Below are 54887 nucleotides of genomic sequence, written 5' to 3' on the forward strand. Positions count from 1 at the left end.
TCTCCGTCCTCACCGAGCAGCGCCGCTTCGGCGGCTCGCTGGCCGACCTGGAGGCGGTGCGCGCCCGGGTGGACATCCCGGTGCTGCGCAAGGACTTCATCGTCACCTCCTACCAGCTGTGGGAGGCCCGGGCCTACGGCGCCGACCTGGCGCTGCTGATCGTCGCCGCGCTGGAGCAGTCGGCCCTGGAGTCGCTGATCGAGCGAGCCGAGTCCATCGGCCTGACCCCGCTGGTCGAGGTGCACGACGAGGACGAGGTGGACCGCGCGGTGGACGCCGGCGCCAAGGTCATCGGCGTCAACGCGCGCAACCTCAAGACCCTGGAGGTCGACCGCGGCACCTTCGAGCGGGTCGCCCCGGAGATCCCCGACACCATCGTCAAGGTCGCCGAGTCCGGCGTCCGCGGCCCCCACGACCTCATCGCCTACGCCAACGAGGGCGCCGACGCCGTCCTCGTCGGCGAGTCCCTGGTCACCGGCGGAAACCCGAAGGCCGCCGTCGCCGACCTGGTCGCCGCGGGCGCCCACCCGGCACTGCGCCACGGCAGAGGCTGACACCCCGGTAGGCTGACCCCCGATGACCGACCTGCCGACCCTGCCGACCAGGGACCCGTACGCGCGCCTGGCACGCGGCTGCCGCCCCCGCGGCTGCCGCGCCCCCGCGCGCCGGGTCCACGGCCGCCGGGTGCGGTACGTGATCGGTGACGAACCGGGCCAGGTCAACGGCCGCCGATGGCAGCGCGCCTCCCTTTGAGGGGCGCGGGGCTCTACTGATGTGCGGCTCCGCCGCGTGGGCCGACGAGCCACACGCAGCTCGCAGCCGACAGACAACCCTCGCCCCGAAAGGGGCGCGGGGAACTGCGCGACCAGCCACATCCGGCGCGCAGCCGACTGACGAACCCCGCCCCCACGGCGATTGGTACCCCCAGACACACTCACCGTGAGGTTTCCGCATGCCCAGCGAGTTCTTCATCCCCGACCCGGAGGGTCACACCCCCAGCGCCGAAGGCTACTTCGGCGCGTTCGGCGGCAAGTTCATCCCGGAGGCCCTCGTCGCCGCCGTGGACGAGGTCGCCGTCGAGTACGACAAGGCCAAGCACGACCCCGAGTTCGCCCGCGAACTCGACGACCTGCTGGTCAACTACACCGGCCGCCCCAGCGCCCTCACCGAGGTGCCCCGGTTCGCCGAGCACGCCGGCGGCGCCCGCGTCTTCCTCAAGCGCGAGGACCTCAACCACACCGGCTCCCACAAGATCAACAACGTGCTGGGCCAGGCCCTGCTGACCAGGCGCATGGGCAAGACCCGCGTGATCGCCGAGACCGGCGCCGGCCAGCACGGCGTCGCCACGGCCACCGCCTGCGCGCTCTTCGGCCTGGACTGCACGATCTACATGGGCGAGGTCGACACGCAGCGCCAGGCCCTCAACGTGGCCCGCATGCGCATGCTCGGCGCCGAGGTCATCGCCGTGAAGTCCGGCAGCCGCACCCTGAAGGACGCCATCAACGAGGCGTTCCGCGACTGGGTCGCCAACGTCGACCGCACGCACTACCTCTTCGGCACCGTCGCGGGCCCCCACCCGTTCCCGGCGATGGTCCGCGACTTCCACCGGGTCATCGGCGTCGAGGCCCGCCGCCAGCTGCTGGAGCGCGCCGGACGCCTGCCCGACGCCGCGATCGCCTGCGTCGGCGGCGGCTCGAACGCCATCGGCCTCTTCCACGCCTTCATCCCGGACGAGACCGTCCGCCTCATCGGCTGCGAGCCCGCGGGCCACGGCATCGACACCGGCGAGCACGCGGCCACGCTCACCGCGGGCGAGCCCGGCATCCTGCACGGCTCCCGCTCCTACGTCCTCCAGGACGACGAGGGCCAGATCACCGAGCCGTACTCGATCTCGGCCGGCCTGGACTACCCCGGCATCGGCCCGGAGCACTCCTACCTGAAGGACTCCGGCCGCGGCGAGTACCGCGCGATCACCGACGACGCGGCCATGCAGGCCCTGCGCCTGCTGTCGCGCACCGAGGGCATCATCCCGGCCATCGAGAGCGCCCACGCCCTGGCCGGCGCCCTGGAGGTCGGCAAGGAGCTGGGCAAGGACGGGCTGATCGTGGTCAACCTCTCCGGCCGCGGCGACAAGGACATGGACACCGCCGCCCGGTACTTCGGGCTGTACGACACCGATGCCCAGGTGGCCGAGGACGCCGCCGGCACCGCCGAGATCGAGGGGGACGCCAAGTGAGCGGGAACGTGCGGCTGCTGAACGACACCCTCGCCGCGGCGAAGGCCGAGGGGCGCTCCGCCCTCATCGCCTACCTCCCGGCCGGGTTCCCGACCGTGGACGGCGGCATCGAGGCGGTCAAGGCGGTACTGGAGAGCGGCGCCGACGTGGTCGAGGTCGGGCTGCCGCACAGCGATCCCGTCCTCGACGGCCCGGTCATCCAGACCGCCGACGACATCGCCCTGCGCGGCGGCGTGCGGATCGCGGACGTGATGCGCACGGTCCGCGAGGCGCACGCGGCCACCGGCAAGCCGATCCTCGTCATGACCTACTGGAACCCCATCGACCGCTACGGCGTGGAGCGCTTCACCGCCGAGCTGGCCGAGGCGGGCGGCGCCGGCTGCATCCTGCCCGACCTGCCGGTCCAGGAGTCGGCCCTGTGGAAGGAGCACGCCGACAAGCACGGCCTCGCCACGGTCTTCGTCGTCGCGCCCAGCAGCAGGGACGAGCGACTCGCCGAGATCACCGCCGCGGGCAGCGGCTTCGTCTACGCCGCCTCCCTCATGGGCGTCACCGGCACCCGGGAGACGGTCAGCTCGCAGGCCGAGGACCTGGTGCGGCGCACCCGCGCCACCACCGACCTGCCGGTCTGCGTCGGGCTCGGGGTCTCCAACGCCACGCAGGCGGCCGAGGTGGCCGGCTTCGCCGACGGCGTGATCGTCGGCTCGGCCTTCGTCAAGCGGATGCTGGACGCGCCCGACGACGCGGCCGGCCTGGCGGGCGTCCGCGAACTCGCCGCCGATCTCGCGAAGGGCGTGCGCGGACAGGGGTGACGGCACCGCGTCGTCCGGGTCCCTCGAACGGGTGGACCTGGGGCCGGGGAGGCGCTCAGCGCCTCCCCGGTTCGTTCTGCGGGGTGTGAGCGAGAAGAACCGTGAGGGAAAGCGCACAGCCCGGGAGCGGCTGGCGGTCGAGCGTGAGAAGCAGAAGCGCGCGGACAGGCGACGGCGCGGCCTGGTCGTGGGCGCGACCGTGGTCGGTGTCCTGGGGCTCGCCGCGGTCATCGGCGTGATCGCCGCCAATGCCGGCAAGGACGACAGCGAGGCGTCGGGCCCGGTCGTCGCGCCCTCGGGAGCCCAGGGCGAGGACAGCCTCGCGATCCCGGTCGGCAAGGAGAGCGCCAAGTCGACGCTCACCATCTGGGAGGACTTCCGCTGCCCGGCCTGCAAGGCCTTCGAGCAGGCCTACCGCCCGGTGATCCACGAGCTGACCGACGCCGGACAGCTCAAGGTCGAGTACCACCTGGCCACCATCATCGACGGCAACATGGGCGGCACCGGCTCGGCCAACGCGGCCAACGCCGCGGCCTGCGCCCAGGACGCCGGCAAGTTCGTGCCGTACCACGACGTGCTCTTCGCCAACCAGCCGCCGGAGCCCGACGACGCCTTCGCCCAGGACGCCAAGCTCTTCGAGCTGGCGAACAAGGTCGAGGGTCTCGACACCCAGGCCTTCCGCGAGTGCGTGGAGGAGGGCACCCACGACGCCTGGGTGGAGAAGTCCAACGAGGCCTTCCGCAACGGCGGCTTCAGCGGCACGCCGACCGTGCTGCTCGACGGCAAGAACATCTACCAGGACCGCACCATGACCCCCGCCAAGTTCAAGCAACTGGTGCAGGAGGCCAACCAGTAGACGCGCGGCGGCGGGCATCCGCCGCCCGCCCGTTATGGACCCGTAGCCGGGCCGCCCGGCGCGGGTCCGGTCCGGCACGGTAGCGTCGACCCTGCCATGGAACTTGCCTACATTCCCAGCCCGTCGCGCGGGGTGCTGTACCTCGGCCCCGTTCCGCTGCGCGGCTACGCGTTCTGCATCATCATCGGCGTCTTCGTTGCCGTCTGGCTCGGCAACAGGCGCTGGATCGCCCGCGGCGGGCGGGCCGGCACGGTGGCCGACATCGCGGTCTGGGCCGTTCCCTTCGGCCTGGTCGGCGGCCGGCTCTACCACGTGATCACGGACTACCAGCTGTACTTCAGCGAGGGCCGTGACTGGGTCGACGCCTTCAAGATCTGGGAGGGCGGGCTCGGCATCTGGGGCGCGATCGCCTTCGGTGCGCTGGGCGCCTGGATCGGCTGCCGGCGCCGCGGCATCCCGATGCCGGCCTACGCCGACGCGGTCGCCCCCGGCATCGCGATCGCCCAGGCCATCGGCCGCTGGGGCAACTGGTTCAACCAGGAGCTGTACGGGCGGCCCACCGACCTGCCCTGGGCGGTGGAGATCACGTCGTCGGCCGACGGCAGGATCCCCGGCACCTACCACCCGACGTTCCTCTACGAGTCGCTGTGGTGCATCGGCGTCGCCCTGCTCGTCGTCTGGGCCGACCGCCGCTTCCGGCTCGGCCACGGGCGGGCGTTCGCCCTGTACGTCGCGGCGTACTGCGCCGGCCGCTTCTGGATCGAGTACATGCGCGTCGACGACGCCCACCACATCCTCGGCCTGCGCCTGAACAACTGGACGGCGCTGCTGGTCTTCCTGCTGGCGGTGGTGTACATCGTCGTGTCGGCGAAGAGGCGCCCGGGCCGGGAGGACGTGGTCGAACCCGCCTCACCGGAGTCCGGCGACGGCACCGGGACGGCGACGGGGGCCGACGAGGACCGGGCCGGCGCCGGCGAGGACGGAGACGCCGTGACCTCCGGCGAAAGCGGCCCGAAGCTGAAGAAGGACGGCCCGGCGTCCGACGCGGACGGTGCGAAGTCCGACGCAGACGGTGCGAAGTCCGACGCGGACGGTGCGAAGTCCGACGCGGACGTGAAGGACGGTGCCGACCCGGCCAAGAAGGGCTGACCTCCCGCAGGCACCGCGCGGGCGTCCGGGGCTGCGGCTCCGGGCGCCCGCGTCGTACGTCACGCCCGGCGTCCCGCCAGGGACAGCGTGCGCTGGGCCGCCGCCGCCACCGCCGCGTCGATGAAGCGGCCGTCCGGCAGCGTCTGGGCGCCCGGCTGGGCGGCGGCCGCCTTGACGACGGTCTCCGCCTCCTCCAGCTCCCGCTCCGTCGGCAGATACGCCCGCTCGATGATCGCCAGCTGACGCGGATGAACGGCGGCCCGCCCGAAGAAGCCCAGGGCGCGCCCGTGGGCGCAGGAGGCCGCCAGGCCCTCCAGGTCCCGGGTGTCCGCGTGCACCGACTGCACCGGCGGTGCCAGCCCGGCCGCCCGGGCCGCCACCACCACCCGTGACCGGCACCAGTCGAGCCCGGTGTCGTCCCGGGCGCCCAGGTCGGCACGGAGGTCCGCCTCGCCCAGCGCGATCCCGCGCAGACACGGGTGGGCGGCGGCGACCGCGTGGGCGCGCTCCACGCCCAGCGCGGATTCCAGCAGCGCGTACAGCGGTGGGCCCCCGATGGTCTCGGCGACATGGACGATCTGCTCGGGCGCGGTCACCTTGGGCAGCCGCAGCCCGTACAGACCGGGCAGCCGGGCCACCGCCGCGAGGTCCGCCGTCGCGAGCGGCGTGTCCAGGGCGTTCACCCGGACGTGCACCGGCACGGGCTGGGGCTCGCTCAGCAGCTCGGAGGTGGCGGCGCGGGCGTACTCCTTGCGGTCCGGGGCGACCATGTCCTCCAGGTCGATCACGACCACGTCGGCGCCCGCGGCCAGGGCCTCGGCGACCACCCGCGGCCGGTCCCCGGGCGCGTACAGCCAGGTCAACGCGGGTGCGGTCATACGGCGCCCTCCTCGGGCGGCAGCGTGCGGGGCACCGGGGGACCGGGGGCGGTCGATGGCATGCGGCTGCTCCTCTCCCATTGCGTCCCTCTGCGGAACTGTCCCCGGTGCGTGGTCCGCCGCAGCCTCGCCGGCCTCAGCGTCACCCGGTCGCCCTCTGCGCAAGGGCGGTCGTGTTCTGCGCAAGGGCGGTCGTGGATGCGTGCCGGACGGCAAAAGCCCAGGTAAGCGCAGCCTTTCCTTGCTGGCGGGCCACCGGAGAGAGGCGTACATTCGGTGATGTCGAAAGTTGGACTCAGTCCAGAGAAGCGTATTTCCAGGGGGAATCCGTGGCCATCATCGAGACCGAGGCGGCGCTGCACGAGGCGCACCGCGACAACCACACGCACCGGGACGTCAACGGCGGCTGGCTGCGCCCCGCGGTCTTCGGCGCGATGGACGGCCTGGTCTCCAACCTCGCCCTGATGACCGGTGTCGCGGGCGGCGCGGTCGGCCAGCAGACCATCGTGCTCAGCGGCCTCGCCGGGCTGGCGGCCGGAGCCTTCTCCATGGCCGCCGGCGAGTACACCTCCGTCGCCTCGCAGCGGGAGCTGGTCGAGGCGGAACTGGACGTCGAGCGCCGCGAGCTGCGCAAGCACCCCAAGGACGAGGAGGCCGAGCTGGCCGCCCTCTACCAGGCGCGCGGCGTCGAGCCCGGCCTCGCCCGGGAGGTCGCCCGGCAGCTCTCCCGCGACCCCGAGCAGGCCCTGGAGATCCACGCCCGCGAGGAACTCGGCATCGACCCCTCCGACCTGCCCTCGCCGCTGGTCGCCGCCGTGTCGTCGTTCGGCTCCTTCGCGCTGGGCGCCCTGCTGCCCGTACTGCCGTATCTGCTCGGCGCGACCGCGCTGTGGCCGGCGGTGCTGCTGGCGCTCGCCGGGCTGTTCCTCTGCGGTGCCGTGGTGGCCAAGGTGACCGCGCGCAGCTGGTGGTACAGCGGGCTGCGGCAGCTCGCCCTCGGTGGCGCGGCGGCCGGTGTGACGTACGCCCTGGGCAGCCTGTTCGGTACGGCCCTAGGATGACCCGGCCCGGTTCTATACGAGGGACCGTATAAGTTTGCCGTTACTCGCTGGTTTCGAGTGCGTGACCACCGGGCATGAGCCGTAAGCGCTGTGGGCAATGAGGCCCGCTTGTGCATCCGTGGAGTGGGCGACGAGGCTCGCTCCGCGCCCCCGGGCCGACCGGGCATCGATCTGTCCGTCACGGCCCTCACAGCTTCCGCCGCCGGGCGCGGTACCCCCGCCCGATCCCCGTGCGGTGTCCGCATGTTGGAACGGAGTATCCGGTTCCCGAGAACCGCTCCATCATGTAGCCTGCACGAAATTTTGCTGAAACGCAGAGGGCCAACGTCGTCCCTCGGCACCTGAACATGCCACCTGACGACGACGGGAGAGCCGATGCGTACGCCGCGCCAGCCGTCCCAGCACTCCGCGAATGGCCAGAACTGGTCGTTCATGGATGCTCGCCCTGCTGCGCAGGGTATGTACGACCCCCGCAACGAGCACGACGCCTGCGGCGTCGGCTTCGTCGCCACCCTGACCGGCGAGGCGTCCCACACCCTGGTGGACCAGGCCCTGACCGTCCTGCGCAACCTGGAGCACCGCGGTGCCACCGGCTCCGAGCCGGACTCGGGCGACGGCGCCGGCATCCTCTCCCAGGTGCCCGACGCGTTCTTCCGCGAGGTGGCCGGATTCGAGCTGCCCGAGGCGGGGGCGTACGCCGCCGGCATCGCCTTCCTGCCGGTGGACGGCACCTCCGACGCCGTCGCGGCCATCGACGCGATCGCCGCCGAGGAGGGCCTGACCGTCCTCGGCTGGCGCGAGGTCCCCGTCGCCCCCGAGCTGCTCGGCGCCACCGCCCGCTCGACCATGCCGGCCTTCCGTCAGATCTTCGTCGCCGACGGCGCCTCGAAGGGCATCGACCTCGACCGCAAGGCCTTCGCGCTGCGCAAGCGCGCCGAGCGCGAGGTGGGCGTCTACTTCCCGTCGCTGTCCGCGCGGACCATCGTCTACAAGGGCATGCTCACCACGGGCCAGCTGGAGCCCTTCTTCCCGGACCTGTCCGACCGCCGCTTCGCCTCCGCGATCGCGCTCGTGCACTCCCGGTTCTCCACCAACACCTTCCCGAGCTGGCCGCTGGCCCACCCGTACCGCTTCGTCGCGCACAACGGCGAGATCAACACGGTCAAGGGCAACCGGAACTGGATGGCGGCCCGCGAGTCCCAGCTCGTCTCCGACCTGTTCGGCGACCAGGAGAAGATCGACCGGATCTTCCCGATCTGCACGCCCGACGCCTCCGACTCCGCCTCCTTCGACGAGGTCCTGGAGCTGCTCCACCTCGGCGGCCGCTCGCTGCCGCACTCGGTGCTGATGATGATCCCGGAGGCGTGGGAGAACCACGACTCCATGGACCCGGCCCGGCGCGCCTTCTACCAGTACCACTCCACGATGATGGAGCCCTGGGACGGCCCGGCCTGCGTCACCTTCACCGACGGCACCCAGGTCGGCGCGGTCCTCGACCGCAACGGCCTGCGCCCCGGCCGCTACTGGGTCACCGACGAAGGCCTCGTCGTCCTCGGCTCCGAGGTCGGCGTCCTGGACATCGACCCGGCCAGGGTCGTCCGCAAGGGCCGCCTCCAGCCCGGCCGCATGTTCCTCGTGGACACCGCCGAGCACCGCATCATCGAGGACGACGAGATCAAGGCCCAGCTCGCGGCGGAGAACCCGTACGCCGAGTGGCTGGAGGCCGGCGAGATCGAGCTGAGCGACCTGCCCGAGCGCGAGCACATCGTGCACACCCACGCCTCGGTCACCCGCCGCCAGCAGACCTTCGGCTACACCGAGGAGGAGCTGCGCGTCATCCTCGCGCCGATGGCCAAGTCCGGCGCCGAGCCGATCGGCTCGATGGGCACCGACTCGCCGATCGCCGCGCTCTCGGACCGCCCGCGGCTGCTCTTCGACTACTTCACGCAGCTGTTCGCGCAGGTCACCAACCCGCCGCTGGACGCCATCCGCGAGGAGCTGGTGACGTCGCTGCGGTCCTCCCTCGGCCCGCAGGGCAACCTGCTGGAGCCCACGGCCGCCTCCTGCCGCTCCGTCGTCCTGCCCTTCCCGGTCATCGACAACGACGAGCTGGCCAAGCTCATCCACATCAACGCCGACGGCGACATGCCCGGTTTCAAGGCCGCGACCCTCTCCGGCCTGTACCGGGTGCACGGCGGCGGGGACGCCCTCGCGGCCCGGATCGAGGAGATCTGCGCCGAGGCCGACGCGGCCATCGAGAACGGCGCCCGGCTGATCGTCCTGTCCGACCGGCACTCCGACGCCGAGCACGCGCCGATCCCGTCGCTGCTGCTCACCGCGGCCGTCCACCACCACCTCATCCGCACCAAGCAGCGCACCCAGGTGGGCCTGCTGGTCGAGGCCGGCGACGTCCGCGAGGTCCACCACGTCGCCCTGCTCATCGGCTACGGCGCCGCGGCCGTCAACCCCTACCTGGCGATGGAGACCGTCGAGGACCTGGTCCGCGCCGGCACCTTCCTCCCGGGCATCGAGCCCGAGCAGGCCATCCGCAACCTCATCTACGCCCTCGGCAAGGGCGTGCTGAAGGTCATGTCCAAGATGGGCATCTCCACCGTCGCCTCCTACCGCGGGGCCCAGGTCTTCGAGGCCGTCGGCCTGGACGAGGCCTTCGTCGCGAAGTACTTCAACGGCACCACCACCAAGATCGGCGGCGTCGGCATCGACGTCGTCGCCAAGGAGGTCGCCGCCCGGCACGCCAAGGCCTACCCGGCCTCCGGCATCGCCCCGGCGCACCGTGCCCTGGACATCGGCGGCGAGTACCAGTGGCGCCGCGAGGGCGAGCCGCACCTGTTCGACCCGGAGACGGTCTTCCGCCTCCAGCACTCCACCCGCGCCGGCAAGTACGACATCTTCAAGAAGTACACCGAGCGTGTGAACGAGCAGTCCGAGCGGCTGATGACGCTGCGCGGCCTGTTCGGCTTCAAGTCCGGCCGCACGCCGGTCCCGGTCGACGAGGTCGAGCCGGTCAGCGAGATCGTCAAGCGGTTCTCCACCGGCGCCATGTCGTACGGCTCCATCTCGCAGGAGGCGCACGAGACCCTCGCCATCGCCATGAACCAGCTGGGCGGCAAGTCCAACACCGGTGAGGGCGGCGAGGACCCCGAGCGCCTGTACGACCCGGCCCGCCGGTCCTCGATCAAGCAGGTCGCCTCCGGCCGCTTCGGCGTCACCAGCGAGTACCTGGTCAACTCCGACGACATCCAGATCAAGATGGCCCAGGGCGCCAAGCCCGGCGAGGGCGGCCAGCTGCCCGGCCACAAGGTCTACCCGTGGGTCGCGAAGACGCGTCACTCCACGCCGGGCGTGGGGCTCATCTCCCCGCCGCCGCACCACGACATCTACTCCATCGAGGACCTCGCCCAGCTGATCCACGACCTGAAGAACGCCAACCCCCAGGCGCGCATCCACGTCAAGCTGGTCTCCGAGGTCGGCGTCGGCACGGTCGCGGCGGGCGTGTCCAAGGCGCACGCGGACGTGGTGCTGATCTCCGGCCACGACGGCGGCACGGGTGCCTCCCCGCTCACCTCCCTGAAGCACGCGGGCGGCCCCTGGGAGCTGGGCCTGGCCGAGACCCAGCAGACCCTGCTGCTCAACGGCCTGCGCGACCGGATCGTCGTGCAGACCGACGGCCAGCTCAAGACCGGCCGCGACGTGGTCGTCGCCGCGCTGCTCGGCGCCGAGGAGTTCGGCTTCGCCACCGCGCCGCTGGTGGTCTCCGGCTGCGTCATGATGCGCGTCTGCCACCTGGACACCTGCCCGGTCGGTATCGCCACGCAGAACCCGGTGCTGCGCGACCGGTTCTCCGGCAAGGCCGAGTACGTGGTGAACTTCTTCCGGTTCATCGCCCAGGAGGTCCGCGAGCTCCTCGCCGAGCTGGGCTTCCGCTCCATCGACGAGGCCGTCGGCCACGCCGAGGTCCTCGACGTCACCCGCGCCGTCGACCACTGGAAGGCGCAGGGCCTGGACCTGGAGCCGCTGTTCCACGTGCCCGAGCTGCCCGAGGGCGCCGTCCGCCACCGGATCGTGGAGCAGGACCACGGCCTGGAGAAGGCGCTCGACAACGAGCTGATCAAGCTCGCCGCCGACGCGCTCAACGCCAACGGTGCCGCCGACGCCCAGCCGGTGCGCGCCCGGGTCGCCATCCGCAACATCAACCGCACGGTCGGCACCATGCTCGGCCACGAGGTGACCAAGAAGTTCGGTGGCGCGGGCCTGCCCGACGACACCATCGACATCACCTTCACCGGCTCCGCCGGCCAGTCCTTCGGTGCCTTCGTCCCGCGCGGCATCACGCTGCGCCTGGAGGGCGACGCCAACGACTACGTCGGCAAGGGCCTCTCCGGCGGCCGGATCGTCGTCAGGCCGGACCGCGGCGCCGACCACCTCGCCGAGTACAGCGTCATCGCGGGCAACACCATCGGCTACGGCGCCACCGGCGGCGAGATGTTCCTGCGCGGCAAGGTCGGCGAGCGGTTCTGCGTCCGCAACTCCGGCGCGACGGTCGTCTCCGAAGGCGTGGGCGACCACGGCTGCGAGTACATGACCGGCGGCCACGCGGTCGTCCTCGGCGAGACCGGGCGCAACTTCGCGGCCGGCATGTCCGGCGGCATCGCCTACGTCGTCGATCTCGACCGGGACAACGTCAACGCCGGCAACCTGGACGCGGTCGAGGCGCTGGACGACACCGACAAGCAGTGGCTGAAGGACGTCGTGCGCCGGCACCACGAGGAGACGGGCTCCACCGTCGCCGAGAAGCTGCTCGCCGAGTGGGACACGGCCGTGGAGCGCTTCAGCAAGATCATCCCCAGCACGTACAAGGCAGTGCTCGCCGCCAAGGACGCCGCCGAGCGAGCCGGTCTCTCCGAGTCCGAGACCCACGAGAAGATGATGGAGGCGGCGATCAATGGCTGACCCGAAGGGCTTTCTGAACCACGGCCGCGAGGTCGCCACGTCCCGTCCGGTCGAGGAGCGCCTCAAGGACTGGAACGAGGTCTACGTCCCCGGCTCCCTGCTGCCGATCATCAGCAAGCAGGCCAGTCGGTGCATGGACTGCGGCATCCCGTTCTGCCACAACGGCTGCCCGCTCGGGAACCTGATCCCCGAGTGGAACGACTACGCCTACCGCGAGGACTGGGGCGCCGCCTCCGAGCGGCTGCACGCCACCAACAACTTCCCGGAGTTCACCGGCCGCCTGTGCCCGGCTCCGTGCGAGTCGGCGTGCGTGCTCGGCATCAACCAGCCGCCGGTCACCATCAAGAACGTCGAGGTCTCCATCATCGACAAGGCGTGGGAGACCGGGGACGTCGCCCCGCAGATCCCCGAGCGCCTGTCCGGCAAGACCGTCGCCGTCATCGGCTCGGGCCCCGCGGGCCTGGCCGCCGCCCAGCAGCTCACCCGGGCCGGCCACACCGTCGCCGTCTACGAGCGGGCCGACCGCGTCGGCGGCCTCCTGCGGTACGGCATCCCCGAGTTCAAGATGGAGAAGCGGCACATCAACCGCCGTATCGAGCAGATGCGCGCGGAGGGCACCCGCTTCCGCACCGGCATCGAGATCGGCCGCGACCTGAAGGCGACGGACCTGAAGAAGCGGTACGACGCCGTCGTCCTGGCCGTCGGCGCCACCACCGCCCGCGACCTGCCCGTGCCGGGCCGCGAGCTGAACGGCATCCACCAGGCCATGGAGTACCTGCCGCTGGCCAACAAGGTCCAGGAGGGCGACTACGTGGCCCCGCCGATCACGGCCGAGGGCAAGCACGTCGTCGTCATCGGCGGCGGTGACACCGGCGCCGACTGCGTGGGCACCGCCCACCGCCAGGGCGCGGCCTCCGTCACCCAGCTGGAGATCATGCCCCGGCCGAACGACGAGCGGGACCCGCTGCACCAGCCCTGGCCGACGTTCCCGATGCTCTACAAGGTCACCTCCGCCCACGAGGAGGGCGGCGAGCGGGTCTACTCCGTCTCCACGACCCACTTCGAGGGCGACGAGGACGGCAACGTCCAGTGGCTGCACCTCACCGAGGTCGAGTTCGTCGACGGCAGGCTCACCCCCAAGCCGGGCACCGAGCGGAAGATCCCGGCCCAGCTGGTCACCCTCGCGATGGGCTTCACCGGCACCGACCGGGACAACGGCCTGGTGGACCAGTTCGGCCTGGAGCTGGACGAGCGCGGTAACATCGCTCGCGACGCCGACTTCCAGACCAACGTCCCGGGTGTGTTCGTCGCCGGTGACGCCGGCCGCGGACAGTCGCTCATCGTCTGGGCGATCGCGGAGGGCCGCTCGGCCGCCCGCGGCGTCGACCGGTTCCTGACCGGCGCCAGCGACCTGCCGGCGCCGATCCGCCCGACCGACCGGGCCCTGGCGGTCTGACCGCCACCCACACGTCCCGTACAACGGCGTACGGAACACAGACGGCGCCTGCCCCGTCCCCGACCGGACACAGGGCAGGCGCCGTCGCCTTGCGCCCGGGCCACGGGGGCCAGGCCTCGGGCCCAGGCCACGAGGTCCGGGCCCCGGGGACCGGGTCCGAAGGCCCTACGGCACCCGGAAGGTCTCCCCGTACATCTCCCACACCAGCGGCGTCCCCAGCTTCAGGTTCCCGGCCTGGAGGAACCGGCGCTGGGCGGTGTCGACGCGGGAGGTGTCGGCGTCCGGTTTGCGCTCCAGCATCGCCTCGCGGCGCACGTCCAGGAACGCGTCCAGGTACGCCTTCTCCGAGCCGCCCTGGGCCGGTGTCTTCGCCTTCTTCATCGCCCGTTCGCGCAGCCCGTAGAAACCGGCCGCGTCCGTGTCCGGCCCGTGGAAGACCATCGCGTCGTAGTACACGAACTGGCCCAGCGTGTTCAGTCCGTCGAGCTTGGCCAGCCGCACGGACGGCTCGAAGTAGACCCGGTCCCGCTCCTCCTCCTGCGCCCTGCGGAACTCGGGCAGCTTCGACTCGGCCTGCCAGGCCGCCGTGAAGCCGGGGTCCAGGCCCTCGTGCGAGTCGGTGCCGTCCACCTCGCGCAGCGCGGGCAGATAGCGCTCCAGACCGTTGCCGGGGTGCGCCTCGCTGTAGCGCTCGACCAGCATGAGCAGGTCGTGAGTGCCGGTGCAGAAGCCGATGATGCCGGCGGTGTAGCCGTCGCCGTCGCCGTGGTCCTCGATGCTGCCGTAGAGGCTGCGCCAGTCCAGGGTGGAGTTCTCGGCACTGGCCACCAGCCGCTGCGCCAGCTCCTTCTTCTCCGGCGCGGCCAGCCCCGGCGGCAGCTCGGCGATCAGCGCGTCGTCCTCCGCCCGCTCCTGCTCGGCCCGGCTCTTGGCCTCCTCCCGGGAGGTGTCGGCCGCGGCGATCGGCGGTGCCGGCGGCGGATCGTCCGAGCCCAGCGGCGACAGGAAGTACACCGCGGCCGTGGCGACCACCGGGACGGCGGCGAAGTACAGCACACCTTTGCGTTTCACGGTCAGACCCCTCCACCCAGCTCGGACACCTTGGCGACCGTCACGACGGCCAGCAGCACCAGCAGCGCCCCACAGGCCCCCGCCTGCACCCCCGCCTGCCGCCGGTCCCGGGGAGCGTACGCGAACGCCGCCGCGACCGCGCCGCCCGCCAGCAGCCCGCCCAGATGGCCCTGCCAGGAGGCGAACCCGGCGGACACCACCAGCCACACCAGCAGCAGGACCATGAAACGGTTGACCGCGGCCATGTCCGCGCCCAGCCGGCGGTGCAGGACGTAGTACGCGGCGCCCACCCCGAAGACCGCCCCGGACGCGCCGACCGACGCCTGCCAGGGGTCGGCGAGCAGCAGTTGCGCGACGGAACCGCCCAGCGCCGACAGCAGGTACAGCACGACGAAGCGGACCCGGCCGAGCATCAGCTCCACCACCCGCCCCAGCTGCCACAGCGCCACCATGTTCAACGTGATGTGCAGGACCGCGAAGGTGCCCTCGAACGGCGACAGGTGGAGGAAGGCACCGGTGAGCAACCGCTCCCACTCGCCGGCGGCGACACCCTCCTCCCGGAAGGACCCGAGGAAGTACGCGCCCTGCGGGGCGTAGTGGACGCCGTCCGGACCGACCAGCCGCGCACCGACCATCGAGAACCGGTCCACGATCTCCGGCCGGACCACCTCCGCCAGGTACGCGAGCACGTTCAGCGCGAACAGCACGTACGTCACCACGGGCGTCGCCGAGACCCGGCCGCCGGCGATGGTCCGGGCCTGCCGGACCGACCGCGCCCCCTCCTTCACACAGTCGGGGCACTGGTGGCCCACGGCCGCCTCACGCATGCAGTCGGGGCAGACGTACCGCTCGCAGCGGGTGCAGCGGACGTGGCACTCGACGGCGGGATGGCGGTAGCAGGTCGTGAGAGTGGATTCGGGATCCACGGCCGGCTCCTCGGGTGACGGGACGGACGGTGAGCGAGCCGGTGGGGACGGCGGCGAACAAAAATAGCGAACAGCTGTGCACGGGCCGAGAGGCGGGTCCCGCCGTGCCGTACGCTCGGCACCGGCTCAGCGGTACGACGGGGGAGGACACGCATGGCCGCGATCAGTCTCGAGAAGGTGCAGCGGACGGCGCCCGCGCTGGTCAGCCTGTACAAGACCGCCGGGGTGTCGCTGGCCAAGCACGGGCTGGACGGGCTGCGCGCCGCCGTCTACCTGGTGATCGACTACTCCGGTTCCATGCGGCCGTACTACAAGGACGGCAGCGTGCAGGCGCTCGCCGACCGGGTGCTGGGGCTCTCCGCCCACCTCGACGACGACGGGACCGTGCCGGTCGTCTTCTTCTCCACCGACGTCGACGCCGTCACCGACATCCGGCTCAGCGGCCACGAGGGGCGCGTCGAGCGGATCGTGGCCGGCCTCGGACACATGGGAAAGACCAGCTACCACCTGGCCATGGACGCCGTCATCGACCACTACCTGGACAGCGGCTCCACCGAGCCGGCGCTGGTCGTCTTCCAGACCGACGGCGGCCCGGTCAGCAAGCTCGCCGCCGAGAAGTACCTGTGCAAGGCCGCCCGGCTCCCGCTGTTCTGGCAGTTCATCGGCTTCGGCGACCCGCACAGCAAGCAGTTCGACTTCCTGCGCAGGCTGGACGAACTGCCGGTGCCGGCGAGGCGGGTGGTGGACAACGCGGGCTTCTTCCACGCGGGGGAGGACCCGCGGAAGGTCTCCGACACGGACCTCTACGACCGGCTGGTGGGCGAGTTCCCCCAGTGGCTCACGGCGGCCAGGGCACGGGGAGTCCTCCGGTAGGGGGCCGACCGCGACGATCCCGCGCCCCCCCCGGCCGCACCGCCGAAGCGTCCCTACGTGTCGCACTCCAGTACCGTCCGGCACAACCCGCACCGCGCCCGCACCCGCCCCCGCACCGGCACCCGGATCCGCTGGTGACAGGTCGGACAGGGGAACGACACCCGCAGCGGACCGTGCCCGTCCGGCGTGAAGGAGTACGGCACCCCCTCCCCGGAACCACCGGCGTGCCGGTCCTGGGCGTGCCGCCGGTCCCGGGCGTAGCGGCGCCGCCCCGCCCAGCCGGCGGCGGTCAGCGGCGGCTGCTGCCCGTCCCGGCGGGCCCGCGCCATGCCCTTGGTGTACGCCGTGTACGCCTGCGGACTGGTGAACCACACCGACGGGTCCTCGCCGAACACCAGCGCCCGCTTGGCCAGGACGTACCCGAACTCCTCCGGCGTCAGATACCCCAGCTTCTGCGAGGACGCCGAGTCCTCCCGGTAGGCGTCCAGCAGCAGCCAGCCCGCGCCCAGGTAGGTCGTCGCCGTGTCCGTGAGGATCTCGTTGTCCCGGGTGCCGGGGAAGGACAGCCCCAGACGGTGCAGGTACACGTGCATCACCTCGTGCGCGAGGGCCGCGCCGATGTCCCGGCGATGCGTGCGGAAGCGGTCGTTCAGCTCGACGAAGTACTCCGGGCCCGCGGCCAGCTCGACGTTGGCCGCGTGGGTCATCTCCCGGAACGAGACGATCAGGCGCGCGTCCGGCAGCCGGTAGTGCCGCACCAGCTCGCGCGCCACCCGCTGCGCCCCCAGGTGGAGGTCGTCGGTGTCGCAGAACGCCACGTCGGCGGGGGCCACGCTCGCCGAGAACGTCCGGATGGTGTCGTAGGACAGCCGTCTGTACAGCGCCGTGACGGCCTCCCGCACCGTCTCCAGGTGTGGAAAGCCGTGCTCGACCGGCCCGCCGTTCGCCACGCCCTGACCCCCAGACGCCCTGAACCCCTCTCCACTGTACGGCGAGCGCCGGGCAGCGGCCCGGAAACCATGGGGTGCCGGACCCGGCACCCTGGCAGAATCCGGCCCGTGACCAGCGAACAGCACTCCCTCGCCACCGGCACGCTCGAGGTGGGCGGGCAGGACGACGACCTGGAACAGCGGCTCGACGACGAGCTGACCGCCTTCAACACCGCCGCCGCCGACGGCGCCCGCACCGAGCCCCTGACCGTCCGCGTCACCGACGACGCCGGTGAGCTGATCGGCGGACTCACCGCCTGGACCTGGGGGTCGCTGGCCTCCGTGGACATGCTGTGGGTCCGCGAGGACCAGCGGCACGCCGGCTGGGGGAGCCGGCTGATGCGCGCGGCGGAGGAGGAGGCGGCCCGGCGCGGCTGCACCGACATGATCGTCTCCACGTACAGCTTCCAGGCCCCCGGCTTCTACCCCCGGCTCGGCTTCCGCGAGCGCGGACGCATCGAGGGCGTGCCGGGCGGACACGAGGACGTCTACTTCCACAAGCGCGTCGGGACCGCGGCGCAGGCGTGACCCGCGGCGGGCGCCCGCCTCCTGGCCGCCATGCCGGCCGGGAGCGGGTCGCGGATCTGCTGGGCGCCGAGTCGTGAGACGGCGCGCTGTCGCCGGCCGCCCTGCCCGTAGGGTGAGCCCCCATGACCACCAGCAACACCGGAACCGGAGCCGACGCCGTCGACCCCGCCGTCCGCGAGGAGCTCGCCCGGCTGCGCGACAGCATCGACAACATCGACGCGGCCGTCGTCCACATGCTCGCCGAGCGCTTCAAATGCACCCAGCAGGTCGGCCACCTCAAGGCCCGCCACCAGCTGCCGCCCGCCGACCCGGCCCGCGAGGCCCGGCAGATCGCCCGGCTGCGAGCCCTGGCCGAGAGCGCCAAGCTGGACCCGGCGTTCGCCGAGAAGTTCCTGAACTTCATCATCGGTGAAGTGATCCGCCACCACGAGCGGATCGCCGAGGACACCGGCAACGGCGCCGCCCCGGTCCCCGACTGACCGCCACGGCGCCACCCCGGTCCGACCGACCGCCGTGCGGACGGGTCGGCGCCGGACGGGCGCACGGCGCGCCCCGCGTCGCGCGCGCCCGTCCGTGAAGCGCGCGCCCCGCGGCCCGGCCCGGACACCGGTCGACTGCCGGGCCGCCTCTGTGCCGTCCCCCCGCCATCAGGCAGCATGGCCTGCATGTCCGTACTGACGCGCGACGAAGCGCAGACCCGTGCCCGGCTCCTCGACGTCCACCACTACACGATCGCCCTGGACCTGACCGGTGGGGACGACACCTTCGACTCCCGGACCACCGTCCGGTTCACCGTCCGCGGCGACCAGAACGCCACGGACACCTTCGTCGAGGTCAAGCCCGCCGAGCTGCGCGCCGTCACCCTCGACGGACACCCCCTCGACACCCAGACCCTGGACGGCAACCGGCTGCCGCTGAAGAACCTCACCCCCGGCGAGCACGAACTCCACGTCGGCGCGGCCATGCGCTACTCCCGCACCGGCGAGGGCATGCACCGCTTCACCGACCCCGCCGACGGCGAGACCTACGTCTACACCCAGCTGTTCCTCGACGACGTCCAGCGCGTCTTCGCCGCCTTCGACCAGCCCGACCTGAAGGCCGTCTTCGACCTCACCGTCCGCGCCCCCGAGGGCTGGACCGTCCTCGCCAACGGCGTCGCCGAACACACCGGCGACGGCCTCTGGCGGGCCGCCACCACCCCGCCGATCTCCACCTACCTCGTCGCCGTCGCCGCCGGCCCCTGGCACTCGGTGCGCACCGAGCACCGCGGCCTGCCCTTCGGCATCCACTGCCGCCGCTCGCTCGCCCCGCACCTGGACGCCGACGCCGACGAACTCCTCGACGTCACCCGGGCCCTGTTCGACCGCTACCACGAGAAGTTCGCCGAGCCCTACCCCTTCGACTCCTACGACCAGGCGTTCGTACCCGAGTTCAACGCCGGCGCCATGGAGAACCCGGGCCTGGTCACCTTCCGCGACGAGTTCGTCTTCCGCTCCGCCGTCACCGACACCGAGCGGCAGACGCGGGCCATGGTGATCGCCCACGAGATGGCCCACATGTGGTTCGGCGACCTCGTCACCCTCACGTGGTGGGACGACATCTGGCTGAACGAGTCCTTCGCCGAGTACATGGGCTACCAGACCTGCGCCGAGGCCACCCGCTTCACCGACACCTGGACCGACTTCGCGGTCGCCCGCAAGGCCTGGGGCTACGACGCCGACCAGCGGCCCTCCACCCACCCCGTCGCCCCCGAGAACGTCCAGGACACCGCCTCCGCCCTGCTCAACTTCGACGGCATCTCCTACGCCAAGGGCGCCTCCGCGCTGCGGCAACTGGTCGCCTGGCTCGGTGAGAAGGACTTCCTCGCCGGCATCAACGTCCACTTCGAACGGCACAAGTTCGCCAACGCCGGCCTCGCCGACTTCATCGACTCCCTCGCCGCCGCCACCGACCGCGACGTCCACGCCTGGGCCGACGCCTGGCTGCGCACGACGGGAGTCGACACGCTCACCGCACGCGTCACACCGGGTCAGAGCGGCACCCGCGCCCTCTCCGTCGAGCGCACCGGCAGCCGCCCGCACCGCATCGCCGTCGGCCTCTACGACCACGACCTCACCGACGAGGGCCGGCTCACCCTGCGCGAACGCCTCGACCTCGACGTCCCGCAGTCCGGACCCCGCCCCATCGGCAAGCCCCCGGCGCTGCTCCTCCTCAACGACGGCGACCTGTCCTACGCCAAGGTCCGCTTCGACCCCGAGTCCTTCCAGGCGGTCCTCGACCACCTCTCCGGGCTGCCCGACCCGCTCACCCGCGCCGTCGTCTGGAACGCCCTGCGCGACGCCGTCCGCGACGGCGAACTGCCCCCCGGCGCCTACCTGGAGGCCGCCCGCACCCACCTGCCGCGCGAGCGGGACCTCGCCGTCGTCCAGGGCGTCCTGGCCTTCGCCCACTCCCACATCGCCGACCGCTACGTCACCCCCGAGCGGCGGCCCGCCGCCCTCGCCACCCTCACCGCCCTGTGCCGCGACCTCATCCGCCGCACCGAGGACGGCGACCACCCCGGGCTCCGCCTGATCGCCGTCCGGCACCGCATCGACACCGCCGCCCACCCCGACACCATCGCCGCCTGGCTCGCCGACGGCACCGTCCCCGGCGGCCCCGAACTCGACCCGGAACTGCGCTGGCGCATCCTCACCCGGCTCGCCGTCCTCGGCGCCACCGACGAGGCCGCCATCGCCGCCGAGCTCGACCGCGACCCCAGCGCGGTCGGCCGGGAGGGCGCCGCCCGCTGCCGCGCCGCGCTGCCCGACCCCGAGGCCAAGGCCCGCGCCTGGGACGCCATGTTCGCCGCCGACGACCGGGCCGAGCTGTCCAACTACCTGTTCACGGCCACCGCCCAGGGCTTCTGGCAGCCCGAGCAGGCCGACCTCGTACGGGACTACGTGCCCCGCTACTACCGGGACGCGGTCGCCGTCGCCGCCCGGCGCGGCCCCGCCATCGCCGTGGCCGCCGGGCGCTGGGCGTTCCCCGCCCACGCCGTCGACGCCGGCACCCTGCGCCTGGGCGAGCAGTGCCTCGCCGACGCAGACCCCGTCCCCGCCCTGCGGCGCCAGCTCGCCGACCAGCTCGACGACCTGGCCCGCGCACTGCGGGTGCGCGAGGCCGACGGCGACTGACGCCGCGCCGCGGGGAGGGACGCGCGGCCGGACCCGGCACCACCGGACCACCGGCCGCCCGCCCCCACCCGACCGGCCCTCCCGGCCTGCTGCCACCGGCCGTCCGCGCCTGCGCCCCCGCCCACTGTCCCCGGCCGCCCCGCGCCCTGCCCCCGACCCGCCGGCCACCCCCGCCCGCTGTGGCCGGCAGGCCGTCTTCACCTGCTGTTCCCCGACGGGCCGTGCGCGGCCGTCCCCGAGCGGCTGTCCTCCTCCGCTGCCGCCGGCCGGCCGCCCCCGCCCGCCGTCCCGCCCGGCCAACCTCACCTGCCGTCCCCGACCGGCCGGTCGGCCCCCGCCCGCCATCCCCAACCGGCCGTCCCCGGTGGGCAGTACACCCTTTCGGGTTCCGATCGACGGCCTTTCGGGGCGCGCGTCCGCGGCGGCGTACAAGCTGGAGCGGCCATCTCCCCGCGCCGCTGAGGACAGCCCATGAGCACGCCGCCGCCCCCCGCCCCGGACCCCGGACGCCCCGACGGCCCCGACGGCCCCCACGGCAGTGAGGGCCACGCAGGCACCGAAGGCCGGGAAGGCGCCGAAGGCCCGGCAGCCCCCGAAGGCGTCGATGCCCTCGGGCCGTTGCTCGACACCGTCCTCGACGCCCTGCGCGCCGGGACCCGGGCCCGGGGCGGTCCCTTCCCCGCAGGCGGACCCGACGCCGTCGCCGCCAGGCTCCGCGAGGCCGTCGGGGACGTCCTGCCCGAGCGGGGCGACCCCGGCGCCCTGCGCACCCTGGTCACCGCCCTCACCGAGGGCGCCGCCGACCCGGCCCACCCCCTGTGCGCCGCCCACCTGCACGGACCGCCCCTCGCCGTCGCCACCGCCGCCGACCTCGCCGCCTCCGCGCTCAACCCCTCCCTCGACTCCTGGGACCAGGCCCCGGCCGCCGCCGAACTGGAAGCCCTGGTCACCCGCACCCTCGCCCGGGCGGCCGGTGCCGCCGACGCCCTCGTCACCACCGGCGCCACCGAGTCCAACCAGCTCGCCCTGCTGCTCGCCCGCGAGATCCACGGCCCGGACGTCCGCCTCGTCCACGGCACCAACGCCCACCACTCCCTGCCCCGCGCCGCCTGGCTGCTCGGCCTGCCCCGGCCCGTCGCCGTCCCCGCCCCCACCGGCACCCTCGACCCCGCCGCCCTCGACACCGCCCTCGACGGCCTGCCCGGCCCCGTCGTCGTGGCCGCCACCGCCGGCACCACCGACGCCGGACTCATCGACCCGCTGCCCGAGATCGCCGACCGCTGCGCCACCCACGGCGCCCGCCTGCACATCGACGCCGCCTACGGCGGAGGCCTCCTCCTCAGCGACCGGCACCGGGCCAAGGTCACCGGCCTCGACCGCGCCCACACCATCGCCCTCGACCTGCACAAACTGGGCTGGCAGCCCCTGGCCGCCGGCCTCCTCGCCGTCCACGACCCGGACGACCTCGCCCCCCTCCACCAGCGCGCCGACTACCTCAACCCCGACGACGACACCGATGCCGGCCTGCCCGACCTGCTCGGCCGGTCCCTGCGCACCAGCCGGCGCCCCGACGTCCTGAAGATCGCCGTCACCCTCAAGACGCTCGGCCGCGAGGGCCTCGGCACCCTCGTCGACCGGGTCTGCGCCCACGCCCGCCGACTCGCCGCCCTCGTCACCGGCCACCCGCGCTTCGAGCTGTACGCCCCGCCCACCATCAGCACGGTCCTCTTCCGGCCCGTCGGCGCACCCGACGACACCGTCGCCGCCCTGCGCCGCCGCCTCCTCACCGACGGCCGGGCCGTCCTCGGCCGCGCCCGCCTCGACGGCCGCCTCTGGCTCAAGGCCACCCTCCTCAACCCGCACGCCCGGCCCGCCGACCTGGCCGCGCTGCTCACCCTCGTAGAGACCACCCTCCTGGACCCGACCCCCGCGGAAGGACACACCCCCCGATGACCAGCGCCCCCGCAACCGACGCCGCCCGCGACCTCGTCGGCATCGGCATCGGCCCCTTCAACCTCTCCCTGGCCGCCCTCGCCCACCCCCTCGGCGACCTCGACGCCGTCTTCTACGACCAGCGCCCCGCCTTCCACTGGCACCCCGGCCTGCTCGTCGACGGCGCCCGGATCCAGGTCCCCTTCCTCGCCGACCTCGTCACCCTCGCCGACCCCGCCAGCCCCTGGAGCTTCCTCAACTACCTCAAGACCCGCGAGCGCCTCTTCCCCTTCTACTTCGCCGAGCGCTTCCACATCCAGCGCGCCGAGTACGACGCCTACTGCCGCTGGGTCGCCGAGAACCTGCCCGCCCTCCGCTTCGGCCACCAGGTCGACGCCGTCCGCTTCAACCCCGAACGCGACGTCTTCGAGGTCGACTACACCCAGCTCGACGCCGACGGCGAGGCCGAAGCCCTCGGCCGCACCCACACCCGCACCCTCGTCCTCGGCATCGGCACCGAGCCGTACGTCCCCGAACCCCTGCGTCCCCTGGCCGACACCCCCGGCGTGCCCGTGCTGCACGCCGCCGACTACCTCGACCACCGCGACGCGCTCCTCGCCGCCGACCACGTCACCGTCGTCGGCACCGGCCAGTCGGGCGCCGAGATCTTCCTCGACCTGCTGCGCCACCGGCCCGCCGGACGGGAGCGACTCCACTGGATCGGCCGCAGCGGCGCCTTCGCGCCCATGGAGTACTCCAAGCTCGGCCTCGAACACTTCACCCCCGACTACACCCGCTACTTCCACGCCCTCGCCGAACCCGTCCGCGACCGCCTCGTCGGCTCCCAGTGGCAACTGCACAAGGGCATCGACGCCGACACCCTCACCGCCATCCACGACGAGCTGTACCGCCGCACCCTGCACGGAGGCTGGCCCGACACCGTCCTCACCCCCGGCGTCCGCGTCCGCACCGCCGGTCGCGTCGCCACCACCAAGGTGGAACTGCACCTCGAACACACCGAGCAGAACACCCGCTCCCGGCTCACCACGGACGCCGTCGTCCTCGCCACCGGCTACCGCGAGCGCCCCCTCGACCGCATCCTCGCCGGACTCGACCCCTACCTGCGCCGCGACAGCAGCGAACGCCCCCGCGTCGACGAGCACTTCCGCCTCGTCCTCGACCCCTGCGTCACCGGCTCCGGCTGCCGCGTCTACGTCCAGAACGCCGAGACCCACACCCACGGCGTCGGCACCCCCGACCTCGGCCTCGCCGCCTGGCGCAGCGCCACCATCCTCAACGACCTGACGGGACGCGAACCGTACCCGCTGCCCCGGCGCACGGCCTTCACCACGTTCGGCCTCGAACCGCAGCGGCCCCAGCTCCCGGCCCCACGCGAGGTGAAGGTGCTCACCCCGCTCGCGGACGGAATCTGAGGCCGCACTCACCCCCGAGGGCTCAGAACACCGGCGTGCCGTCCCGCGTCAGCCGCCAGTCCACCGACGCGAAGTCCGCCGGGTCCAGCACACCCCGCGCGGTCACCCACTCCGCGATCCGCGTACGGATCTCCGTCGACTCCGACCACAGCTCCCGCGCCGACGCCACGTGCGGGAACGCACCACCGCCGTTGGCCCGGTAGTTGTTCACCGCCAGCACGAACTGCCGCGCGTCGTCCAGCGGAGCACCGCCGTAGGACAGGTTCCGGATCCGCGAACCGGCCGGCTGCGCGATGTCGATGTCGTACGTCAGCCCCGACACGTAGTCGTAGTTGTAGTCCGGCCGGCCGCCCGCGTTCGTCAGCTTCGCCACGTCGACGGGCGCACCGGCCGCCGTCCGCACGTAGTACTCCGCCGAGTACTCCAGGTAGGCCCGCAGCTGCGCCCCCGTCAGCAGCTTCGCCACCAGCGTGTTGTCGTACACGTACAGACTCGACAGATCCCGGATCGTCACGTCCCCGGCCGGGATCTCGGACGTCCGCGAGAACGGCGACGCCTGCGCCAGCACCGGCAGCGCCGCGTACTCCGTGCCCTTCAGCGCCTCCCTGACCACGTCCTCCTGGACCTTCGTGATCAGGTCGATGACCGGCGCGTCCTTGTACCGCGCCTCCGCCGTCGTCAGCGTCTGCGTCGCCGTGCCGACGACCTGGTTGACGTACGCCACCACCTTCGCGTGCTCGTCCCCGAGCAGCTCGGTGATCCGCGGGTCGTCCGGGACGGTGTTGGAGTTGCGCAGCGAGGCCCTGACCGACTCGACGTGCCACCGGCCCCGGTCGAAGACCAGCTCGAAGTCGAACAGGGCCAGCCGCTCGGCATAGCACAGCGGCTCCGACAGCACGACCGTCCTCCCGGTCTCCTCGTTGACGACCTTCAGCTCCGGGATCTCCACGTGCGCGTGACCGACCAGGATCGCGTCGATGCCCGGCACCAGACGGGCCACGTTCGCCGCCGCGTTCTCCACGTACGGCAGCTGGTCACCGTAGGAGGACGTGCCCGAGGACCCCGAGTGCGCCGACACCACCACCACGTCCGCGCCCATCGACCGCAGCTTCGGCACCCACTTCGCCGCCTGCTCCTCCAGCCCCGGGAACGCCAGCTTCCCCTGCACGTACGCCTTGTCCCAGATCGCGATGCCCGGGTTGGTCAACCCCAGCACGGCCACCTTCACCGGCGGCGCGCCCTTCACCCGGAACGTCTTCATGAAATACGGCGGGAAGGCCGGCTTCAGCGTCCTCGCGTCGACCGCGTTCGCACCGAGCAGCGGGAAATCGCACTGCTCCTCGAACTTCCGCAGCGTCTCGATGCCGTAGTTGAACTCGTGGTTGCCGAGCGCCACCGCGTCGTACCCGATCGCGTTCATCGCCTGCGCCATCGGGTGCACCGGCCCGCCCTCGGCGGTGATCGGATCGACCTTCGCGTAGTAGTACGTCAGCGGGGTGCCCTGGATCGTGTCGCCCGCGTCCAGCAGCAGCGTGTTGCCCCGGCCCTTCTCCTCGCGGACCTGGTCCACCAGCGTCGAGATCCGCGCCAGCCCCTGGACGTTGCCCTGCGCGTCGCCGTACTCGGCGTCCTTGAAGTAGTCCCAGTTGAAGACGTGCCCGTGCAGGTCGGTGGTGCCCATCACGGTCAGCGCGTAGCGCTTGGCCTTGCGCCGCCCCTGCCGCCCGTCCGCGGCCTCGGCCGCCGGAGCCGTCGCCCCGCCGGCCAGGGCCACCCCCGCCCCCGTCACAGCGGACCTCTGCAAGAACTTCCGGCGGTTCAACGGCATGGGTGACTCTCCCTGACGTGCGGAACGGCAACGACGCGCGTGGATGACGCGCGTAGACAACGTTCGAAGATTCTGACCGCTCCACACCGGACGCAACAGCCCCGCGGGGTTGCGAGTTGGTGACCGATGAGGGCCGGCAACGGACGCGGAGTGACACAGTGGGACGTATGACCACGCCGACGCCCGCAGCAGGACCGGTGCCCTACGGCACCCCCGACGCCCCCCGCATCGCCGTCCGCGGCGAGGCACGCCTCGAGGTCGACCCGGAGATCGCCCGCATCGGCATCTCCGTCCACGCCCGCGGCCGGGACCGCCGCAGCGCCCTCGACGACCTCACCCGCCGCAACGCCGCCGTCCTCGACCTGGTCAAGTCCTACGGCGACGCCGCCGAGCGCGTCGAGACGGGCGCCTTCTCCCTCACACCCCAGCTCACCAAACACGGCCGGGGCGAACGGGTGCGCACCTACCAGGGCACCGTCCACATCACCGCAGAACTCACCGACTTCACCGCCCTCGGCGAACTCACCACCCGCCTCGCCGACCTCGACCTCACCCGCGTCGACGGCCCCTGGTGGAGCCTGCGGCCCGACTCGCCCGCCCACCGGCGCGCCCGCCAACAGGCGGTCCGGGAGGCCGTGCAGCGGGCCAGGGAGTACGCGGAGGCACTGGGCACGACCCTCGCGGCGCTCGTGGAACTGGCCGACACCGGCGCGGAGAACCCCGTGGCGGCCTTTCCGCCCCCGCCCGGCGGCCGGATGCGCGCCGTCTCCTACGCCGGCGCCACCGAGGACGCCGCGGCGGCCCCGCTCGACCTCGAACCCCAGCGGCAGCAGGTGTACGCGGCGGTGAACGCGCGCTTCACGATGGCACCGCCGTCCCTGTCGGCATAGGCGCGCCCGGCGGAAATCGAAAAGCCCTCGGCAAAGGACGCCAATTGCTCATCGGAGCGGCCCGCCGCACAATTCAACACTTGTCAAGAGCCCTTCACCCAACGCTTGTTGAGTAGTCATGCGTGGCCAATTCTCTACCCGCCGGTAAGCCATAGGCTCAACCCATGCGCCGAGCAAAGATCGTCTGCACTCTTGGGCCCGCCACCGATTCGTACGACCAGATCAAGGCACTGGTCGACGCCGGAATGGACGTCGCCCGCTTCAACCTCAGCCACGGCGGCCACGCCGAACACGAGGAGCGTTACCAGCGCGTCCGCAAGGCCTCCGACGAGACCGGCCGCAGCGTCGGTGTCCTCGCCGACCTTCAAGGCCCGAAGATCAGACTCGGCCGCTTCACCGAAGGACCCGTACTCCTCGAACGCGGCGACACCTTCACCATCACCGTCGAGGAAGGCGCCGAAGGCGACCGCGAGCAGTGCGGCACCACCTACGCCGGACTCGCCGCCGACGTCACCCCCGGCGAGCGCGTCCTCGTCGACGACGGCAAGGTCTGCCTGGAGGTCACCGAGGTCGACGGGCCCCGGGTCCGCACCACGGTGATCGAGGGCGGCATGGTCTCCGACCACAAGGGCCTCAACCTCCCCGGCGTCGCCGTCTCCGTCCCCGCGCTCTCCAAGAAGGACGAGGACGACCTGCGCTGGGCCCTGCGCACCGGCTTCGACGTGATCGCCCTGTCCTTCGTCCGCACCGGCTGCGACATCCAGGACGTCCACCGCATCATGGACGAGGAAGGCCGCCGCCTCCCCGTCATCGCCAAGATCGAGAAGCCCCAGGCCGTCCAGAACATCGAGGACATCGTCGCCGCCTTCGACGGCATCATGGTCGCGCGCGGCGACCTGGGCGTCGAAATGCCCCTCGAACAGGTGCCCATCGTCCAGAAACGCGCCATCAAGCTCGCCAAGCGCAACGCCAAACCGGTCATCGTCGCCACCCAGATGCTCGACTCGATGATCGACAACTCCCGGCCGACCCGCGCCGAGGCCTCCGACGTGGCCAACGCCGTGCTCGACGGCACCGACGCCGTGATGCTCTCCGGCGAGACGAGCGTCGGCAAGCACGCCGTCGACACCGTCCGCACGATGTCCCGCATCGTGGCGGCGGCCGAGGAGGACCTGCTGGCCGCGGGCCTGCCCCCGCTCACCGAACGCAACAAGCCCCGCACCCAGGGCGGCGCCGTCGCTCGCGCGGCGGCGGAGATCGGCGACTTCCTCGGCGCGCGGTTCCTGATCGCCTTCACCCAGTCCGGCGACACGGCCCGGCGCCTGTCCCGCTACCGCTCACCCATCCCGCTGCTCGCCTTCACCCCCGAACCCGCGACCCGCTCCCAGCTCAACCTCACCTGGGGCGTGGAGACGTTCCTCGGCCCGCACGTCGACTCCACCGACGCCATGGTCCGCCAGGTCGACGAACTGCTGACCCGCTACGGCCGCTGCGAAAAGGGCGACGTGGTGATCATCACGGCCGGCTCCCCACCAGGAGTGTCGGGTACGACGAACCTGGTCCACGTACACCGCATCGGCGAGAGCTGATCACTTCTTCACGCGCGAGGAGCGACCTTGGAATAGAAGGAAAAGTGCCCCGGGTCGGATTCGAACCGACACTGTATGGGTTTTGAATCCATTGCCTGCTGCCAATTGGGCTACCGGGGCTCGCAGAATCGAAGGTTTCCCCTGACCCTCCGCGCGTCCACCATACCGCAGCTAGGTAGGCTCTTGTCAGCATCACCCTGCCCCGGACAAGGAGCCCACGTGACCGCCCCCGAGTCGCCCCAGCCCGTAGACGTGCCCGATGACGACAAGTCGCACGTGCCTCCGCTGACGACCCGTGTCGTCATCGCCGAGGACGAGGCGCTGATCCGGCTCGATCTGAAAGAGATGCTGGAGGAGGAGGGGTACACCGTCGTCGGTGAGGCCGGCGACGGCGAGCAGGCGGTGGAGCTGGCCCGGGAGCACCGGCCCGACCTGGTGATCCTCGACGTGAAGATGCCCAAGCTCGACGGCATCTCCGCGGCCGAGAAGATCGCCGAGGAGCGCATCGCCCCGGTGTTGATGCTGACCGCGTTCTCGCAGCGCGACCTCGTGGAGCGGGCGCGGGACGCGGGGGCCATGGCGTACCTCGTGAAGCCGTTCAGCAAGAGCGACGTCGTCCCGGCGATCGAGATGGCCGTCTCGCGGTTCACGGAGCTGAAGGAGCTGGAGAAGGAGGTCGCCGACCTTTCCCAGCGGCTGGAGACGCGCAAGCTGGTCGATCGGGCGAAGTCCGTCCTCCAGACCGAGTACGGGCTGACCGAGCCGGCCGCGTTCCGCTGGATCCAGAAGACGTCGATGGACCGCCGGATGTCGATGCAGCAGGTGGCGCAGGCCGTCATCGACGACGCCGAGGAGAAGAAGGCGTCCAAGGGCTGAGGTCCTCGTCCCGCACGGGTGGCTCGGTGGGGAACGGTGTTGCGGATGACCGTACGGCAGTCGGCCGCCGCCTCCGGGGAGGCGGCGGCCGGTGTGTGCCCGGTGGGCGGAGGTCAGTCCTCGCCGAGGTAGGCCTTGCGGACGGACTCGTCGTGCAGCAGGTCCTGGCCGGTGCCGGACAGGACGATGGTGCCGACCTCCATGACGTGCCCGTGGTCGGCGAGCGAGAGGGCCGCCTGGGCGTTCTGCTCGACGAGCAGGATGGTGGTGCCCTGGGCCTTGAGCTCGGCGATGGTCGCCATGATCTTCTGCATCATGATCGGCGACAGGCCCATGGAGGGCTCGTCGAGCATGAGCAGCTTGGGCTGGGACATCAGCGCCCGTCCCATGGCGAGCATCTGCTGCTCGCCGCCGGACAGGGTGCCCGCGGCCTGTTTGCGCCGCTCGCCCAGGATGGGGAACAGGTCGTAGGCGCGCTGGATGTCCTTCTCGATGCCCGGCTTGTCGTTGCGCAGGAAGGCGCCGAGGCGCAGGTTGTCCTCGATGGTCATGCGCGGGAAGATGTGCCGGCCCTCGGGGGAGTGGGCGAGCCCGAGCGACACGATCTGGTGGGCGGGGATCTTCTTCAGGGACTTGCCGTCGAACCTGATCTGCCCGCCGGCCGGCGTCAGCAGGCCGGAGAGCGTGCGCAGGGTCGTGGTCTTCCCGGCGCCGTTGGTGCCGATGAGGGTGACGACCTCGCCGGCGTCGACGCTGAAGGTGATGCCCTTGACGGCCTCGATCTTGCCGTAGGCGACGCGGAGGTCCTCGACCTCGAGCAGGGCGGTCATCGGTCGTTCTCCTTGCCGGCCGCGGTGTCCTCGGGGGCGTCTGCGTGTGCCTCGGCGGCCTCCACTTCGGCGGCCTCCGCGGCGCCGGGGTCGTCGGCGAGGGGTTCGCCGAGGTAGGCGGCGATGACGCGTTCGTCGCCCTGGACGGTGGCCGGGTCGCCTTCGACGAGCTTTTTGCCCTGGACGAGGACGGCGACGCGGTCGCAGAGGTTGAAGATGAACCGCATGTCGTGCTCGATGACGAGGACGGCGATGCCCTGGTCGCGAATGGCGAAGACGAGTTCCTCGGTGGCGCGGGTCTCCTGCGGGTTCATGCCGGCGGTCGGCTCGTCGAGGAGGAGGAGACCGGGTTCGCTGGCGAGGGCGCGGGCGATCTCGAGCTTGCGCTGTTCGCCGTAGGGGAGGTTGCGGGCGAGGTGTTCGGCCTTGGCGGCGAGGCCGACGAAGTCGAGCAGTTCCATGGCGCGTTCCCGGGAGGCCGCCTCGGCCTTGTGGAATCCGGGGCCGCGGAGCAGCGCCGACCAGAGGCCTTCCTTGGTCCGGGTGTGGCGGCCGACGAGGACGTTCTCCAGGACCGTCATGTTGCCGAAGAGACGGATGTTCTGGAAGGTGCGGGCGATGCCGGCTGCCGTGACCTTGAAGGACTTCGACGGCAGGACGCGTCCGCGGTAGCGGACTTCGCCCTCGGTGGGGATGTACAGGCCGGTGAGGCAGTTGAAGAAGGTCGTCTTGCCGGCGCCGTTGGGGCCGATGAGGCCGACGATCTCACCGTTGTTGACGGTGAGGTCGACGCCGCTGACGGCGGTGAGGCCGCCGAAGCGCATGGTCACGCCGCGGGCGTCGAGGACGGTCTCGCCGGGGGTGGCGCCGGTGGCGGCGCTCGTGGTGGTGGTGTCGGTAGTCATCGTGGTCAGGCCCCTGCCTTGCTGAGGACTGTGGGCGCTTCGGCCTCTTCGTGGAATTCGAGCTGGCGCCGCCGGTTCGGGATGAGGCCTTCCGGACGGAAGCGCATCAGCAGCACGAGCGCGAGGCCGAAGGCGAAGAGCTGGTAGTCGCCGAGGAACTGGAGCTTGGCGGGGATGAGGTAGAGCAGGGCCGCGCCGACGAGGGGTCCGCTGATGGTGCCCATGCCGCCGAGGACGACCGCGGCGAGCAGGAAGGCGCTGTTGGGTGGCACCACGTGGGCGAACTGGTACTGCTCGGGGGTGACGGTGTAGGTGACGTGGGCCTGGACGGTGCCGGCGAGTCCGGCGAGGGTGGCGCCGAGGGCGAAGGCGATGAGCTTGACCCGGAAGCCGTTGATGCCCATGGCGCGGGCGGCTGTCTCGTCCTCGCGGATGGCGACCCAGGCGCGGCCGATGCGGGAGTCGCTGCTGCGCCGGAAGACGATCACGACGACGAGGGTGATCAGGAGCATCAGCAGGAAGTAGTTGGCGAAGCGGCCGATGGTGAAGCCCGCGATGCTGTGTTCCTGGCCGAAGTTGAACCCGAGGATCTCCAGGTTGGGGATGGAGGAGATGCCGTTGGAGCCGTTGGTGATGTCGGGTCCGGAGGTGCCGTCCATGTTGAGCACGGCGATGCGGAAGATCTCGCCGAAGCCGAGGGTGACGATGGCGAGGTAGTCGCCGCGCAGTCGCAGGGTCGGGGCGCCGATGAGGACGCCGAAGACCATGGCGACGGCGGCGCCGAGGAGGGCGGAGGCCCAGAACGGCAGCTGGACATCGAAGGGGCTGGAGGGGGAGCCGGAGACCATGGCGGCGGTGTAGGCGCCGACGCCGAGGAAGGCGACGTATCCGAGGTCGAGGAGTCCGGCGAGGCCGACGACGACGTTCAGTCCGAGGGCGACGGTGGCGAAGATGAGGATGTAGACGCCGATGGTGGCGTACTGGTCGTCGGACTGGGTGAAGGGGAACGCGGCGGCCGCGGCGAACGCGCCGATCATCGTGACGTTGCGGTGCTTGGCGGTGATGGCGGAGACCCGGCCGACGAGCCCGGCCTTGGCGAGTGCGGCGAAGCCGAAGCCGGCGGTGATGAGGAAGCCGATGAACAGTTCGTCGTACTCGGTGCCGATGCCGTAGGTGAAGACGGTGAGGCCGACGGCGAGGGCGGCGACGATGATCAGGATCTCGACGTAGGAGGGGAGGCTGCGGGCGGGCGCCGGGGGTCGGGTGGCGAGGGTGGACTTGGCCAGGGCCCGGATGTGGCGGCCGGTGCGGCGCAGTCGTTCCTGGGCGCTCTCGTCGGGGTCGGCGGGCTCGGTCTCGGGCCGCTGGACCGGCAGGGAGAGCGCGCCGAGGAGCGCGAGGAGGGTGGCGATGCCCGCGATCCAGCCACCGGGTTCGAGGTTGACGATTCCGCCGAGTTTGGCGCTGATGGCGATGATCGTGTACCAGGCGGTGGCGAAGGTGCCGGTGGCGGCGAGGGTGAGGGCGGCGCCGGCCCCCGCGGGGGTGAGCGCGCGCAGGCCCTTGACGCCGTAGGTGGCGAGGCCGAGGAGGGTGGTGAGGGCGCCGCCGATGAGGACGAGCACCTGGAGGCCGCCGGGGTAGCCGTAGACGGTGAGGTCGCCGGGGAACCGGGCGGTCCAGGTCCAGGCCAGGAAGGTGGAGACGACGGTGAGGGCGCCGCCGCCGGTGGCCAGGGCGCGGCCGGTGTTCTCCGGCAGGCCGACGAGTCCCCGGGGGGTGTCGGCGGCGGGGGTGCTGGGGGTCTTCTCTGTGGTGGTCTGTGTGGTCATCGGTGTCACGCCCTGTCCGCGACGCGCTCGCCGAGCAGGCCCTGCGGCCTGAAGAGGAGCACGAGGATGAGGAGTACGAACGCCCAGACGTCGGCCCAGGACTGGCTGCCGAACTGGTCCATGCCGGGGATGTCGGAGATGTAGGCGGTGGACAGGGCTTCGGCCACGCCGAGGACGAGGCCGCCGAGCATGGCGCCGTAGATGTTGCCGATGCCGCCGAGGACGGCGGCGGTGAATGCCTTCAGGCCGAGGATGAAGCCCATGCGGAAGTCGATCTGGCCGTACTTCAGGCCGTAGGCGACACCGCCGACCGCGGCGAAGACGGCACCGAGGGCGAAGGCGACCACGATGATGCGGTCGGTGTTGATGCCCATGAGCTTGGCCGTGTCGGGGTCCTGGGCGGTGGCCTGCATGCCGCGGCCGGTGCGGGTGCGCATGACGAAGTAGGCGAGGATCGCCATGCTGATCGGGGCGGCGCAGAAGAGGAAGACGTCGCCGGTCTGGATGGTGACCGAGCCGATCTCGAAGGGGCCGCCGGGGATGCTGGGGAAGGTCCGGGCCGACTTGGCCTCGGGGTACCAGGCCCATACCGCCTGCTGGAGGGCGAGGGAGAGGCCGATGGCGGTGATCAGGGGGGCGAGGCGGGGTGCGCCGCGCAACGGCCGGTAGGCGAATCGTTCCGCTCCGACCGCCACGGTGGCGGCGACGAGCATGGCCCCGATGAGCATCAGGGGCAGGGCGATCAGCATGGAGGTGCCGTCGGGCAGGATGTACACGTAGACCGTCAGCGCGCCGAAGGCGCCGGTCATGAAGATCTCGCCGTGGGCGAAGTTGATGAGCTGGACGATGCCATAGACCATCGTGTAGCCGATGGCGACCAGCCCGTACATGGATCCCAGTAGCAGGCCGTTGACCAGCTGCTGCGGCAGTTCGTTCACCGCATGTCCTCCGAGACGTCCGGAAAAAGTTCGACGGATGGGGCCGGATGCGAGTCCGCGCGGGGCGCCTGTGGTGCGGCGCCCCGCGCGGCTCGTGGTGGTGCGGTGGTGTCAGCCGGTGTAGGTGCCGGACTTCACGGCCTTCCAGTCGCCGTTCTCGACGGCGTAGACGGTGAGCTGCTTGTTGGTGGCGTCACCGAACTCGTCGAAGGCGACCTTGCCGGTGACTCCGTCGAAGGAGACGTTCTGCATGGCCTCGGTGACCTTCGCGCGGGCGTCGTCGGGGAGCTTGCCGCCGTTGTCCTCGACGACCTTCTTGACGGCCTCGATGACGGCCCAGGCGGAGTCGTAGGAGTAGCCGCCGTAGGCTTCGTAGGCCTCCTTGTAGCCCTCGGCCTTGTAGTTCGCGACGAACTCCTTGGCGGAGGGCAGTTCCTCGACGGGCGCGCCGACGGAGGTGGCGAGGTCGCCCGTGCCGCTGGCGCCGGCGAGCTTGATGAAGTCGGCGCTGTAGATGCCGTCGCCGCCGACGAGCGGGATCTTGGCGCCGGCGGCCTTGATCTGCTTGCTGAGCGGGCCGGCCTGCGGGTACTCGCCGCCGTAGTAGACGACGTCCGCGCCGGAGTTCTTGACCTTGGTGGCCACCGTGGAGAAGTCCTTGGTGTCCGGGTTGATGTGCTCGGTGCCCACCACCTGGCCGCCGAGCTTCTTGAACTCCTCGGTGAAGGTGGCGGCGAGGCCGGCGCCGTAGGTCTTCTTGTCGTCGATGACGAAGACCTTGCGCTTCTTGGAGTCGTTGTAGAGGTACTGGGCGGCGAACGGGCCCTGGATGGCGTCCGTGGTGGCGGTGCGGAAGTACGACTTGTACGGGCGGACCTTTTCCGTCTGCCACTTCGTGCCCTGGGTGAGGGAGGGGTTGGTGTTGGCCGGCGAGACCTGGACCAGCTTGGCGTCGTCGAAGACCTTCTGCATGGACTCGCCGACGGAGGAGTTCAGCGGGCCGACCACGCCGAGGACGTCGTCGTTGGCCACCAGCTTGGTGGCGTTCTGCTGGCCGGAGGAGGGCTGCGCCTGGTCGTCGAGGGCTTCGATCTTGAAGGTGACGCCCTCGACGTACTTCTCCTTGTTGGCGGTCTTGGCCGCCAGGTCCACGGAGTTCTTGATGCCGAGGCCCAGTGCGGACAGGTCGCCGGTCAGCGGAGCGTCGACACCGATGACCACGGTGGTGCCGCCGCCGTTTCCGGAGTCGGAGCCGCCGCCGCCATTGTCGTCGCGCGAGCCGCAGGCGGTGAGGGTGAGCGCTCCCGCCGCCAGAGCGGCGGTGATGGCGATGAGCGAACGTTGACGCACGATCAGTCCTTTCCCCTGGCACAGCCGTGTCCCCGTGGAGACGGCCGAGTCGAGCGCTGGGCGGGTATGACAATCCGACGGGCGCGGTGACTGGCCGTGACTCTAAGCGTGTGTGGGGAACGTGGAGGAGAGTCTGACCGAGGCTGTGACGCTCTTGTTATGACACGGGGTAATGCAGAGCGGTACTCGGTGGGAAGAAGGGCGGAATTACGGCTGATTCGCCCGGTCCACATACTGAGAACCCGCAGGACCCGCGGGGCGCGTTCAGGTGTCTCAAGGGTTTTGCTGATTACCCGGAATCGTTGTCGCATGCGACCCGTACGGCCTTGGTCAGCTGCTGGGCATAGCGGCGGCCGAGAATGAAACTGTGATCTTCCATTGCGCGTTTATTACGCAGTGTTACATCCAGGAAAGGGAGTCCGACGTTCCGCGGCACTTTTCCGCATTCCGTCACGCGCATGGTGATCGTGATCTTGCGAGGGGAATCGGCCGTTGTCCGGAAAGGCACCCCGGGCGCCGATGTGAGGGAAAGGCCGGGGTAGGGCTGGGCGAGCCGGGTCACGGTCACGGGCGGACCGGACGCGACGCTCAGCCGCAGCGTGAAGGCGAAGGTCCTCGGCGGCGCGCCCGGGGGCACGGGCGCCGCGTCCAGGTAGGCGAGCCGGACGACCTGGGAGGGGTGCGGCGGTGGGGGCGTCGGTGCCGGCCGGGGCCGGGTCGCGTACAGATAGCCGCTGCCGGCCAGGACGGCACCCGCCGCCGCGGCCGCGAGAACGGCGCGGCGGTGCCGCCGGCAGAAGGCGACGAGGCGGGTGGGAGGTGGACCGTCCGCCGTATACGGGCCGTTGCCCGTATGCGGGCCGTCGTCCGGGGCGTCCCACGCGTGCGTGCCCTCGCCCGGTTCCACGGGGCCGATGCCGCTCACTGCCACGGGCCGGTGCTCGGGCCGCCGTCCCGGTGGGCGCGGGCACACTCCGCGCGGGCACGGCGGTCGATCAACTCCTCGGCGGCCCGGCGTCCCTGACGTTCCCTCACCGGCCGTGCGGCGTCGAGGATCTCGCGCAGGATGTCGTACTGCCGGTTGGACAGCCCCAGGGACTGGTAGTCGCCGTAGGAGTCGCCGTCGAGCAGTTCGCGTGACCGGTCGCCGACGATCGCCGCGCACAGGTCGGCGGGCGGGGTGGGCGGTGCAGCGGCCGTGGTCGCGGGGGCGGTGGAGCCGTCGGCGTCGGGGGCGGACGGGGTGGCGCGGGCGCCGGTGGAAGCGGGGCCGCCGCTTGCGGAGTTGCCGCAGCCGGTCGCCGGCACACCGGTCAGCAGGAGCAGTCCGAACCCGAGCGCGGTCACCCCCGGCCAGGGGGCGCTGAGCCGTCCCATGCCCCGACGCTAAGGCGCCGGGGGACCGGGGGCAATGGGCGGGTCACCGGCCGGAGCCGGTCTCCCTTCAGCCGGCGGCGCCCGTCTGGGCGGCGTCGGCGGGGGCGTCACGCAGCAGACAGGTCAGCCGGGCGCTGCACACCCGCCGGTCCTTCTCGTCGCTGATCACGATCTCGTACGTCGCCGTCGACCGGCCCCGGTGCACCGGCGTGGCCACGCCGGTCACCATCCCGGAGCGGACCCCGCGGTGGTGGGTGCAGTTCAGGTCGACACCGACGGCGATCTTGGAGGGGCCGCCGTGCAGCATCGAGCCCACCGAGCCGAGCGTCTCGGCCAGCACCGCGGAGGCGCCGCCGTGCAGCAGCCCGTACGGCTGGGTGTTGCCCTCGACCGGCATGGTGCCGACGACGCGCTCGGCCGACGCCTCCAGGATCTGGACGCCCATGCGCGCTCCCAGGTGCCCGGCGGAGAACAGGGCGGGCAGGTCCACGCCGAGCGTGGCGTACTCGTCGATGACCTCCTGCGGGAACTTCACGCTCTGCTGCTCGCCCATGGGCTCCGGCTCCGTTCGTCGTTCGTCGTTCGTGCGCCTCGGATCGGCGGGCCGGTACGGCCCCGACCTCGACTGAGCAAACGCTCAGTCGGTCGCCGATTGTTCCAGACGGACGACGACGGACTTGCTGGCCGGGGTGTTGCTGGTGTCCGCGGTGGCGTCCAGCGGCACGAGCACGTTGGTCTCCGGGTAGTACGCGGCGGCGCAGCCGCGGGCCGTGGGGTAGTGCACGACGCGGAAACCCGGGGCCCGCCGCTCCACGCCGTCCCGCCACTCGCCGACCAGATCGACGTAGGAGCCGTCCCGGACGCCGAGCCGCCGGGCGTCCTCCGGGTTCACCAGGACCACCCGGCGGCCGTCGGTGATGCCGCGGTAGCGGTCGTCCAGGCCGTAGATCGTGGTGTTGTACTGGTCGTGCGAGCGCAGCGTCTGGAGCAGCAGCCGGCCCTCGGGCAGCTCGGGGTACTCCACCGGGGCGGCGGTGAAGTTCGCCTTGCCGGTGGCGGTCGGGAAGCGTCGCTCGTCGCGCGGGGCGTGCGGCAGGGCGAAGCCTCCGGGGCGGGCCACCCGGGCGTTGAAGTCCTCGAAACCGGGCACCACGCGCGCGATGCGGTCACGGATCGCCGCGTAGTCGTTCTCGAACTCCTCCCACGGCGTGGCGCTGGCCTCGCCCAGCACCCGGCGCGCCAGCCGGCACACGATGGCCGGCTCCGACAGCAGGTGCCGGCTCGCGGGCTCCAGGCGTCCCCGGGAGGCGTGCACCATGCCCATGGAGTCCTCGACGGTGACGAACTGCTCGCCGCTCGCCCGGACGTCACGCTCGGTGCGGCCGAGGGTGGGCAGGATCAGCGCACGCGCGCCCGTGACGGTGTGCGAGCGGTTCAGCTTCGTCGACACGTGCACGGTCAGGCGGGCGCGGCGCATCGCGGCCTCCGTGACCTGCGTGTCGGGGGAGGCCGCGACGAAGTTGCCGCCCATGGCGAAGAAGACCTTCGCCTCGCCGTCGCGCAGCGCGCGGATGGCCCGCACCACGTCGTAGCCGGGCTCGCGCGGGGGCGCGAAGCCGAACTCCCTCTCCAGGGCGTCCAGGAAGGCGGGCGCGGGCCGCTCGAAGATGCCCATCGTGCGGTCGCCCTGCACGTTGGAGTGGCCGCGCACCGGGCAGACGCCCGCGCCGGGCCGGCCGATGTTGCCGCGCAGCAGCAGGAAGTTGACGATCTCGCGGATCGTGGGCACCGCGTGCTTGTGCTGGGTGAGGCCCATCGCCCAGCACACGATGGTGCGCCGCGACGCGAGGACCATGCGCAGGGCCTCCTCGATCTCCGCGCGCGTGAGACCGGTCGCCCGGAGCGTCTCGTCCCAGTCGGCGGTCCGCGCGGCGGCGGCGAACTCCTCGTAGCCATGGGTGTGCTCACGGACGAAGGCCTCGTCGACCGCGCCCCCGGTCTCCACGATCAGCTTGTTCAGCAGCCGGAACAGGGCCTGGTCGCCGCCGATGCGGATCTGCAGGAACAGGTCGGTGAGGGCGGCGCCTGCGGTCATGCCCCGGACGGTCTGCGGGTTCCTGAACCGCTCCAGGCCGGCCTCGGGCAGCGGGTTGACGCTGATGATCCGCGCGCCGTTCCGCTTCGCCTTCTCCAGCGCGGAGAGCATGCGCGGGTGGTTGGTGCCGGGGTTCTGCCCGGCGACGACGATCAGGTCGGCCCGGTGGAGGTCCTCCAGGAGAACGCTGCCCTTGCCGACGCCGATCGTCTCGGACAGCGCCGAGCCGGACGACTCGTGGCACATGTTGGAGCAGTCCGGCAGGTTGTTGGTGCCCAGCTCGCGCGCGAAGAGCTGGTAGAGGAAGGCCGCCTCGTTGCTGGTGCGCCCGGAGGTGTAGAAGACGGCCTCGTCGGGGGAGGAGAGGGCGGCGATCTCCTCGGCGACGATGTCGAAGGCGCGCTCCCAGGTGACCGGCTCGTAGTGCGTGCCTCCCTCCGGGAGGTACACGGGGTGGGTGAGGCGGCCCTGCTGGCCGAGCCAGTAGCCGCTGCGGTCCGCGAGGTCGGCGACGGAGTGCGCCGCGAAGAACTCCGGGGTGACCCGGCGCAGGGTGGCCTCCTCGGCCACGGCCTTCGCGCCGTTCTCGCAGAATTCCGCCGTGTGCCGGTGGTCCGGCTCCGGCCAGGCGCAGCCGGGGCAGTCGAAGCCGTCCTTCTGGTTGACGCTCAGCAGGGTCAGCGCCGTGCGCCTGACGCCCATCTGCCGCTGGGCGGCGCGCAGGGTGTGGCCGATCGCCGGCAGGCCCGCCGCCGCGTGCTTCGGCCCGGCGACCCGCGGCGCGTCCTGGACCGGGTCACTCTTGGGCGGCTTGGCGGCCATGGCGCACTCCCCTTCGCGTCCACGTGTGAGGTACGTCTCCGATCCTCGCACGGGCCACCGACATCGAAGGGGGCCGGGCCGTCGGGCGGTGTCGAAGGGGGCCGGGCGGCGCGGGCGGGGCCGGCTGTCAGTGGCACGTGGCAGGATCGGGGGCGTGGCAGAGACAGCATCGAAGAAGACCGACACCCCCACCGGCGGCAGCCGTCCGCGCCTGATGCTCATGGACGGGCACTCGCTGGCCTACCGCGCGTTCTTCGCGCTGCCCGCGGAGAATTTCACGACCGCGACCGGCCAGCCGACCAACGCGATCTACGGCTTCGCCTCGATGCTGGCCAACACCCTGCGTGACGAGGCGCCCACGCACTTCGCGGTCGCCTTCGACGTCTCCCGCAAGACCTGGCGCTCCGAGCGGTTCACGGAGTACAAGGCGAACCGCTCCAAGACCCCGGACGAGTTCAAGGGCCAGGTCGAGCTGATCGGCGAGTTGCTCGACGCGATGCACGTCCAGCGCTTCGCCGTCGAGGGGTACGAGGCGGACGACGTCATCGCCACCCTCGCCACCCAGGCCGAGGCCGAGGGCTTCGAGGTGCTGATCGTCACCGGCGACCGGGACTCCTTCCAGCTGGTCAGCGAGCACACCACGGTGCTGTATCCGACCAAGGGCGTCTCCGAGCTGACCCGGTTCACACCGGAGAAGGTCTTCGAGAAGTACGGACTGACCCCCGCCCAGTACCCCGACTTCGCGGCGCTGCGCGGCGACCCGTCCGACAACCTGCCGGGCATCCCCGGCGTCGGCGAGAAGACGGCCGCGAAGTGGATCAACCAGTTCGGGTCGTTCGCCGACCTGGTCGAGCGGGTCGACGAGGTCAAGGGCAAGGCCGGGCAGAACCTCCGCGACCACCTGGAGTCCGTCAAGCTCAACCGCCTGCTGACCGAGCTGGAGCGGCGGGTCGAGCTGCCGAAGGCGGTCACCGACCTGGAGCGCACCGCGTACGACCGCAAGGGCGTCGCGATGATCCTGGACACCCTGGAGATCCGAAACCCCTCGCTGCGCGAGCGCCTCTTCGCCGTCGACCCCGGCGCCGAGGAGGCCGAGGCGACACCGGTCGTCACCGACGGTGTGGAGCTGGACGGCTCGGTGCTGCACACCGGCGAGCTGGCCGGCTGGCTCGCCGAGCACGCCGGCCAGGTCCTCGGCGTCGCCACCGTCGACACCTGGGCGCTCGGCGCGGGCTCGGTCGCCGAGGTCGCGCTCGCCGCGCCCGACGGCAAGGCCGCCTGGTTCGACCCCTCCCAGCTGGACGAGGCCGACGAGTCGGCGTGGGCGTCCTGGCTGGCCGACGCGGACCGGCCCAAGATCTTCCACAATGCCAAGGGCGCGATGCGCGTCTTCGCCGAGCACGGCTGGCGCATCGAGGGCGTCACGATGGACACCGCCCTCGGCGCCTACCTCGTCAAGCCGGGCCGCCGCTCCTTCGACCTGGACGCGCTGTCCCTGGAGTACCTGCACCGCGAGCTGGCCCCCGCCGCCGCGGCCGACGGCCAGCTCGCCTTCGGCGCGGACGACGGCGCCGAGGCCGAGGCGCTGATGGTGCAGGCCCGCGCGGTCCTCGACCTGGGCGAGGCCTTCGAGGGCCGGCTCCAGGAGGTCGGCGCCGCGGACCTGCTGCGCGACATGGAGCTGCCGACGTCGGCGCTCCTTGCCCGCATGGAGCGGCACGGCATCGCGGCCGACCGGGAGCACCTCCAGGCCATGGAGCAGATGTTCGCGGGCGCGGTGCAGCAGGCCATGAAGGAGGCCCACGCGGCGGCCGGACGGGAGTTCAACCTGGGCTCGCCCAAGCAGCTCCAGGAGGTCCTCTTCGGCGAGCTGAACCTGCCGAAGACCAAGAAGACCAAGACCGGCTACACCACGGACGCCGACGCCCTGGCATGGCTGGCCACCCAGACGGACAACGAGCTGCCGGTGATCATGCTCCGTCACCGTGAGCAGGCCAAGCTCCGCGTCACCGTCGAGGGCCTGATCAAGACGATCGCGGCCGACGGCCGGATCCACACCACGTTCAACCAGACGGTCGCCGCGACCGGCCGTCTGTCGTCCACGGACCCGAACCTCCAGAACATCCCGGTCCGCACCGACGAGGGCCGCGCGATCCGCCGCGGCTTCGTGGTCGGCGAGGGCTTCGAGTCCCTGATGACGGCGGACTACAGCCAGATCGAGCTGCGCGTGATGGCGCACCTCTCCGAGGACGAGGGCCTGATCGAGGCGTTCACCTCCGGCGAGGACCTGCACACCACGGCCGCCGCCCAGGTGTTCTCCGTCGAGCCCGGCGCGGTCGACGCGGAGATGCGCCGCAAGATCAAGGCGATGTCGTACGGCCTGGCGTACGGGTTGTCGGCCTTCGGCCTCTCCCAGCAGCTGGGCATCGAGGCGGCCGAGGCCCGCGGCCTGATGGACGCCTACTTCGAGCGGTTCGGCGGCGTGCGGGACTATCTGCGCCGGGTCGTGGACGAGGCGCGGGCGACGGGGTACACGGCCACGCTCTTCGGCCGTCGCCGCTACCTGCCCGACCTCAACAGCGACAACCGCCAGCGCCGCGAGGCCGCGGAGCGGATGGCCCTGAACGCGCCCATCCAGGGCACGGCGGCGGACATCGTGAAGATCGCCATGCTCAACGTGGACAAGGCGCTCCGCGAGGCCGGCCTCACCTCCCGCATGCTCCTCCAGGTCCACGACGAGATCGTCCTGGAGATCGCCCCCGGCGAGCGCGCCGCGGCCGAGGAACTGGTCCGCCGCGAGATGGCCTCCGCGGTGAGCCTCAGGGTCCCCCTGGGCGTCTCGGTGGGCTCGGGCCCCGACTGGGAATCGGCAGCCCACTAACCCGACACCGACCGAACCCTGGGGACGGACCGCTCCCGCCCCCAGGGTGCCGCCTCGGGCTCCCGCGGCATCGGGGGCCGGCAACCACACCCACCCCCGGTTCCCGGACCCCGGTCCCTGGTCCTTGCGCCCCGGACCCCGGTCCCTGGGCACCGGCCACCCCGACCCTGGGCCCCGGTCCCTGCGCCTCGTTCCCGGGCCCCAGGCCCCCGGGCCCTGGCCACCCGGACCTGGTCCCTCCTAGCGCCGCCCGCAGAAGAATCCGCCGCGACGGCGACCGGCCCCCGCGGCGCGGTCCGGCGGTGCCGAACTCACCGCATCCCATGCCCGACCAGCTGCGCCGGCCCGACCACTGCGATCCTTCGGCACCTCAACCCCGGCCCCGGCACCTCGCCCCACTCCACCCCACTCCACCCCACTCCACTCCACCCCACTTCGCTCCACCCCCGCCCCAAGCCCAACCACCGCGGCCACCCCCAAAGGAACAGACCCCACCAACCGCCCCGAACCCCCACACCCCGCCCAGAAAAACGCGCCTCACCCGCCTGACCCCCGGAGGGACCCGTCACCCGCGTGGCCCCCGCGGAAAAGCCCCCGCGCGCCTTCTGCCGTGAGGATGCGGGCATGGGTATACGCATGCTCCACCACCGGACGGCACCGCCGCGGGCCGGCGGAGACGGACCCGCCTGCGTGCCACTCCCGCCGGTCCCGGCCTTCTCGCCGGCCGCGAGTTCCGCCCGCATCCCCGCCACGATCGCCACGGCCGTGCGCCAGGTGACGGCGGACCTCCGCAGCAGACTCGCCCGCCGGGACGGGACCCCCACCTCACCCGGCAACGGCGACGCGCCCGCCTGGCGCCTGTGGGCCGACCTGGCCCGCGGCTACCTGGCGCTGGCCCTCACGCTGCTGCCGCGACCACGCCCCGCCCACACCTTCACCGTGTTCGTCGCCACCGCCGACATCGTCAGCGCGCGATCGCCCGGTCCGGCTCCGCACCAGCGCCGTCCGGGGCGCCGGTCACCGGGACCGGACGCCGCACCCTGACCACGACGGCGTACAACAGCAGTCCGGGGACGAGCCCGGCACCCGCCCCGAAGCACACCGTCGGGATCAGTTCCCACGGCTTTGCGACCGGCCCCCAGTGGTCCCACCACCGCGTGGCCCGGTGCACCGCCCCGGCCAGCACACAGCCGCCGAGCACCGCACCGGCCCACCACCGGTCCCGGGCGGACAGCACCGGAACGCCCACCGGCCCGGCCGCAGGAGGCATCCGCCGCAGCGCCCGTGCCAGGAACACGGCGATCACGATCGCGGCCACCGCCGAACCGCCGTACTGGAGGTACCAGTAGAGCGGTGAGCCGGCGACCTCCCGCCCCAGCACCGGAAACACCCGCATCCCCCAGCGGTCCAGATGGGTGAACGCGTCCCAGACCACGTGCGTCAGCGCACCCAGCACCGCCGACACGTACCACCACCCCGCCAGGGACGGCCGCACGCGCGCGTGCGGCACACCGCACCGCAGGAGCGCCGCCACCCGCCCCTGCCGGGCCCGCGGCAGCAGCGCCACCACCGGCTCGCGGACCAGCAGCCACACCCCCACCAGAACCCAGGCGAGGAGCACGTCGAGGGTGAACACCCCCGGGAACGCGTGCGTGAAGTCCCCGAACTCCATCGCCCCGGACACCACACTTGCCGCGTAGTAGGTCATGTCGGGCGCCAGGGAGCCCGCCACGAGCACGGACGGCACCAGACGTCCGCGCCCGGTGCCCTCCCCGCGGACGGCGGGCAGCACGGCAGCCGCATGACTGAGTGTGAAGGGCAACAGGGCTCCTGCTGGCGGGGAATCGACCGGACCGGCGACCTACGTGGCCAACCGGTGAAAATCGGGCGTGAACGGCTCCCGGTGCAAAGGAAGTTGTCGTAGGGTCGCCTGCGACACCGCACCGGTCGAACTGGCGAACGCCGCACCGGGTGATACTACGGGGCAACCAGCGGCGCCCGCCGATCGTCACACCATGGCGAGCACGGCCCGGTGAGCGCGACACGGTGAGCACGGCACGACGAGCACGACAGGCACCACCGACGAGCACGACGTGACGAGCGGAACGGACTGAGAAGGACGCGCAGCGTCCATGGGAGGGGTTCACTCTATGGCGGCGCAATTCGGCAGGAGGCTGCGCAAGGGCGCGGTGACCACCACCGTGGCGGCGGTCGCGGTCGCGGCCCTGTCCGCGTCCCAGGCTCCCGACGTCGCGACGGACGCCAGCGGCAGACGGACCACCGCCGACGTCACGCCGTCACCCGACACCGACCCCGAGGCCAGCGCCACCGGCAACTCCCCGTACTACACGGACCTTCCGCCGCTCGACAGCCCGAAGCCGTCGCCGACCGTCGGCACCCCCGTCTCCAAGGGCCCCGCGGAGGCCGGCATCCCGGCGACCGTCCTCGACGCCTACAAGAAGGCCGAGGCGGCCCTGCGTTCGGCCAAGCCGGGCTGCAACCTGCCCTGGCAACTCCTCGCCGCCATCGGCAAGGTGGAGTCCGGGCACGCCCGCGGCGGCCGGGTGAGCGCCGACGGCACCACCACCAGCCGGATCATCGGCCCCCAGCTCGACGGCAACGGCTTCGCCCTCATCAGGGACACCGACGACGGCGTCCACGACGGCAACAGCAGCTACGACAACGCCGTCGGCCCCATGCAGTTCATCCCGTCCACCTGGGCGTGGTCCGCCCGCGACGGCAACGGCGACGGCAAGGAAGACCCGAACAACGTCTACGACGCCGCGCTCGCCGCCGGCCACTACCTGTGCCGCAACGGCTGGGACCTGTCCGTACAGGCCGACCTCAAGCAGGCGATCCTCAGCTACAACAACTCGCAGGACTACCTGCACACGGTCCTGTCCTGGCTGGACTACTACCGCAAGGGCAGCCACGAGATCCCCGACGGCACCGGCTCCGTGCCCGTGGGCCGCAGCGACGACCGCACCGGTCGCGGTTCCGGCGGGGCCGGCTCGTCCCCCGACCCCAAGCCCGGCCGCTCCAAGCCCGCCACACCGCCCAAGGACACCGCCCCGCCCAGCAGGCCCGGCGGCAACGGAAGCGGCAGCGACGGCGGCACCGGCTCGCAGCGGCCCACGCCTCCCACCCCGCCGCCGTCGACCGGGACCCCCGACCCCACGCCGCCCAGCCCCACACCGCCCACCCCCACCGACATGGTGGACCACCTGGAGAACGCCGGCACCGGCAGGCTCACCGCGATGGCGGGCGACACGTTCGCCGAGCGGATCACCGCCCGCGCGGAGACCGCGGCCGGCAAGGCCGTCGCCAAGGTGCGGGTCCGGTTCACCGTCGTCGGCGACACCGACGCCACGTTCGCCGGCGGCGAGCGCGTCGCCACGGTCGTCACCGGGACCTCCGGCGTGGCCACCGCGCCGGCGCTGCGGGCGGGCGAGCAGACCGGCGCCTTCACCGTCCGCGCCACCCTCGTCGGCCGGCCGGGCGTCCCCGCCCTCGTCCACAAGGCCGCCGTCACCGAGCGCGCCGCCGACTCCGTCACCCGGACCGACGACACCCCGCTCACCTGCACGCCGGGCGGCGCGTTCGCCGAGCGGGTCCGGGTGAAGGCCACGTACAAGGGCGCCGCCGCCGACGGGGTCGCGGTCACCGCCACGCTCGTCAAGTCGGTGCTCGACCCGGCCACGAACGACAAGGGCCCCTACTTCAAGGACGCCGACGGCAAGCCCGTACGCACCCTCACGGGCCTGAAGACCGACGCCGACGGCCTGCTGACCCTGCCCGAGCTGTACGCGGACGGCACCAGCGGCACCTTCACGCTCCGCATCAGCACGGCGGGCGGCGCCACACTCAACGTGCCGCTGACCGTCAAGGCCGAGGAGGGGTCCACCACCGAGCCGTCCCCCGGCTCGTCCGACTCGTCCGACTCGACCGAGCCGTCGGCCTCGCCCGGCACGTCGCCGTCGGGTGAGCCGTCGAGCGGCTCCACGCCCGGCGCGTAGCACGGACACGGCCCCGGTACGACATCGGCGGCGCCCCTCCGTGCCGAGGGGCGCCGCCGACGTACGTGCCCGCGACCTGCCGGTCCGGCGGGTTGCCGGTCACCGCCTGAGCCGGGCGTTGGTGTGCCGTGTCGGCTCGGCGCCGGCCGGGTCCTCGGGCCACGGATGCTTCGGGTACCGCCCGCGCAGTTCCGCGCGCACGTCCCGGTAGCCCTCCCGCCAGAAGGAGGCCAGATCCGCGGTGACCGCGGCCGGCCGTCCGGCGGGGGAGAGCAGATGGACGAGCAGCGGCACCCCCGCGATCTCCGGCGACCGCTGGAGCCCGAACATCTCCTGGAGCTTCACCGCGAGGACCGGCTGCCCGGGATCGCCGTAGTCGATCCGGACCCTGGAGCCGCTGGGCACGGTGATCCGCTCGGGGGCCAGTTCGTCCAGCCGCGCCGCCTCACCGGTGGACCAGGGCAGCAGCCGCGCCAGCGCCCGGCCGGCGTCGATCCGCGCCAGGTCGGCCCGGCGGCGCGCCCGCCCCAGTTCGGGCTCGAGCCACTCGTCCACGCGCGCGTGGAGCGCGTCGTCCGACACGTCCGGCCAGGGCTCGCCGAGGTGCCGCCGCAGAAACGCCAGCCGCTGCCGCAGTACGGCCGCGTCGGCGGACCAGCGCAGCAGCCCGAACCCCTCCTGACGCAACCCGTCCAGCAGCGCGTCGCGTACGAGGGCCGGGTCGGGGCCGGCGAGGGGCCGCACCGCCAGCTCGACCGCGCCGAGCCGCTCGACCCGCCGGGCCACCACGTCGCCGCCGGCCCAGCGGACCTCCTCCGCCTGCGCCAGCAGGGTCCCGGCCGCGTACCGGGCCGTCGCCTCGTCGACGACCGCCCCGAGCCGCACGCGCGCGTGCCCCCTGCCGACCGGCCGGTCCGCCACGGCCACGGCGACCCACGGCGCCCCGCGCAGCGCCGACCCGTCCGACAGCTCCGCGCGCGTGCCCGACACCATCAGGTACGACCCGCCGTCGGCCCGCGCGAGCCGCTCGGGAAACGCGAGCGCGGCCACGGCCCCGACCGCCCGGTCCTCGCTCCCCTCGAGCCGCCCGTCACCGGGCCGGTCGTCCCCGGCGCCCGCTCCGCCCTTCGCGGACGGACCCGCGCCTCGCACCTCCTCGCCCGCGGACGCGCGTGTGCCGCCGTGCGCGCATCGCGGCGTATCGGCGCCCGCTCCACCCTTCGTGGGCCGGCCCGCGCTCCGCGCCTCCTCCCCCACGGAAGCGCGTGTGCCGCCGCGCGGCCCGCCTTTCGCGGACGGGCCCGCGCTCCGCGCCTCCTCGCCCGCGGACGCGTGCCCGTCGGCGTGCGCGTCGACCTGCGCGCCGTCACCGGCCTCGACGGCGGACCGCAGCCGGCGGACCTCCGCCCGCCACCGGGCGGCATAGGCGTCGCCCCCGCGCCGGGCGGCGCGCAGCGCGGCGGCGAGGTCGTCCCCGTACTCGCGGGGCGCCTCCTCGCTCAGCAGCGCGACCACCTCCGCCGCCGGACCGGGGTCACCGGCGTCCAGCAGCGCCCGGCCCAGCCGGGGGTGCACACCGAGCCGGGCCAGCCGCATCCCGCGTTCCGTGGCCCGGCCCGCGGCGTCCACCGCGCCGATCGCGGACAACACCTCCCGCGCCGCCGCCATCGCCCCGCCCGGAGGCGGGTCCAGCAGCGCCAGCCCGGAGGCATCCGGATCACCCCAGCAGGCCGCCTGGAGCGCGAACGCGGTCAGGTCGGCCACCTTGATCTCGGGCGCCGGGAACCGCGGCAGCCGCACGTCCTCCGCCTCCGCCCAGCAGCGGTACACCGTGCCCGGCGCCTCACGGCCGGCCCGGCCCGCCCGCTGCCGCGCCGCCGCCCGCGAGGCCCGTACCGTCGTCAGCGCGCTCAGCCCCCGCGCGTGGTCCACGCGCGGTTCCCGCGCCAGACCGGAGTCCACGACCACCCGCACCCCGGGGACCGTCAGCGACGACTCGGCCACCGACGTCGCCAGCACCACCCGCCGCCGCGCCCCCGGCGTCAGCACCGCGTCCTGCACCGCCGCCGGCGCCCGGCCGTGCACCTGGAGCACGTCCACGCCGGCCGGCCCGTCCAGCCGGCCCGCGACCCGCGCGATCTCGCCGGCCCCCGGCAGGAAGCACAGCACGTCCCCCTCCCGCTCGGCCAGTGCCCGCCGCACCACCGACGCCACGTGCGTCAGCAGCGCGGGGTCCACGCGCATCCCGTGCGGTGGACGCACCGGCCGCGCCGGCGGCGCCCACACGACCTCCACCGGGTGCGAGACGCCGTGCGCCTCGACGACCGGCGCCCCGCCCAGCAGCCGCGACCAGCCCTCGGCGTCCGTGGTCGCCGACGCGGCCACCAGCCGCAGCTCCGGCCGCAGCGCCTCGCGCACGTCCCACAGGAACGCCGCCGCCGTGTCCGCGTCCAGATGCCGCTCGTGGCACTCGTCCAGCACCACCGCGTCCACACCGGCCAGCTCCTGGTCCCGCTGGAGCCGCTGGAGCAGCACCCCGGTCGTCACGACCTCCACGCGCGTGTGCCGCCCCACGACCCGCTCACCGCGCACCGTGTACCCGACGCTCCCGCCCGGCTTCTCGCCGAGCAGCCACGCCATCCGCCGGGCCGCCGCCCGCGCCGCGATCCGCCGCGGCTCGGCCACCACCACGCGTCGCGCGGGCCGCCCCTCGCCGACCAGTCCGGCCAGCTCCAGCGGCACCAGCGTCGTCTTGCCGGTGCCGGGCGGTGCGACCAGCACGGCGGTGCCGTGCCCCTCCAGGGCGTCGTTCAGGGCGGCCAGGGCACCGCGTACGGGCAGAGTCTCCAGGGCGTCGTAACGGATCACGCACTCAGTCTCGTACGCACACGAAGATCGCCGTCCCCGGGATCAGGTTCCCGCGCAGCGGCGACCAGCCGCCCCACTCGGAGCTGTTCCAGGCCGGCCACTCGGGCTCGACCAGGTCCACCAGCCGGAAGCCCGACGCCACGACGTCGCGGACCCGGTCGCCGAGCGTCCGGTGGTGCTCGACGTACACCGCCCGGCCCTCCTCGTCCTGCTCCACGTACGGCGTGCGGTCGAAGTACGAGGCCGACACGCTCAGCCCCTCCGGACCCGGCTCGTCGGGGAACGCCCAGCGGATCGGGTGCGTCACGGAGAACACGAACCGCCCGCCGGGGCGCAGCACCCGCCCGACCTCCCGCAGCACCAGCCGCGGGTCGGCGACGAACGGCAGCGCGCCGTACGCCGAGCAGGCCAGGTCGAAGGAGCCGTCCGCGAAGGGCAGCGCGCCGGCGTCGGCGCACACCAGCGGGAACGACCCGCCGATCCGCAACGCGTGCTGGAGCTGGCGGTGGGAGAGGTCCAGGGCGACCGGGCGGGCCCCCTGGGCGGCCAGCCAGCGCGAGCACTGGGCCGCTCCGGCGCCGATCTCCAGGACGTCCCGGCCCTTCAGCTCCTCCGGCGGGCCGAGCAGCTCGGCCTCCACCTCGTCCAGCCCCTCGGGGCACCACACGAAGCGGTCGTCGCCGAGGAACGTGCCGTGCTCGACCTGGTACTCGTCCGCGTTGCGGTCCCACCAGCCCCGGTTGGCGCGGGCGCTCTCCGCGACTGTGGCGTCACGCCGGGTGGCCTCCGGTTCGGGCGCTTCGGGGACTTCGGGCTCTTGGATGATCGGCTCCTTCGTCGTACTCTGCCGTCCAGCCCGTCCCCGGTGCCACGGCGCCCCGCCGCCCGGTCCCGGGCGGGGGCGACGAGGGAGTGACACGCGGCCCGTGTGGCCTCGGCAGACGCTTCTTGTGCCGGGTATGCGGCGATCCGTCCCCGGTGGGCGGCTTCGCGCATTGACCCTGCCCGGCTGCCCCCGTATGCTACAAGTTGCGCTGCGGGCCTGCGCACCTCAGACGTAGCAGGCTGCGCTCGCATCTGTTGTATGTCCCCTCGGTTGTCGAGGCGCCACCGGGCACCCGGTGTCTGGATTGGCGCTTCCTAGGCTGTCCGGCTTCATCAGAGCGAAACGGGCTCCGGCGTAAGCAGTACCTACGACTTCAATGTCCGTACCGGAGCCCTTTCCCACATGACGAGCAGCACCGAGACCACCGCCACCACTCCGCAGGTAGCGGTCAACGACATCGGTAACGAGGAAGCCTTCCTCGCAGCGATCGACGAGACGATCAAGTACTTCAACGACGGCGACATCGTCGACGGCGTCATCGTGAAGGTCGACCGGGACGAGGTCCTGCTCGACATCGGTTACAAGACCGAAGGTGTCATCCCGAGCCGCGAGCTCTCGATCAAGCACGACGTCGACCCGAACGAGGTCGTCGCCGTCGGCGACGAGATCGAGGCCCTTGTCCTCCAGAAGGAGGACAAGGAAGGCCGCCTGATCCTCTCGAAGAAGCGCGCCCAGTACGAGCGTGCCTGGGGCACGATCGAGAAGATCAAGGAAGAGGACGGCATCGTCACCGGTACCGTCATCGAGGTCGTCAAGGGTGGTCTCATCCTCGACATCGGCCTCCGCGGCTTCCTCCCGGCCTCCCTGGTCGAGATGCGCCGCGTCCGCGACCTCCAGCCCTACGTGGGCAAGGAGCTCGAGGCGAAGATCATCGAGCTGGACAAGAACCGCAACAACGTGGTCCTGTCCCGCCGCGCCTGGCTGGAGCAGACCCAGTCCGAGGTCCGCCAGACGTTCCTCACCACCCTCCAGAAGGGTCAGGTCCGCTCCGGCGTCGTCTCCTCGATCGTCAACTTCGGTGCCTTCGTGGACCTGGGTGGCGTCGACGGTCTGGTCCACGTCTCCGAGCTGTCCTGGAAGCACATCGACCACCCGTCCGAGGTCGTCGAGGTGGGCCAGGAGGTCACCGTCGAGGTCCTCGACGTGGACATGGACCGCGAGCGCGTCTCCCTGTCGCTGAAGGCGACCCAGGAAGACCCGTGGCAGCAGTTCGCCCGCACCCACCAGATCGGCCAGGTCGTGCCCGGCAAGGTCACGAAGCTGGTTCCGTTCGGTGCGTTCGTCCGCGTGGACGAGGGTATCGAGGGTCTGGTCCACATCTCCGAGCTGGCCGAGCGCCACGTGGAGATCCCGGAGCAGGTCGTCCAGGTCAACGACGAGATCTTCGTCAAGGTCATCGACATCGACCTCGAGCGCCGTCGCATCAGCCTCTCGCTGAAGCAGGCCAACGAGGCGTTCGGCGCCGACCCGTCGGTCGTCGAGTTCGACCCGACCCTGTACGGCATGGCCGCGTCCTACGACGACCAGGGCAACTACATCTACCCCGAGGGCTTCGACCCCGAGACCAACGACTGGCTCGAGGGCTACGAGAAGCAGCGCGAGGAGTGGGAGCGCCAGTACGCCGAGGCGCAGGCCCGCTTCGAGCAGCACCAGCAGCAGGTCATCAAGTCCCGCGAGGCGGACGCCCAGGCCGCTGCCGAGGGTGGCGAGGCCGCCGCTCCGGCCGCGACCGGCGGTGGCTCGTACTCCTCCGAGGGTGGCGACAACTCCGGCGCCCTGGCGTCGGACGAGGCGCTGGCCGCGCTCCGCGAGAAGCTGGCCGGCGGCCAGAGCTGAGCCAGGCTGCCGCGGTCGCCCGCGAGGGGGACCTGAGCAGGAGCTCTTGAGCGAGCGTCAGCTTGCCCGACCGAGGGCCCGCACCCGTGAGGGGTGCGGGCCCTCGGCCTGTACGCGGTCCGCGACTGCCGGTGAGAGAGCCTGATCAGGGACGTGTGACGGGGAATGCCCGGGGGCCACCGCGCGTTGTGGGAGGTGGAACACGAGGAGGAGCGGTCACTGTGCTTGATCCGCAGGATTTGTACGCATGGGAGCCGAAGGGGCTGGCCGTCGTCGACATGGCGCTCGCCCAGGAGTCGGCCGGCCTTGTCATGCTCTACCACTTCGACGGATACATCGACGCCGGTGAGACCGGCGACCAGATCGTGGACCAGGTGCTGGGCTCGCTGCCGCACCAGGTCGTCGCCCGCTTCGACCACGACCGGCTCGTGGACTACCGCGCCCGCCGTCCACTGCTGACCTTCAAGCGCGACCGCTGGACCTCCTACGAGGACCCCGCCCTGGAGGTGCGGATCGTCCAGGACGCCACCGGAGCGCCCTTCCTGCTGCTGTCGGGCCCCGAGCCGGACGTCGAGTGGGAACGCTTCGCCGCCGCCGTCAAGGAGATCGTCGAGCGGCTGGGCGTCCGTCTCTCGGTGAACTTCCACGGCATCCCCATGGGCGTCCCGCACACCCGCCCGGTCGGCATCACGCCGCACGGCAACCGCACCGACCTCGTCCCCGGCCACCGCAGCCCCTTCGAGGAGGCCCAGGTGCCCGGCAGCGCGGAGGCGCTCATCGAGTACCGGCTGCTCCAGGCCGGCCACGACGTCCTGGGCGTCGCCGCCCACGTGCCGCACTACATCGCGCGCTCCCCGTACCCGGACGCCGCGCTCACGGTCCTGGAGTCGATCACCGCGGCCACCGGACTCGTCCTGCCGGGCATCGCCCACTCCCTGCGCACGGACGCGCACCGCACACAGACCGAGATCGACCGGCAGATCCGCGAGGGCGACGAGGAACTCACCGCGCTCGTCCAGGGCCTGGAGCACCAGTACGACGCCGCCGCGGGCGCCGAGACCAGGGGCAACATGCTCGCCGAGCCGATGGACATCCCGTCGGCGGACGAGATCGGACGGGAGTTCGAGAAGTTCCTGGCCGAACGCGAAGGCGACAGCTAGGCGACGATCAGCCGCCGGGGGACCGCCGCCCGCGGGGTGGTGGTACGGGGTGCGCCCGCGGGCAGTCGTGCGGGCGCCGGCCCGCCCCGCCCCCGGCCGCGACGCCGAGGTCGGCCCAGCGACCCCACCCCCTAAGCTTCCGCTCATGCTGAAGGTAGGCCTGACCGGCGGAATCGGCGCCGGCAAGAGCGAGGTGTCCCGACTGCTCGTCGAGTGCGGGGCGGTACTGATCGACGCGGACCGCATCGCCCGAGAGGTGGTCGCGCCGGGAACCGACGGCCTGGCCGCCGTCGTGGCGGCCTTCGGCGAGGAGGTCCTCACCGAGGACGGCAGCCTGGACCGCCCGAAACTGGGCTCCCTCGTGTTCGCCGACCCGGAGAAGCTGGCCGCACTGAACTCCATCGTCCACCCCCTGGTCGGCGCCCGCTCCCGCGAACTGGAGGAGGCCGCCGCCGAGGACGCCGTCGTCGTGCACGACGTGCCGCTCCTGACCGAGAACGGCCTGGCACCGCTGTACGACGTCGTGGTCGTCGTCGACGCGGACCCCGCCACCCAGCTCGACCGGCTGGTCCGGTTGCGCGGCATGACGGAGGAGGACGCGCGGGCCCGCATGGCGGCGCAGGCGACACGCGAGCAGCGCCGGGAGATCGCGGACATCGTGATCGACAACGACGTGCCGCTGGAGGACCTCCGGCACCGGGTGAAGGAAGTGTGGGCCGAACTGGTCCGCAGGGCGCACCCGACCCGCTGAACGCCTGCCGTGGGGCGCCCTGGCCGGTCCGGGGCGCCCCGGTCGGTCCGGGGCGCCCCGGTCGGCCCCGACCGCCCCGCGTGTCGCAGGAATAGCGCCCATGGCGAGGGCGTTGAAGCCTCCCAGTGAGGGAAGGACTCAGCCGTGCCCGAAACCAGCGGACCGAACGGACGTACGCCGGAGACGGACGTCATCGACTTCCGCGCCGCCGAGCAGTTGCTGGCGGCGCGTGACCCGCGGGGCGCGGTGAAGTTGCTCGACAGCGTCATCGCCGCGCACCCCGAGAACACCGCCGCCCGGCTGCTGCGCGCGCGGGCCTTCTTCGCGGCGGCACAACTGAGGCCGGCGGAGCTGGAGTTCACGGTCGTGCTGGAGCGCGAGCCGGACAACGCGTTCGCACACTTCGCCCTGGCCCGCACCTACGAGCGTCAGGGCCGCGCAGACCAGGCCAGGCGGCACTTCCGGCTGGCCGCGGCTCTCGACCCCAACCCGCAGTACCTGCGGAGGGCGGACTTCGACGGCTGACGCCGCGGGGCCCTCAGGCCCTCAGGGCGCTTCCCACGGAGGCCGCCCGTGCCGGTCAGACCCGCGGCCGTTTCCGCGGCCGTTTCCGCGGCCGTTTCCGCGTCCGGGTCCGTGGCCGGGTCCGTGGCCGTCGGTGTCGCCGTGATCCTGCGCGTGCGGGGTGTCCGGTGGCGGGCGGCCCGGGCCGCCCCCCCCCCCGCCGTCCCGTGGGACACCCCGCCCCCGCTCCCCACGCTGCCCCCGCCCGAAGTGGTGCAAGAGCCCTGCCCCACCCACCGCTCCCAC

The 54887-nt window shown here is 72.3% G+C and carries 42 protein-coding genes and 1 tRNA gene (1 of these 43 only partly in view); 25 read left to right on the forward strand and 18 right to left on the reverse strand.

Annotated elements, in window-relative coordinates; genetic code table 11:
• From trpC to lgt, 6 genes are all read left to right on the forward strand, one after another.
• Nucleotides 1-554, forward strand: the 3' portion of a protein-coding gene (gene trpC / locus ACZ45Q_RS10680; protein ID WP_468257951.1) for an indole-3-glycerol phosphate synthase TrpC. It extends 256 nt beyond the left edge of the window; 554 of the gene's 810 nt are visible here — the last part of the coding sequence; the start codon falls outside the window, past its left edge; its stop codon occupies nucleotides 552-554.
• Nucleotides 555-576: 22 nt separating this feature from the next.
• Entirely contained in the window at nucleotides 577-753 is a 177-nt protein-coding gene (gene trpM, locus ACZ45Q_RS10685) for a tryptophan biosynthesis modulator TrpM (protein ID WP_468257953.1), read from the forward strand.
• A gap of 199 nt (nucleotides 754-952) precedes the next feature.
• Nucleotides 953-2236: a tryptophan synthase subunit beta gene (gene trpB / locus ACZ45Q_RS10690; protein ID WP_468257956.1), complete on the forward strand. Its 1284-nt coding sequence runs from the start codon at nucleotides 953-955 to the stop codon at nucleotides 2234-2236.
• Entirely contained in the window at nucleotides 2233-3048 is an 816-nt protein-coding gene (trpA, locus tag ACZ45Q_RS10695; protein ID WP_468257959.1) for a tryptophan synthase subunit alpha, read from the forward strand. Before trpB ends, trpA begins: the two co-directional genes overlap by 4 nt.
• An 85-nt stretch (nucleotides 3049-3133) precedes the next feature.
• Nucleotides 3134-3904, forward strand: coding sequence for a DsbA family protein (locus ACZ45Q_RS10700; RefSeq protein ID WP_468257962.1), 771 nt, complete (start codon nucleotides 3134-3136; stop codon nucleotides 3902-3904).
• A gap of 96 nt (nucleotides 3905-4000) precedes the next feature.
• Nucleotides 4001-5053, forward strand: coding sequence for a prolipoprotein diacylglyceryl transferase (lgt, locus tag ACZ45Q_RS10705; RefSeq protein ID WP_468257965.1), 1053 nt, complete (start codon nucleotides 4001-4003; stop codon nucleotides 5051-5053).
• 59 nt (nucleotides 5054-5112) lie between these two features.
• Here lgt and ACZ45Q_RS10710 read toward each other — a convergent pair whose 3' ends face one another.
• Entirely contained in the window at nucleotides 5113-5931 is an 819-nt protein-coding gene (locus ACZ45Q_RS10710; protein ID WP_468257968.1) for an HpcH/HpaI aldolase/citrate lyase family protein, read from the reverse strand.
• A gap of 329 nt (nucleotides 5932-6260) precedes the next feature.
• On the opposite strand from ACZ45Q_RS10710, the gene ACZ45Q_RS10715 reads away from it, so the two are divergent.
• The 3 genes from ACZ45Q_RS10715 to ACZ45Q_RS10725 all read left to right on the forward strand — a co-directional run bounded on the left by ACZ45Q_RS10715 (nucleotide 6261) and on the right by ACZ45Q_RS10725 (nucleotide 13419).
• On the forward strand, nucleotides 6261-6992 hold the full coding sequence (locus tag ACZ45Q_RS10715; RefSeq protein ID WP_468257971.1) for a VIT1/CCC1 transporter family protein: 732 nt from the start codon (nucleotides 6261-6263) through the stop codon (nucleotides 6990-6992).
• Between the two features lie 375 nt (nucleotides 6993-7367).
• On the forward strand, nucleotides 7368-11963 hold the full coding sequence (gltB, locus tag ACZ45Q_RS10720; protein WP_468257974.1) for a glutamate synthase large subunit: 4596 nt from the start codon (nucleotides 7368-7370) through the stop codon (nucleotides 11961-11963).
• Nucleotides 11956-13419: a glutamate synthase subunit beta gene (locus tag ACZ45Q_RS10725; protein ID WP_468257977.1), complete on the forward strand. Its 1464-nt coding sequence runs from the start codon at nucleotides 11956-11958 to the stop codon at nucleotides 13417-13419. Before gltB ends, ACZ45Q_RS10725 begins: the two co-directional genes overlap by 8 nt.
• Before the next feature lie 165 nt (nucleotides 13420-13584).
• On the opposite strand, the gene ACZ45Q_RS10730 is transcribed toward ACZ45Q_RS10725, so the two are convergent.
• Together ACZ45Q_RS10730 and ACZ45Q_RS10735 are read right to left on the reverse strand one after the other, a co-directional pair.
• Nucleotides 13585-14490, reverse strand: coding sequence for a chitosanase (locus tag ACZ45Q_RS10730; RefSeq protein WP_468257980.1), 906 nt, complete (start codon nucleotides 14488-14490; stop codon nucleotides 13585-13587).
• Nucleotides 14491-14492: 2 nt separating this feature from the next.
• The gene (locus ACZ45Q_RS10735; RefSeq protein ID WP_468257983.1) at nucleotides 14493-15416 is read right to left on the reverse strand and encodes a rhomboid family intramembrane serine protease; all 924 of its coding nucleotides are present in this window, start codon (nucleotides 15414-15416) and stop codon (nucleotides 14493-14495) included.
• A gap of 153 nt (nucleotides 15417-15569) precedes the next feature.
• Here ACZ45Q_RS10735 and ACZ45Q_RS10740 point away from each other — a divergent pair, with 153 nt between their 5' ends.
• On the forward strand, nucleotides 15570-16289 hold the full coding sequence (locus tag ACZ45Q_RS10740; RefSeq protein ID WP_468257986.1) for a vWA domain-containing protein: 720 nt from the start codon (nucleotides 15570-15572) through the stop codon (nucleotides 16287-16289).
• A 53-nt stretch (nucleotides 16290-16342) separates the two neighbouring features.
• Here ACZ45Q_RS10740 and ACZ45Q_RS10745 read toward each other — a convergent pair whose 3' ends face one another.
• Nucleotides 16343-17239, reverse strand: coding sequence for a hypothetical protein (locus ACZ45Q_RS10745; protein WP_468257989.1), 897 nt, complete (start codon nucleotides 17237-17239; stop codon nucleotides 16343-16345).
• Nucleotides 17240-17347: 108 nt separating this feature from the next.
• On the opposite strand from ACZ45Q_RS10745, the gene ACZ45Q_RS10750 reads away from it, so the two are divergent.
• The 5 genes from ACZ45Q_RS10750 (at nucleotide 17348) to ACZ45Q_RS10770 (ending at nucleotide 24347) form a co-directional block, all read left to right on the forward strand.
• The gene (locus ACZ45Q_RS10750) at nucleotides 17348-17806 is read left to right on the forward strand and encodes a GNAT family N-acetyltransferase (RefSeq protein ID WP_468257991.1); all 459 of its coding nucleotides are present in this window, start codon (nucleotides 17348-17350) and stop codon (nucleotides 17804-17806) included.
• 122 nt (nucleotides 17807-17928) lie between these two features.
• A complete protein-coding gene (locus tag ACZ45Q_RS10755; RefSeq protein WP_468257994.1) occupies nucleotides 17929-18285 on the forward strand; it encodes a chorismate mutase in 357 nt (118 codons plus the stop codon).
• Between the two features lie 186 nt (nucleotides 18286-18471).
• Entirely contained in the window at nucleotides 18472-20982 is a 2511-nt protein-coding gene (gene pepN, locus ACZ45Q_RS10760) for an aminopeptidase N (RefSeq protein ID WP_468257997.1), read from the forward strand.
• Nucleotides 20983-21453: 471 nt separating this feature from the next.
• Nucleotides 21454-22935, forward strand: coding sequence for a pyridoxal phosphate-dependent decarboxylase family protein (locus ACZ45Q_RS10765; protein ID WP_468258000.1), 1482 nt, complete (start codon nucleotides 21454-21456; stop codon nucleotides 22933-22935).
• The gene (locus ACZ45Q_RS10770; RefSeq protein ID WP_468258003.1) at nucleotides 22932-24347 is read left to right on the forward strand and encodes a lysine N(6)-hydroxylase/L-ornithine N(5)-oxygenase family protein; all 1416 of its coding nucleotides are present in this window, start codon (nucleotides 22932-22934) and stop codon (nucleotides 24345-24347) included. Before ACZ45Q_RS10765 ends, ACZ45Q_RS10770 begins: the two co-directional genes overlap by 4 nt.
• A gap of 22 nt (nucleotides 24348-24369) precedes the next feature.
• Here ACZ45Q_RS10770 and ACZ45Q_RS10775 read toward each other — a convergent pair whose 3' ends face one another.
• Nucleotides 24370-26175, reverse strand: a complete 1806-nt coding sequence (locus ACZ45Q_RS10775) for a bifunctional metallophosphatase/5'-nucleotidase (RefSeq protein ID WP_468258006.1) — start codon at nucleotides 26173-26175, stop codon at nucleotides 24370-24372.
• A 167-nt stretch (nucleotides 26176-26342) separates the two neighbouring features.
• Here ACZ45Q_RS10775 and ACZ45Q_RS10780 point away from each other — a divergent pair, with 167 nt between their 5' ends.
• Nucleotides 26343-27065, forward strand: a complete 723-nt coding sequence (locus ACZ45Q_RS10780; RefSeq protein ID WP_468258009.1) for an SIMPL domain-containing protein — start codon at nucleotides 26343-26345, stop codon at nucleotides 27063-27065.
• Nucleotides 27066-27229: 164 nt separating this feature from the next.
• On the forward strand, nucleotides 27230-28654 hold the full coding sequence (gene pyk / locus ACZ45Q_RS10785; protein WP_468258012.1) for a pyruvate kinase: 1425 nt from the start codon (nucleotides 27230-27232) through the stop codon (nucleotides 28652-28654).
• Between the two features lie 45 nt (nucleotides 28655-28699).
• Here pyk and ACZ45Q_RS10790 read toward each other — a convergent pair.
• Nucleotides 28700-28774 (reverse strand) — tRNA-Leu (locus ACZ45Q_RS10790).
• A 99-nt stretch (nucleotides 28775-28873) separates the two neighbouring features.
• Here ACZ45Q_RS10790 and ACZ45Q_RS10795 point away from each other — a divergent pair.
• A complete protein-coding gene (locus tag ACZ45Q_RS10795; RefSeq protein WP_468258015.1) occupies nucleotides 28874-29530 on the forward strand; it encodes an ANTAR domain-containing response regulator in 657 nt (218 codons plus the stop codon).
• Nucleotides 29531-29643: 113 nt separating this feature from the next.
• Here ACZ45Q_RS10795 and ACZ45Q_RS10800 read toward each other — a convergent pair whose 3' ends face one another.
• The 9 genes from ACZ45Q_RS10800 to ACZ45Q_RS10840 all read right to left on the reverse strand — a co-directional run bounded on the left by ACZ45Q_RS10800 (nucleotide 29644) and on the right by ACZ45Q_RS10840 (nucleotide 39679).
• Nucleotides 29644-30360, reverse strand: a complete 717-nt coding sequence (locus ACZ45Q_RS10800) for an ABC transporter ATP-binding protein (RefSeq protein WP_468258017.1) — start codon at nucleotides 30358-30360, stop codon at nucleotides 29644-29646.
• Nucleotides 30357-31265, reverse strand: a complete 909-nt coding sequence (locus tag ACZ45Q_RS10805) for an ABC transporter ATP-binding protein (RefSeq protein ID WP_468258020.1) — start codon at nucleotides 31263-31265, stop codon at nucleotides 30357-30359. The genes ACZ45Q_RS10800 and ACZ45Q_RS10805 overlap by 4 nt, the downstream gene beginning before the upstream one ends.
• Before the next feature lie 5 nt (nucleotides 31266-31270).
• Nucleotides 31271-33097: a branched-chain amino acid ABC transporter permease gene (locus ACZ45Q_RS10810; protein WP_468258023.1), complete on the reverse strand. Its 1827-nt coding sequence runs from the start codon at nucleotides 33095-33097 to the stop codon at nucleotides 31271-31273.
• A 5-nt stretch (nucleotides 33098-33102) separates the two neighbouring features.
• A complete protein-coding gene (locus ACZ45Q_RS10815; protein ID WP_468258026.1) occupies nucleotides 33103-34035 on the reverse strand; it encodes a branched-chain amino acid ABC transporter permease in 933 nt (310 codons plus the stop codon).
• 111 nt (nucleotides 34036-34146) lie between these two features.
• Entirely contained in the window at nucleotides 34147-35385 is a 1239-nt protein-coding gene (locus ACZ45Q_RS10820) for a branched-chain amino acid ABC transporter substrate-binding protein (RefSeq protein WP_468258029.1), read from the reverse strand.
• Between the two features lie 289 nt (nucleotides 35386-35674).
• Nucleotides 35675-36310 (reverse strand): Tat pathway signal sequence domain protein, encoded by a 636-nt coding sequence (locus ACZ45Q_RS10825; protein WP_468258590.1) that lies wholly within the window; start codon nucleotides 36308-36310, stop codon nucleotides 35675-35677.
• Nucleotides 36307-36762, reverse strand: coding sequence for a hypothetical protein (locus tag ACZ45Q_RS10830; RefSeq protein WP_468258031.1), 456 nt, complete (start codon nucleotides 36760-36762; stop codon nucleotides 36307-36309). Before ACZ45Q_RS10830 ends, ACZ45Q_RS10825 begins: the two co-directional genes overlap by 4 nt.
• A 67-nt stretch (nucleotides 36763-36829) precedes the next feature.
• Nucleotides 36830-37315 carry a PaaI family thioesterase gene (locus ACZ45Q_RS10835; protein ID WP_468258033.1) on the reverse strand — a complete coding sequence of 162 codons (486 nt, stop codon included), beginning with the start codon at nucleotides 37313-37315 and terminating at the stop codon, nucleotides 36830-36832.
• An 84-nt stretch (nucleotides 37316-37399) separates the two neighbouring features.
• On the reverse strand, nucleotides 37400-39679 hold the full coding sequence (locus ACZ45Q_RS10840; protein ID WP_468258036.1) for an FdhF/YdeP family oxidoreductase: 2280 nt from the start codon (nucleotides 39677-39679) through the stop codon (nucleotides 37400-37402).
• Nucleotides 39680-39833: 154 nt separating this feature from the next.
• Here ACZ45Q_RS10840 and polA point away from each other — a divergent pair, with 154 nt between their 5' ends.
• Nucleotides 39834-42560 carry a DNA polymerase I gene (gene polA / locus ACZ45Q_RS10845; RefSeq protein WP_468258038.1) on the forward strand — a complete coding sequence of 909 codons (2727 nt, stop codon included), beginning with the start codon at nucleotides 39834-39836 and terminating at the stop codon, nucleotides 42558-42560.
• A 624-nt stretch (nucleotides 42561-43184) separates the two neighbouring features.
• Nucleotides 43185-43604, forward strand: coding sequence for a hypothetical protein (locus ACZ45Q_RS10850; protein ID WP_468258040.1), 420 nt, complete (start codon nucleotides 43185-43187; stop codon nucleotides 43602-43604).
• Here the strand turns inward: ACZ45Q_RS10850 and ACZ45Q_RS10855 are convergent.
• Nucleotides 43525-44382 carry a DUF4184 family protein gene (locus ACZ45Q_RS10855; protein ID WP_468258043.1) on the reverse strand — a complete coding sequence of 286 codons (858 nt, stop codon included), beginning with the start codon at nucleotides 44380-44382 and terminating at the stop codon, nucleotides 43525-43527. The genes ACZ45Q_RS10850 and ACZ45Q_RS10855 overlap by 80 nt on opposite strands.
• A 328-nt stretch (nucleotides 44383-44710) precedes the next feature.
• On the opposite strand from ACZ45Q_RS10855, the gene ACZ45Q_RS10860 reads away from it, so the two are divergent.
• Nucleotides 44711-46576: a lytic transglycosylase domain-containing protein gene (locus ACZ45Q_RS10860; protein WP_468258046.1), complete on the forward strand. Its 1866-nt coding sequence runs from the start codon at nucleotides 44711-44713 to the stop codon at nucleotides 46574-46576.
• Between the two features lie 99 nt (nucleotides 46577-46675).
• Here the strand turns inward: ACZ45Q_RS10860 and ACZ45Q_RS10865 are convergent, their stop codons facing one another.
• Both ACZ45Q_RS10865 and ACZ45Q_RS10870 read right to left on the reverse strand, forming a co-directional pair.
• On the reverse strand, nucleotides 46676-49444 hold the full coding sequence (locus tag ACZ45Q_RS10865; RefSeq protein WP_468258048.1) for an ATP-dependent RNA helicase: 2769 nt from the start codon (nucleotides 49442-49444) through the stop codon (nucleotides 46676-46678).
• Between the two features lie 4 nt (nucleotides 49445-49448).
• Complete coding sequence (locus ACZ45Q_RS10870) at nucleotides 49449-50363, reverse strand: class I SAM-dependent methyltransferase (RefSeq protein WP_468258051.1); 915 nt, start codon at nucleotides 50361-50363, stop codon at nucleotides 49449-49451.
• Between the two features lie 309 nt (nucleotides 50364-50672).
• Between ACZ45Q_RS10870 and rpsA the strand changes: the two genes are divergently transcribed.
• The 4 genes from rpsA to ACZ45Q_RS10890 all read left to right on the forward strand — a co-directional run bounded on the left by rpsA (nucleotide 50673) and on the right by ACZ45Q_RS10890 (nucleotide 54602).
• Entirely contained in the window at nucleotides 50673-52166 is a 1494-nt protein-coding gene (gene rpsA, locus ACZ45Q_RS10875) for a 30S ribosomal protein S1 (RefSeq protein ID WP_468258053.1), read from the forward strand.
• 221 nt (nucleotides 52167-52387) lie between these two features.
• Complete coding sequence (locus tag ACZ45Q_RS10880) at nucleotides 52388-53326, forward strand: PAC2 family protein (RefSeq protein ID WP_468258056.1); 939 nt, start codon at nucleotides 52388-52390, stop codon at nucleotides 53324-53326.
• A 145-nt stretch (nucleotides 53327-53471) separates the two neighbouring features.
• Nucleotides 53472-54077, forward strand: coding sequence for a dephospho-CoA kinase (gene coaE / locus ACZ45Q_RS10885; RefSeq protein WP_468258058.1), 606 nt, complete (start codon nucleotides 53472-53474; stop codon nucleotides 54075-54077).
• A gap of 144 nt (nucleotides 54078-54221) precedes the next feature.
• A complete protein-coding gene (locus ACZ45Q_RS10890) occupies nucleotides 54222-54602 on the forward strand; it encodes a tetratricopeptide repeat protein (RefSeq protein WP_468258060.1) in 381 nt (126 codons plus the stop codon).
• Nucleotides 54603-54887: the final 285 nt, after the last annotated feature.

This window comes from Streptomyces sp. NPDC031049 (assembly GCF_055571015.1).

Bases quoted from the DNA above. Each gene is read 5' to 3' on its own strand.
- trpM (WP_468257953.1), top strand. From the start codon at position 577: ATGACCGACCTGCCGACCCTGCCGACCAGGGACCCGTACGCGCGCCTG.
- trpB (WP_468257956.1), top strand. From the start codon at position 953: ATGCCCAGCGAGTTCTTCATCCCCGACCCGGAGGGTCACACCCCCAGC.
- lgt (WP_468257965.1), top strand. From the start codon at position 4,001: ATGGAACTTGCCTACATTCCCAGCCCGTCGCGCGGGGTGCTGTACCTC.
- ACZ45Q_RS10710 (WP_468257968.1), bottom strand. From the start codon at position 5,931: ATGACCGCACCCGCGTTGACCTGGCTGTACGCGCCCGGGGACCGGCCG.
- gltB (WP_468257974.1), top strand. From the start codon at position 7,368: ATGCGTACGCCGCGCCAGCCGTCCCAGCACTCCGCGAATGGCCAGAAC.
- ACZ45Q_RS10725 (WP_468257977.1), top strand. From the start codon at position 11,956: ATGGCTGACCCGAAGGGCTTTCTGAACCACGGCCGCGAGGTCGCCACG.
- ACZ45Q_RS10740 (WP_468257986.1), top strand. From the start codon at position 15,570: ATGGCCGCGATCAGTCTCGAGAAGGTGCAGCGGACGGCGCCCGCGCTG.
- ACZ45Q_RS10755 (WP_468257994.1), top strand. From the start codon at position 17,929: ATGACCACCAGCAACACCGGAACCGGAGCCGACGCCGTCGACCCCGCC.
- pepN (WP_468257997.1), top strand. From the start codon at position 18,472: ATGTCCGTACTGACGCGCGACGAAGCGCAGACCCGTGCCCGGCTCCTC.
- ACZ45Q_RS10765 (WP_468258000.1), top strand. From the start codon at position 21,454: ATGAGCACGCCGCCGCCCCCCGCCCCGGACCCCGGACGCCCCGACGGC.
- ACZ45Q_RS10770 (WP_468258003.1), top strand. From the start codon at position 22,932: ATGACCAGCGCCCCCGCAACCGACGCCGCCCGCGACCTCGTCGGCATC.
- ACZ45Q_RS10775 (WP_468258006.1), bottom strand. From the start codon at position 26,175: ATGCCGTTGAACCGCCGGAAGTTCTTGCAGAGGTCCGCTGTGACGGGG.
- ACZ45Q_RS10780 (WP_468258009.1), top strand. From the start codon at position 26,343: ATGACCACGCCGACGCCCGCAGCAGGACCGGTGCCCTACGGCACCCCC.
- pyk (WP_468258012.1), top strand. From the start codon at position 27,230: ATGCGCCGAGCAAAGATCGTCTGCACTCTTGGGCCCGCCACCGATTCG.
- ACZ45Q_RS10800 (WP_468258017.1), bottom strand. From the start codon at position 30,360: ATGACCGCCCTGCTCGAGGTCGAGGACCTCCGCGTCGCCTACGGCAAG.
- ACZ45Q_RS10805 (WP_468258020.1), bottom strand. From the start codon at position 31,265: ATGACTACCGACACCACCACCACGAGCGCCGCCACCGGCGCCACCCCC.
- ACZ45Q_RS10810 (WP_468258023.1), bottom strand. From the start codon at position 33,097: ATGACCACACAGACCACCACAGAGAAGACCCCCAGCACCCCCGCCGCC.
- ACZ45Q_RS10830 (WP_468258031.1), bottom strand. From the start codon at position 36,762: ATGGGACGGCTCAGCGCCCCCTGGCCGGGGGTGACCGCGCTCGGGTTC.
- ACZ45Q_RS10835 (WP_468258033.1), bottom strand. From the start codon at position 37,315: ATGGGCGAGCAGCAGAGCGTGAAGTTCCCGCAGGAGGTCATCGACGAG.
- ACZ45Q_RS10840 (WP_468258036.1), bottom strand. From the start codon at position 39,679: ATGGCCGCCAAGCCGCCCAAGAGTGACCCGGTCCAGGACGCGCCGCGG.
- ACZ45Q_RS10850 (WP_468258040.1), top strand. From the start codon at position 43,185: ATGGGTATACGCATGCTCCACCACCGGACGGCACCGCCGCGGGCCGGC.
- ACZ45Q_RS10860 (WP_468258046.1), top strand. From the start codon at position 44,711: ATGGCGGCGCAATTCGGCAGGAGGCTGCGCAAGGGCGCGGTGACCACC.
- rpsA (WP_468258053.1), top strand. From the start codon at position 50,673: ATGACGAGCAGCACCGAGACCACCGCCACCACTCCGCAGGTAGCGGTC.
- coaE (WP_468258058.1), top strand. From the start codon at position 53,472: ATGCTGAAGGTAGGCCTGACCGGCGGAATCGGCGCCGGCAAGAGCGAG.